Source organism: Pseudomonas sp. 203-8 (assembly GCF_020708595.1).
Lineage (GTDB): Bacteria > Pseudomonadota > Gammaproteobacteria > Pseudomonadales > Pseudomonadaceae > Pseudomonas > Pseudomonas aeruginosa.
Genome location: NZ_JAJFDF010000012.1, coordinates 167,815 through 209,908 on the forward strand (window position 1 = coordinate 167,815; position 42,094 = coordinate 209,908).

Genomic DNA, 42,094 nt, shown 5'->3' on the forward strand with positions numbered 1-42,094 from the left:
TCGCCCCACGCCCGGATTGGCACCTGGAAGTGCGGCTTCTTTCGTCGTCCGGGACAGGTAGGGCGCATAACGCCAACGGCGTTATCCGCCGTCTATCCCGCGCAGCGGTTATTCGCCCCACGCCTGGATCGGCGCGTGGAAGAGGGGCGTTATGCGCCGCCGTACGTTCAGTCCTGGCGGCTGGTGACTTCCAGCAGGTGGTAGCCGAACTGGGTCTTCACCGGCCCCTGGACCACGTTCAGCGGCGCGCTGAAGACCACCTGGTCGAACTCGCGGACCATCTGGCCGGGGCCGAACGAGCCCAGGTTGCCGCCGTCGCGGCCGGAGGGGCAGGAGGAATGCTCGCGGGCGACTTCGGCGAAGTCGGCACCGCCTTCGATGGCGGTCTTCAGTTCGTTGCACTTGGCTTCGCTGGAAACCAGGATGTGGCGGGCAGTGGCTCGGGCCATGGGGAAATACTCCTAGGGTGAAACGGCAGAGCCTAGCAGACATCGACGCCCGCACCGACAGCCCGCGACCGGAGGAGGCGCTCGACAAGCGTGGCGAGGGCTGCTTGACTCGCCGCCTTTGCGAATCCGGGAACGCCCTCCGATGAGCCAGACCTTCCACGGCAGTTGCCTGTGCGGCGCGCTGCACTACCGACTGTCCTCGCCCCCGCGCGCACTCTCTCACTGCCACTGCGGCCAGTGTCGCAAGGCCCATGGCGCGGCATTCGCCAGCTATGGCAGCGTCCCCGTCGCGGACCTGCACATCGACCGCGGCGCCGACCTGCTCGCCGCGTTCCGCTCCTCACCCGCCGTGCTCCGGCGCTTCTGCTCGCGCTGCGGCTCGCCGCTGTTCTGGTCGAGGAGCGAAGGCGAGTTCGCCGACTGGGTATCGGTCGCCCTCGGCAGCCTGGACACGCCCTTCCCAGCGGCGAAACAGAAGCATGTCCAGGTCGCGTCGATGGCCTGCTGGTACCGGATAGCCGACGACTGGCCGCGGTTCGACTGAAGTCCGCCCGCGATCCGCCGGCCGGTGCCTGTTTTTTCGCCGGCAAAGCCCGGGCCTGGGGTACCATGCCGCGCCCTTCGCCGCCGGTCCTTGCCGCCCATGTCCGCCACCGCGCTGTACACCGACCTGTCCCACTATTACGACCTGATGTGCGCCGACATCGACTACCAGGCGCAGAGCCACTGCGTGCGTCGCCTGCACCAGTTGTTCGGCAACCAGGGCCGGCGGCACCTGGACCTGGCCTGCGGTACCGGCCCTCACGTGCGGCACTTCCTCGATTTCGGCTATCGCAGCGCCGGCCTGGACATCAACCAGCCGATGCTCGACCTCGCCCGACAGCGCTGCCCCGAAGCGCACTTCAGCCGGCAGGACATGGCCGGCTTCCAGGTGGACGAGCCGCTGGACCTGATCACCTGTTTCCTCTATTCGATCCACTACAACGCAGGGCTGGAGCGCTTGCGCGCATGCCTGGCCAGCGTGTATGGCGCACTGGCGGATGGCGGCGTGTTCTGTTTCAACACGGTGGACAAGGGGCAGATCGACAATCGCGCGTTCGTCCGCCATTCCGTGGAGCATCGAGGCAGCCGCTTCACCTTCGGTTCCGGCTGGTACTACAGCGGCGAGGGCGAGCGCCAGGCGCTGCGCCTCGGTATCGAGAAAACCACGGACGGAACGACCCAGACCTGGGAGGACGAACACCCCATGGTCGCCCTCGGCTTCGCCGAGCTGCAGCACCTGTTGCAGACGCATTTCGAGGTGCAGGTCTTCGAACACGACTACGAACGGATCACGCCCTGGGCCGGCAGCTCCGGGAATGCCCTGTTCGTCTGCGTGAAGCGCTAGCCTCCGGATATCCTGGCGCAAACGTGACGATCAGGCTGGCACGGGCGGGGCAGCGTTTCACAGGGGGCTGCGGAGGATTCTTCGTCGCTTTCGGCACGCTGCGTCCGACCCGCTAGAGGCCTGCCTGGCCGACGATCCGTGCGCGCCTTCTCGGCTAGACCAAGGTCGCAAAGACCCCGCCGGCCATCTGTGACACCTTCGCGCGCTTTTTTACCCCCGCTGTCGAGAGTCACCGCATGTCCTCCCCGTTTTCCCCCCGTTCGCCCCGCACCCTTCGCGGCCTGGGCGCCCTCGCCCTGTGCGGCGGATTCGTCGCCCCGGCCCCTGCCGCCTTCCTCGAGGACGGCAGCGCGCGCCTGGAAGCGCGCACCGTCTACTTCAACCGCGACTTCCGCGACGGCAGCTCGGCCAACCCGCAGGGCGCCTCCAAGCGCGAGGAAGCCGCGCAGGGCTTCATCCTCGACCTGCGCTCGGGCTATACCGAGGGCGCGCTGGGCTTCGGCGTGGATACCCTGGCGATGCTCGGGATCAAGCTCGACTCCAGCCCCGCGGACAGCAACAGCGGCCTGCTGCCTTCCAGCGGCCACGATCCGCGTCGCTCGGTCGACCAGTACGCCAAGGCCGGCGTTGCCGGCAAGATGCGCTTCTCGCAGACACAGTTCAGGTACGGGGCGATGCTGCCAGACATGCCGTTGCTGAAATACAACGACGGACGCCTGCTGCCGACCCTGTTCCACGGCGCCCAGCTGACCAGCGAGGAGATCGCCGGGCTCAGGTTCTCCGCCACCCGCCTGGAGCGCTACACCGCGCGGGACTCCAGCGACGCCCAGGACATCCGCCTGCACTGCAAGAACAAACGCTACGCCTGCGACACCACCGGCAACCGCTTCGACGCCTACCAACTCGACTACCAGGTCAACGACGGCCTGCTGCTGCAATACGCCCAGGGCGGCCTGCGCAACGTCTATCGCCAGCGCTACCTCGGTGCCGTGGGCAAGCGGCAGGTCGGCGCCGGCAAGCTGAGCGCCGACCTGCGCTGGTTCGACAGCGAGGACGCCGGCGCGGCCCGCGCCGGCAAGATCGACAACCGCGCCCTCAGCCTGCTGCTCGCCTACGCCGAGGGCGGCCACACGCTCAGCGCCGGCTGGCAGCGGATGAACGGCGCCAGCTCGATGCCCTACCTCGACGGCAGCAATCCGTACCTGGCCAACTACCTGCAGGTGAACGACTTCGCCAACCCCGAGGAACGCTCCTGGCAACTGCGCTACGACTTCGACCTGCGCAGCGTCGGCGTGCCCGGCCTGAGCTTCATGACCCGCTACGTCAACGGCGACCATATCCGCCTGGCCAACGGCGACGAGGGCAAGGAATGGGAGCGCGACATCGAGCTGAAGTACGTGGTGCAGAGCGGCCGCTTCAAGGACCTCAGCCTGCGCCTGCGCAACGCCACCTACCGCACCGACTTCGAGCGCTCGGCGCGCGACGTGGACGAGGTGCGCCTGATCGCCAGCTACAACCTGTCGCTGTTCTGAGCCGTCGCGCCGGAACGCACACCGGCGCGACGCTCCGGCGGTTCAGACCGCCAGGGCGCGTTCGCGCAGCTCGACGTTGAGGATGCGGTCGTTCTCCGAGTAATCCACCGGGCAATCGATCACATGCACCCCGGGCGTGCCCAGGCAGCGCTCCAGCAGCGGCAGGAAGCCCTCGGCGCTGTCGACCCGGTGGCCATGGGCGCCGTAGGCCTCGGCGTAGCGCACGAAGTCCGGGTTGCCGTAGTCCAGCCCGAAGTCGGCGAAGCCCATGTTCGATTGCTTCCAGCGGATCATCCCGTAGCCGTTGTCGCGCAGGATGATCACCGTCAGGTTCATCTTCAGCCGCACCGCGGTTTCCAGTTCCTGGCTGTTCATCATGAAGCCGCCATCGCCGCACACCGCGACGATCGGCCGGTCCGGGTAGACCAGGTGCGCGGCCATCGCCGAGGGCAGGCCGGCGCCCATGGTGGCGAGGGCGTTGTCCAGCAGCACGGTGTTGGGCATGTGTGCCTTGTAGTTGCGGGCGAACCAGATCTTGTACATGCCGTTGTCCAGGGCGACGATGCCCTGCGACGGCAACGCCCGGCGCACGTCGGCCACCAGGCGCTGCGGATAGAGCGGGAAGCGCGGGTCGTCGGCGCCTTCGGCGACCTGCGCCTCGTTGGCCTCGCGGATCGCCAGCAGGCGGGTGAAGTCCCAGTGCGCGGTATCGTCCAGCGCCTCGCCGATCTGCCAGATGGCGTTGGCGATGTCGCCCACCACTTCGATCTGCGGGAAATACACCGGGTCCACCTCGGCGGAACGGAAGTTCACGTGGATCACCTCGGTACCGCCGCGAACCATGAAGAACGGCGGCTTCTCGATCACGTCGTGGCCGACGTTGACGATCAGGTCGGCCGCCTCCACCGCGCGATGCACGAAGTCGCCGGCGGACAGCGCGGCGTTGCCGAGGAAGCGCGGGTGACGCTCGTCGACCACGCCCTTGCCCATCTGGGTGGTGACGAAGGGAATGCCGGTCTTGTCGATCAGTTGCTTGAGGACCTTGGCGGTCATCTTGCGGTTGGCCCCGGCGCCGATCACCAGGATCGGGCTGCGCGCGGCGCGCAGCTTCTCCACCGCGGCGCAGATCGCCTTGTATTCCGCCAGCGGCCGGCGGCTCAGGCTCGGCGGGATGGGCAGGCTGTCGGTCTGCTCGGCGGCGATGTCCTCCGGCAGCTCCAGGTGCACCGCGCCGGGCTTCTCTTCCTCGGCCAGGCGGAACGCCTCGCGGACCCGCGAGGGAATGTTGTCGGCGGAGGCCAGTTGGTGGGTGTACTTGGTCAGCGGCTGCATCATGCCGACCACGTCGAGGATCTGGAAGCGGCCCTGCTTGGACTTCTTGATCGGCTTCTGCCCGGTGATCATCAGCATCGGCATGCCGCCCAGGTAGGCGTAGGCGCCGGCGGTGACCAGGTTGGTGGCGCCCGGGCCGAGGGTCGACAGGCTGACCCCGGTCTTGCCGGTGAGGCGCCCGTAGGTGGCGGCCATGAAGCCGGCCGATTGTTCGTGGCGGGTGAGCACCAGCCGGATCTGCGACTTGCGCAGGGACTCCAGCAGGTCGAGATTCTCCTCGCCGGGAATTCCGAAGACGTACTGCACGCCCTCGTTTTCCAGGCATTGCACAACCACATCGGCTGCCTTGGCCATCTGCGTTCTACCTCGGGTGGTGGCGGTTCTGACCGCTCGAACACTGCGCCCCTCGCGCCTCGCTGTCCAGCCCCGCCCGGCCGGCGGAAGGCTCTGGCGCCGGCTTCGCCGGCAAGCGAACGGCGCTCCCGCCATTAGCGCAGCTGAACCCGACCACCTGATCATCAGCACAGCTAATAATTCATTCGCTGATTTCATGGTGAGGGCGGAGCCCGGATGGTAGAAATCCACCTACCGCTTTACGCGCCGCGCCCCCTCCATCTCACCGAACCCTGAAGACGACCATGCCCGAGCACGCCCCGATCCTCCCCGTCATCGCCGCCGAGGTGGCCGCCCTCGCCCCCGGTTTCCGCGCCCTGAGCCTCACCGTCGAGGCGGCGCCGATCGTTCGTCCGGAAATCGCCGGCCGCGCCGTAGAGCGCGCCTGCCAGGCGCTGGCGCGTGGCGAACCGGACTGGGCCGAGGCGCACCTGGCAGCCTGGGCCGAGGCGTTCCGCCGCTTCGGCGCCAAGCCGCAGCGTACCCCCTGCTCCGCCGAAGCCCTGCGCAAACGCGCGCTGCGCGACGGCGGGCTGCCGAGCATCGACCCGGTGGTGGACCTGTACAACGCCATCAGCGTGCAATTCGCCATTCCGGTAGGCGGCGAGAATCTCGCCGCCTATGCCGGCCCGCCGCGCCTGGTGGTCGCCGACGGCAGCGAGACCTTCGACACCCTGAAGAACGGCGAGGCGGTCGACGAATCCCCCGACCCCGGCGAGGTGGTCTGGCGCGACGACCTTGGCGTCACCTGCCGCCGCTGGAACTGGCGCCAGGGCGTGCGCACCCGCCTGGATGCCAGCGCCCGGCGCATGTGGTTCATCCTCGAGAGCCTGCCGGAAATGCCGCTGGCGGCCCTGCACGAAGCGGGCGGCCTGCTGCTCGACGAATTGCGCCTGATGATGCCCGGCATGCGCGCCGACTCGCGCCTGCTGTGCGTGGCGACGGTACCCGCCGACAGCGTATAAGGACCCAGTCCCCGAGGAGAACAGAACATGTACCTGCCTTCGCATTTCGAAGAGTCCGACCCGCAGGCGCTGCACGCGCTGATCCGGGACTATCCGCTGGGCCTGCTGGTCAGCCACGGCGAAGCGGGCCTGGACGCCAACCACCTGCCGTTCGAGCTGAGCCCGGCAAAGGGCGCGCAAGGCACCCTGGAAGCCCATGTCGCGCGCAACAACCCGGTTTGGAGCGAGCTGCGCGACGGCGACGAGGTGCTGGTGGTGTTCCGCGCCGGCGATGCCTACATCTCGCCGCAGTGGTACCCGAGCAAGCAGGAGCACCACCGCCAGGTGCCGACCTGGAACTACCGGGTGGTCCACGCCCACGGCCGGGTGCGGATCCGCGACGACGAACGCTATGTGCGCGGACTGGTGGCGCGCCTGACCCGCACCCACGAGGCGACCCAGGAAACGCCCTGGAAAATGACCGACGGCCCCGCCGACTACATCGACGAGATGCTCCGGCTGATCGTCGGCATCGAAATCGAGATCACCCGCCTGGTCGGCAAGTTCAAGCTCAGCCAGAACAAGGAAGCCCGCGATATCCGCGGCGCCAGCGCAGCGCTGCTGGCCCGCGGCGAACAGGCGATCGGCGCGGCCATGGACGATTGCGCCGCCCGGCGCGACGGCTGAGGTTCAGGCCTCGCCCGGTTGCGGCCGGTGGTGGACGAACTCGACCACCGTGCCGTCCGGCAGCAGCGCATTGAAGCAGGCGCCGGTGGGCGCGCGCGCCGGCCCGAAGATGATCTGCGCGCCGGCAGCCAGCAAGCGCCGGTGATAGGGCTCGATGTCGTCCACCAGCAGGGTGCCGGTGGTGCTGCGGAACGGCGCCAGCGCCTCGTCGCTGCCCTCCAGCAGGAGGAAGGCGCCGACCGCGGCGAGTGTCAGGCGTTTCTCGGGAAAGTCGAAGCGCATGTCGTGGGCGACGCCCTGCAGGTCTTCGTAGAAAGCGATGGCCGCATCGATGCTGCCCGGTTCCAGGTAGACACGGATGAACACCCGCGGCTCGGCGAAACCGGACGAGTCGTTGACGCGACGCCAGAGAAAAGGCTGGGACATGGCGCAGGACCTCCGCAGGTCAGGGCGAAAGGTCCGTTCTAGCATGCCGGCCGCGTCCGGCGAAACGCCCTCATTTCGTCGAGCGGACGTTGCCGTAGCGCACTTCTTTCGACGGCGGGTAGCCGTAGAAGGCGGTGTAGCACTTGCTGAAGTGGCTGGGCGAGACGAAGCCGCAGGCGACCAGGACCTCCAGCATGGTCAGGTCGGAATGTTGCAGCAGGCGCCGGCACTCGGTGATCCGCAACTCCAGGTAGTAGCGCACCGGCGTGGTTCCGAGCTGCTGCTGGAACAACCGCTCGATCTGCCGCCGCGAGCGCCCCACGTAGTGGGCGAGCTGCTCCTGGCTGAGCGGTTCCTCGATATTCGCCGCCATCAGGTTGATCACTTCGCGCAGCGGCTCGCTCATCTTCTCGTGCAGGGCGGGGCGCACCCGCCGGTAGCGCGACTCCTCGAAGGCGAGGATATCCACCACCGCCTCCACCAGGTCGCGCCCGTGGCGCCGGGCGATCCACTCCAGCGCCAGGTTGAAGGCGCCGGTGGGGCTGGCCGCGGTCAGGCGGTCGCGGTCGACCATGTAGCTGTCGCTGGTCACCTGGCTGTTGCGGGCGATCTCGGCGAGGGCGGCGCGGTGCTCGGGATGGATGCAGCAGCGGTAGCCATCCAGCAGGCCGGCGTCGCCGAGGAACCAGGCACCGTTCCACAGCCCGGCCAGGGCGACGCCGCGCGACGCCACGTCCTGCAACGCTTCCCGCAGCGCGGCGGACGAGCGCAGGGGCGTGCGCAAACCGCCGCAGACCACCAGCAGGTCGAGTCCTTGCCGCGCCGCCGAGGCGAGCGCCAGGTCCGGGCAGATCAGCAACCCGAGGTCGCTGGTCACCGGCTCGCCGCTCAGGCTGAAGTTGCTCACCGCGAAGGACTCGCTGCGGATCAGGTTGGCGGTCACCAGGGTGTCCAGCGCCTGGGTGAAGGCCGGCAGGGAAAAGTGTTCGAGCAGCAGGAAGCCCACCCGTGCCCGTGCCGAGCCCCCCTCCCCGGCCCCGGTGAACCTGAGGTTCTGCCCTTGCAGGGCGGCGCTGAAACGCCTTCTTTCCATCGATTCGTGCCTCTTGTTCTTCTTGTTCCCGGCCAGCGGGCCGCGACGCCTGCCGTCGCGGCGAAAACCCCGGGCGCTCCATCATATGCGCAAGCCATGTGACTTGGCGCCTCCCTGGCGCGCCGGGGGAATATGCTCAAATACGCCCTCGGGGGGCTGCCCCTTTCACACGCCACGGCGTCAGCGGAAACAGCGCGGACGAACGGTACGGAAACGCCCCGAAAAACCTGTAGACATATTGTCTAACAGAATCCTATAGTCATTATACAAACTGTAGACACAGCCCATGACAAGTAGAAAGGCCTCCATGAAAGCCCAACCCGACGTCGACTCGAACAGCGCCGATGCCCCCTTCGACCGCAAGGCGGTGCTGGGCGATGCGCTGCGCCGGCGGATCCTGAGCATGGAACTGGCGCCCGGCGCGGTCGTCGACGAACTCGCCCTGTGCGACGAGTTCGGCCTCTCGCGCCCGCCGGTGCGCGAACTGCTGCGGCAGATCGCCGCCGAGGGCTACATCGAACTGGAAGCCAACCGTGCGCCGCGCGTCGCGGCCATGAGCCACGACTCGCTGCACGCCTTCTTTCTCGCCGCGCCGCTGATCTACATCGCCACCACGCAACTGGCGGCCACCCATGCCAGCGAAGCGGAGATCGAGACGCTCAAGGCGATCCAGGAAGATTTCCGCAAGGCCATCGAAGAGAAGCATGTGGAAAACCGCGTCATCCACAACGACGCCTTCCACCTGGAGATCGGCAGGATGGCCCACAACGACTACCTCATGCCCAGCCTGCGCCGCTTGCTGATCGACCATGCGCGGCTGGGCAAGATCTTCTACCGCCATCCGACCACCGACGACATGCAACGCGACCTGGAACTCGCCTGCGACCAGCACGACCAGATCGTCGATGCCATCCAGCGGCGCGATCCGGATGCGGCGGCGGACATCGTCCGTGCGCATTTCGAGCTGTCGCGCCGGCGCATGGCCGAGTACGCGGCACCGGCCGGAGTGGAGGTGGCGCTGGTCTACGAGGGTTAGCGAGCCCCCGCGCCACGGCCCCGCCCGAGAAGCGGAGGCGGTCACGCAGGGGATGGTTACCGGGTTCCAATAACAAGAGTCAGGTCCCTGCGATGACGAAAGTAACCCACCTTCCGGCCGACGACCGTTCCTGCGGCTGGTATCACCTCAGCCCGCCGCGGCGGCCGAAGCCGGCCCACTACGGCAGGAGCGCCGCCCGTTGGGTGGTGGTCGGCGCCGGCTTCACCGGCCTCGCCGCCGCGCGCCAGCTGGCGCTGCATTTTCCCGACGAGGAGATCGTCCTGGTCGAGGCCCAGGAAGTCGGCTTCGGTACCGCCGGGCGCAACGCCGGCTTCGCCATCGACCTGCCCCACGACATCGGCGCCGACGACTACATCGGCGACATAGCGACCGCCCGGATCGGCCTGAAGCTCAATCTCGCCGGCCAGTCGCTGCTCCGCGAACAGGTGCAGCGCCATGCCATCGACTGCCAGATGAAGGCCTGCGGCAAGTACCAGGCGGCCGTCGAGGCGCGCGGCGTGGCTGTGCTCGACGCCTACCGGCGCGGCCTCGATCGGCTCGGCCAGGCCTACGAGGTGATCGAGGCGGACGACCTCCCGGGACACATCGGCACCGCTTTCTATCGCAAGGCCCTGTTCACCCCCGGTACCCTGCTGGTGCAGCCCTCGGCCCTGGTCAAGGGCCTGGCCGACAGCCTGCCGGGCAACGTCAGCCTCTACGAACACACACCGATCACCGCCGTGGAATATGGCGACAGGACCCTGCTGAGCCATCCCCACGGCAGCATCCTGGCCGACCGCCTGGTCCTCGCCAACAACGCCTTCGGCATGAGCTTCGGCTTCCTCCAGGGGCGGATGCTGCCGATCTTCACCTACGCCAGCCTGACCCGGCCGCTCGATGCCGAGGAGCGGGCCCGCCTCGGCGGGCGCCCCTACTGGGGCCTGATCCCGGCCGACCCTTACGGCACCACGGTGAGGCGTACCCCGGACAACCGCCTGCTGATCCGCAACAGCTTCAGTTTCAACCCTGACGGACGCAGCGCCGGGAAGTACCTTGAGCGCTTCGCCGTACGCCATCGCGCCTCGTTCCGCCAGCGCTTCCCGATGCTCCCGGAAGTCGGCTTCGACTACACCTGGGGCGGCTCGCTGGCGCTGTCGAGGAACCACATGGGGCACTTCGGCGAGCTGGCGCCCAACGTCTATGGCGCCCTGTGCTGCAACGGCCTGGGGGTAACCCGCGGGACCGTCACCGGGAAGCTGCTGGCCGACTGGCTGGCGGGCGAACGCAACGAGCTGATCGACTTCCTGCTGCGCGCGCCCGGTCCCAGCGGCAATCCACCCGAACCACTCCTTTCCCTTGGCGTGAACCTCAACCTGAGGTGGGGGCAGTATCGAGCAGGTAGAGAAAGCTAGGCATCCCTAGGAACGCGCCCGCGGGCGCCGACTTCGATTCAGACGGCCATTGAAGACCGGAGCTGGAGAGCGTTCCAGCCTCGCGGATTCGCTCGGCCCGAATTCACCGGCAGCGGTTAGAACCAGGAGACAATAATGACAAATCCTACGACCTCGATCGAAGACGTACCCCTCAACGCCTTCCACCGGCTGTTGACCCTGCGCTCCGGCGGCGGCTCCTTCGTCGACGGCTACGTGCTGAGCATCATCGGCGTGGCGATGCTGCAGATGACCGCGGCATTGCAACTAAACAGTTTCTGGCAGGGCATGATCGCCGCCTCGGCGCTGGTCGGCATCTTCTTCGGCGGTTTCCTCGGCGGCTGGCTGACCGACCGCCTGGGCCGCCGCAGGCTGTTCTTCGTCGGCCCCAGCCTGTTCGTCCTCGCTTCCCTGGCGCAGTACGGGGTCGACTCGGCGGCGGCGCTGTTCGTCCTGCGCTTCCTGATCGGCGTGGCGGTGGGCATCGAGTACCCGGTCGCCACCGCCTTGCTGGTGGAGTTCCTGCCGAAGAAGTATCGCGGACCGCGCCTGGCCACCCTGACCATCCTCTGGTTCGCCGGCGCCGCCTTCGCCTACCTGGTCGGCGACCTGATCCTGCGCAGCGGCGGCGAGGACGCCTGGCGCCTGGTACTGGCCAGCACCGCGGCGATCGGCGCCGTGCTGTTCCTGCTACGCATCGGCACCCCCGAGTCGCCGCGCTGGCTGCTGAGCAAGGGCCGCGACGCGGACGCAGAACGGGTCATCCGCCAGGTCTACGGCGAAGCCTTCTCGCTGGAAAACCTGCCCGAACAGGCGCTGGAACGGAAGGTCACCATCTGGCACCTGCTCTACGCCGGCTACGGCAAGCGCATGCTCTTCGTCACCCTGTTCTGGACCTGCTCGGTGATCCCCGTGTTCGCCGTCTACGCCTTCGCGCCCAAGGTGCTGCTGGCGCTGAACCTGAAGGGCGACTGGGCCTCCTACGGTTCGGTGGCGATCACCCTGCTGTTCGTCATCGGCTGCATCATCGCCACCCGCCTGATCAACCGCATCGGCCGGCGCTGCATGCTGCTGCACAGCTTCCTCTGGTCCGGCCTGGCGCTGCTCGGGCTGGGCGTCTTCCACGCCGGCTCGGAGGCGACCATCCTCGGCCTGTTCGGTGCCTACGCGCTGTTCATCGGCGGCGCCCAGGTGCTGCAACTGGTCTACCCGAACGAACTGTTCCCCACCGAGATCCGCGCCTTCGCGGTCGGCGTCGGCACCTCGTTATCGCGCGTCGGCGCCGCGGTGGGCACCTACCTGGTGCCGCTTTCCCTGGAAACCCTGGGTACCGCCCAGACCATGTACGCCGCCGCGCTGGTGACCCTGCTCGGGCTGCTCGTGACCTGGGCCCTGGCGCCAGAAACCCGTTCGCTGAACCTGCAGCAGGCGGCTTCGCTCACCTGAACCACCCGCCGCGGCAGCGTCCGCCGGGTGCGCCGCGGCCCAGCATCCCACAGGAGGAACCCCCGTGAAATTCGAAGGTATCTATACCCCCGCCATCACCCCGCTGAGCGCCGACGGCAGCATCGACACCCAGGCCTTCACCGAGGTCCTGGAGTTTCTCGTCGAGTCGAAGGTGCACGGCATCGTGATCGGCGGCTCCACCGGCGAGTACTACGCGCACACCGCCGAGGAACGCCTGGCCCTCGCCGCCCACGCCAGCGAAGTCATCGCCGGGCGCCTGCCGCTGGTGGTGGGAACCGGCGCGATCCGCACCGAGGACTCGCTGGCCTACGCCGAAGCCGCCCGCGCCATCGGCGCCGACGCCATCCTGGTCGGCTCGCCGCCCTACGCGCTGCCGACCTCGCGGGAGATCGCCGAGCACGTGCTGGCGGTGGATCGCGCCGCCGGCCTGCCGATCATGCTCTACAACTATCCGGCGCGGATGGGCGTGGAGATGGACGAGGCGTTCTTCGCCGCCGTCGCCGGCTGCCGCAACATCGTCGCGATCAAGGAAAGCTCCGGCTCCACCGCGCAATTGCACCGCCTGGCCTGCCGCCACCCGCGGATCGCCTTGTCCTGCGGCTGGGACGACCAGGCCCTGGAGTTCTTCGCCTGGGGCGCGCGCAGTTGGGTCTGCGCCGGCTCCAACTTCATCCCTGGCGAACACCTCGCCCTGTACCAGGCCTGCGTGGTCGAGAACGACTTCGCCAAGGGCCGGCGCATCATGGCGGCGATGATGCCGCTGATGGACTTTCTCGAAAGCGGTCACTTCGTCCAGTCGATCAAGCACGGCTGCGAACTGGCCGGCCTGCGCGCCGGCGGCGTACGTGCGCCGCTGAAGGCGCTGGACGAGGCCGGCAAGGCGGCACTGGCGGAGATCGTCGCCAGGCTCAAGGGCGAGGTCGCGCGGATCGTCGAGGGTGGCCGCCATGACTGAGCTGCTGAGCCGGGAGGAATACGCGGCCATCGCCGCGACGCTGGACCTTCCCCAGCGCGCCTTCATCGACGGAGGGTTCCGCGATGCCTGCGGCGGCCGCACCTTCGCCTCGACCAACCCGGCCACCGGCGAGCTGCTGGCGCAGGTCGCCGCCTGCGACGCGGAGGACGTCGGGCACGCCGTGGCCAGCGCGCGGCGGGCGTTCGAGGACGGCCGCTGGCGCTCGCGCACGCCCGCCGAGCGCAAGGCGGCGCTGCTGCGCCTGGCCGAGCTGCTGGAAGAGCACCTGCTGGAACTGGCGGTGATGGAGAGCCTCGACAGCGGCAAGCCGATCCGCGAATGCCAGCACACCGACCTGCCGGAAACCATCAATACCCTGCGCTGGCATGCCGAACTGATCGACAAGATCTACGACAGCACCGCCCCGGTCGGTTCGGCGGCGCTGGCCATGGTGGTACGCGAGCCGATCGGCGTGGTCGGCCTGGTGCTGCCGTGGAACTTCCCGCTGCTGATGCTCGCCTGGAAGATCGGCCCGGCGCTGGCGGCAGGCTGCTCCGTAGTGGTCAAGCCGGCCCCCGAGACCAGCCTGACCGCCCTGCGCGTCGCCGAACTGGCCAGCCAGGCGGGGATCCCCGCCGGGGTGTTCAACGTGGTCCCCGGCGGCGGCCGCGAGGCCGGCGAACCGCTGGGCCGCCACCCGGACGTGGCGATGGTCAGCTTCACCGGCTCCACCGCGACCGGCCGCCTGTTCCTCAAGTACGCCGCCGAGTCCAACCTCAAGCGGGTGGTACTGGAGTGCGGCGGCAAGAACCCGGCGGTGGTGATGAACGATGTCGAGGACCTCGACCTGGTGGCGCAACACGTGGTCAACGGCGCGTTCTGGAACATGGGCGAGAACTGCTCGGCGTCCTCGCGGCTGATCGTCCACGCCGAGGTCCGCGAGGCGCTGCTCGAACGCATCGGCGCGCAGCTCCGCGAGTGGCGCATGGGCGACCCGCTGGATCCGCGTAATCGCCTCGGCGCGCTGGTCAGCCCGGCGCACTTCGAGAAGGTCCGCGCGTACCTCGACCAGGCCAGGACGGAGCGGTTGGCGGTGCGCTTCGGCGGCGCCACCGAGGCTGGCATCTTCGTCGAGCCGACCGTGGTCGATGGCGTCTCGCCGCACAGCCGGCTGTTCCGCGAGGAAATCTTCGGCCCGCTGCTCTCGGTCACCTCTTTCGACGACATCGACGAAGCCATCGCCCTGGCCAACGACACCGTCTACGGCCTCGCCGCCTCGGCCTACACCGGCAGCCTGCGCCACGCACTGCGCCTGTCGCGGGAGATCCGCGCGGGGATCGTCACCGTCAACTGCTTCGGCGAGGGCGACGCCTCGACGCCCTTCGGCGGCTACAAGGAGTCAGGCTTCGGCGGTCGCGACAAGTCGGTCTGGGCACACGACCAGTACACAGAGTTGAAGACCATCTGGATCGACGCTTCCTGAAGCTGTCCGGCCCGCAAGGGCCGGCACTCCCGCCTGGCGGCGAGACCGGACAACCGGGCCGGACAGGCGACCAAGTGCAGACAACACCCATTCTGCATAACGTTCCGTCGCTATGCTGCTGCCTCCACCCTTCCCTTTTCCGCCAGGAACGACACGGAGACTCATCCATGACGGACAACCATATCGATGTACTGATCAACGGCTGCGGCATCGGCGGGGCGATGCTCGCCTACCTGCTCGGCCGCCAGGGCCACCGCGTGGTGGTAGTGGAGCAGGCACGGCGCGAACGCGCGATCAACGGCGCCGACCTGCTCAAGCCGGCCGGCATCCGGGTGGTCGAGGCGGCCGGGTTGTTGGCCGAGGTGACCCGTCGCGGTGGGCGGGTCCGCCATGAGCTGGAGGTCTATCACGACGGCGAGCTGCTTCGCTATTTCAACTATTCCAGCGTCGACGCGCGCGGCTATTTCATCCTCATGCCCTGCGAGTCGCTGCGCCGCCTGGTACTGGAAAAAATCGACGGCGAAGCGACCGTCGAGATGCTGTTCGAGACCCGCATCGAAGCGGTGCAGCGCGACGAGCGCCACGCGATCGACCAGGTGCGCCTGAACGACGGCCGCGTGCTGCGTCCGCGGGTGGTGGTGGGAGCCGACGGTATCGCCTCCTACGTGCGCCGCCGGCTGCTCGATATCGAGGTGGAACGCCGCCCCTACCCGTCGCCGATGCTGGTCGGCACCTTCGCCCTGGCGCCCTGCGTGGCCGAGCGCAACCGCCTGTACGTGGACTCGCAGGGCGGGCTGGCCTACTTCTATCCGATCGGTTTCGACCGCGCGCGACTGGTGGTGAGCTTCCCCAGGGAGGAGGCGCGCGAGCTGATGGCCGACACCCGCGGCGAGTCGCTGCGCCGGCGCTTGCAACGCTTCGTCGGCGACGAGAGCGCCGAGGCGATCGCCGCCGTCACCGGCACTTCGCGCTTCAAGGGCATCCCCATCGGCTACCTGAACCTGGACCGCTACTGGGCGGACAACGTGGCGATGCTCGGCGACGCCATCCACAACGTGCATCCGATCACCGGCCAGGGCATGAACCTGGCCATCGAGGACGCCAGCGCCCTGGCCGACGCCCTCGACCTGGCCTTGCGCGACGCCTGCGCGCTGGAGGATGCCCTGGCCGGCTACCAGGCCGAGCGCTTCCCGGTGAACCAGGCGATCGTCTCCTATGGCCATGCGCTGGCCACCAGCCTGGAGGATCGCCAGCGCTTCGCCGGGGTCTTCGACACCGCCCTGCAGGGCAGCAGCCGTACGCCGGAAGCCCTGGGCGGCGAGCGCTCCTACCAGCCGGTGCGGTCGCCGGCGCCGCTCGGCTGAACCCGCCAGCGCGGCCGGAGCGTATCGTCCGGCCGCGCGCCTAGAGCAGGTCGCGGCGCAACTGCGGGAATACCTTGGCCACCTTGTTCAGCAGGTAGTCGCCGTACTCGCCGTGGAAAGCGTGGACGTTGGCCTGGTCCCAGCGACGGGCGCTGTCATCCTGTTCCGGCACCTCGGGCAGCCCTTCGATGGGCTGCACGCGGGCATGGAAGTTCGGATCGAAGAACAGCGGGAACGACAGGCGGTCGCGCCCCGAAGTGTTGCGTGCCACCCGGTGCGGCGTGCTGCGGTAGAGGCCGCCGGTCATGCGTTCGAGCATGTCTCCGAGGTTGCAGACGAACGAGCCCGGTATCGGCGGAGCCTCCAGCCAGCCCTGTGGGGTGCGCACCTGCAGGCCGCCGATGGCGTCCTGGTGGAGCAGCGTGAGCAGGCCGTAGTCGGTGTGTTCGCCGACGCCCCACTGCACGTCGAGGCCCTCCGGCACTGGCTGGCTCGGGTAATTGAACAGGCGGAAGAGGATCAGCGGATCGCCGGTATAGCGCGCGGCGAAGTAGTCGGCTTCCAGTCCCAGACCGAGGGCGATGCCCTCCATCAGCCTGTGGCCGACGCGGGTGGTTGCGTCCAGGTACTCCAGCAGCGTCTCGCGCAGGCCGGGCACCTCGGGGAACAGGTTGGCGCCATGCAGCGGCGTCCCGGCGCGCACTTCGGGATGCTCAGCGTCCAGTTCGCTGCCCAGGTACAAGCCTTCCTTCCAGTCCGGGCGGTTGGAGGTCAGTTCGCCGCCAAGAGGGAAATAGCCGCGCCAGGCGCGCCCGCCAAGCTCCATGCGCCAGCGCAGCTTGCTCGTCTCGTCGAGGGCGAAGAACTGCCGCGCCAGGCGCTCCAGGCGCTCGACCAGTTGCGCCTCGACGCCGTGCCCGACCACGTAGAAGAAGCCCTGCTCGCGGCAGGCGCGGTCGATTCGCACGGCGACCGACCGTCGCGCCGCCGGGTCGCTGCCGGCAAGGGCGGCGATATCGATGATCGGCAGACTCGGAGTGCTCATGGCGTTCCTCACAGGGGTTGGGCGAAGGGGGTGCGGATGTCGGCGAGGAACTTCCGCGCACGCGGGTGCTGCGGGCGGTTGAAGAAATCGTCGGGGCTGGCGCGCTCCAGCACCCGGCCGGCGTCCATGAACAGCACGCGGTCGGCGACGTCGTGGGCGAAGCCCATCTCATGCGTTACCACCACCATGGTCATGCCGTCGCGGGCCAGGTCGCGCATCACCAGCAGCACCTCGCCGACCATCTCCGGGTCGAGGGCGCTGGTCGGTTCGTCGAACAGCATCAGCGGCGGCTCCATCGCCAGCGCGCGGGCGATCGCCACGCGCTGCTGCTGGCCGCCGGAAAGCCGCGCGGGGAACGCCGCCGCTTTGTCCGCCAGGCCGACCCGCTCCAGCAGCGCCATGGCCTGGCTGCGCGCCTCCGCGGGTTTCAGGCCGCGCAAACGGAGCGGCGCCAGGGTGCAGTTGTCCAGCACGTTCAGGTGCGGGAACAGATTGAACTGCTGGAACACGAAGCCGATGTGCGAGCGGAAGCGATTGAGGTCCAGGCCGGGAGCGTGGATGTCCTGGCCATCGATCAGGATGCGCCCGCCCTGGATCGGTTCCAGGCGGTTCAGGGTACGGATCAGGGTGGATTTTCCGGAGCCCGAGGGTCCGCAGACCACCACCACCTCACCGCGGCCGACCTGTTCGTCGACATCCGCCAGGGCGTGGTAGGCGCCGTACCATTTGTTGACCTTTTCCAGCCGGATCATCGGGCCTCCTTGGGATTGCCACGCTGCGCCTGGCGGCGTTCGAGCCAGAAGGCGAAACGCGACAGTCCGAAGCACAGGATGAAATAGGTGAGGCCGAGGATCAGGTAGACCTGGGTCGGCAGGGTGAACACCTGGGTATTGATCTGCGAGGCGATGAAGCTGACTTCGGCCAGGCCGATGATGTAGCCCAGGGAGGTCTCCTTGATCGTCGAGACGAATTGGTTGACCAACGACGGCAGCATGTTGCGCAGCGCCTGCGGGAGGATCACCAGGCGCATGCTCGCCAGGTAGCCCAGGCCGAGCGAACGCGCCGCCTCGAACTGGCCACGGTCGAGGCCCTGGATGCCGGCGCGGACGATCTCGGCCAGGTACACCGCGTCGAACAGCACAAGCGCCAGCAGCATGGTGGTGAACTGGTCGGTGCGCTGGCCGGTGAGGGTCGGCAGGAAGAAATAGGCCCAGAAGATCACCATCAGCAACGGCACCCCGCGCACCACGAAGACCAGCGCGGTGACCGGCCAGCGCAGCCAGCGCCAGGGGCTGACCCGCGCCAGGCCGAGCAGGATGCCCAGCGGCAGCGCCAGCAGCAGCGCCAGCGAGGCCAGGACCAGGGTCAGGGCCAGCCCGCCCAGCGGCCCGTTGGGGTACTGGCCGACGAGGAAGTACAGCCAGTAGCTATCGATCAGTTCCAGGGTGGTCATCGCCGTTCGACTCCCGGATAGCGCTGCTGGTACCAGGCGGCGGCGCCGGTGATCAGCAGCGATACGCTGAGATAGGCCGCGGTGGCGAAGGCAAAGGACTCGAAGCTGCGGAAGGTCGAACTCTCCACCTGGCCGGCCTGGTACATCAGCTCGGCGACGCCGATCACCGTGGCGATGCTGGTGTTCTTCCACAGGTTGAGGGTTTGCGAGATCAGCGGCGGTACGGTGATCCGCAAGGCCTGCGGGAGGATCACCAGGCGCATGCTCGCCAGGTAGCCGAAGCCCAGCGCGCGGGCGGCCTCCAGTTGCACCGTGGGCACCGCGCGGATGCCGCTGCGCATGTCCTCGCTCATGAACGCGGCGGTGTACAGGGTCAGCGCGACGATAGCGCTGGCGGCCTCGATGTTGCCGGCGTAGAGCCAGGCCTTGAGGTCCTCGGGTAGCCATTCCGGCGCGGCGAAGTACCAGAACAGCATGTGCGCCAGCAGCGGTACGTTGCGGATGCTCTCGACATAGGCGAAACCGAGCCATTGCAGGGCGCGGAACGGCGCCAGGCGCAGCAGCGCCACCAGCATCGCCAGCGGCACGGCGAAGACCAGGGTGACGGCGGCCAGCTTCAGCGACAGCAGCAGGCCGGCGACCAGCATCTCATGGTACTGGCCGCGCAGCAGCAGGGAGAAATCGAACTCGAACATGGGAAAGGCGCACGCTGTCCGCGAGGACTCACAGGGGACGGGCGGCGACGCGCATGGTCGCCGTCACGCAGAGACGTCAGGCGCTCACTCGGGGATCCGGTCGGAATCGATCTTGAAGTGGCGCTCGCTGAGGTTGGACTTGGTGCCCGGCCCGTACCACTTGAGGTACAGCTGCTCCGCCACGCCGCTGCGCTCCAGGCCGGCGAGGGTCGAGTCGACCAGTTGCTTGAGTTGCGGATTGCCCTTGCGGAAGGCGATGGCCAGGGCCTCGGTACTCAGGTTCTCCGGCAGAATGGCGTAGCCGCCGGCCGCCGCGCCGAGCTTGCCGAAATCGTTGACCAGTGCCGACTCGTCGTCGACGAAGGCCTGACCCTTGCCCTGCTGCAACGCCAGCAGCGCCTGCTGGCTGGTCTCGAAGGTGACCACCTGGGCGTTGGGCAGCGCCTTGCGGATGTTCGGCTCCTGGGTGCCGCCCTTGACCGTCAGCACCTTCTTGCCGTCGAGGTCATGCAGCGAGGCGAAGCCGGCGTTCTTCTTCACCAGGGCCTTCTGCCCGGTGACGATGATCGAATAGGAGAAATCCACCAGCGCCTCGCGCTCCTTGTTGTGGGTCAGCGAGGCGGCGAGCAGGTCCACGTGGCCCTGCTGCAACTCCGGGATACGCGCCGCCACGGAAATCTGCTTGAACACCGGCTTGACCCCGATGGCCTTGGCGATCTCGGTACCAAGATCGACCTCGTAGCCGATGATCTGACGGGTCTTCGGGTCGATGAAGCTGTTCGGCTCGTCGGTGCCAAGGGTGCCGATGACGATCTCGCCCTTTTTGCGGATGTCGGCCAGGTCGTCGGCATGGGCAGCGCTGCCGATCAGGGTGAACACAGCCGCCAAGGCTGCGCCAAGCAGGCGAATCTTCATGATGGGTATCTCGCGGAGGAATGGGGTTCGACGTCGGGCGCCGGGTGGGCCGCAGTCTATTAATAACCAAACATCCGGTGAAATATGGTTTTCATATAACCATATGAGATATCAAACTATGCCACTTCCCGCCCCGCGCCAGGGCCCGCGCGCGCTCAGGTGCCCTCGCGCAAGCGCAGCGGGTCCACCAGCCCGGCGGCGATGGCCATGCCCACCAGCTCCGGCAGGGTCTGGGCCTGCATGCGCTTCATCACCCGCGCGCGGTAGAGGTCGACGGTCTTCACGCTGACTTCCAGTTGCTCGGCCACCTCGCGGCTGGTATAGCCGCGCACCAGCGGCAAGAGCACGTCGCGCTCGCGCGGGGTGAGGCTGTCCAGGCGTTCGTGCAACCCGGCGTCGAGATCGTGGTGCCGGCGCCGACGGGCGTGGCGATCGAGGGCCTGCTGCACGCTGTCGAGCAGCAATTGTTCGTTGTAGGGTTTCTCGATGAAATCCACCGCACCGGCCTTGAAGGCGCGCACCACGATGGGCACGTCGGCATGGCCGCTGACGAAGATCACCGGCAGGTCGATGCCGCGCGCCAGCAGTTCGTCCTGCACGTTCAGCCCGCCCATGCCGGGCATCCGCACGTCGAGCAGGACGCAGGCATGGCGGCCGCCCTCGCAGGCATCGAGGAAGTCCCGGCCCTGGGTGAAGGGCCGTGCCTTGAGGCCGACCGATTCCAGCAGCCAGACCGTCGATTCGAGCATGCCCTGGTCGTCGTCGACCACGTAGACCAGCGCTTCGTCAGGCATAGCCATCGTTACCCTCCCGTGGCGCCGGCGGCGAGCGGCAGCCGGCAGTTCATGAGCAACCCGCCATCCGCCGGCAGCTCGGCTTCGAGGGTGCCGCCGAAGCCCTCGACGATGCTGCGGCTCATCGACAGGCCCAGGCCCAGCCCTTCCGGCTTGCTGGTGTGGAACGGCGTGAAAATGTGTTCCAGCTGATCCGCCGGCACTCCCGGTCCCTGGTCGCGAACCCACAGGCAGAGCAGCCCGCCGGGCTCGACGCGGCTACCGATGACGACCCGCGACGGCGAGCCGGGATGCGCCTCGCGGTTGGCTTCGATGGCGTTGCGCAGCAGATTGAGGAACACCTGTTCGAGCAGCACGCGGTCGGCATACAGCGGCGGCGGATTGTCGGTCATCGCCTCTTCCACCGCCACTTGCCAGTGCCCGGCTTCCCACGCGCAGAGGCCGATGGCCTCGCGTGCCACCTGGTTGAGGTCGAGCGCCTGCAGGCGCCGCTGGCCCTTGCGCAGGAAGGCGCGCAGGCGCTTGATCACCTCCGCCGCGTGGCCGGCGTGCTCGCCGATCCGCGCCAGCCCCTCGGCCACCCGCCCGGCGGCCTCGGGCTGGCTGCCGAGGACGGCCAGGTAACGCTGGCTGGCGCTGGCGTAGTTCATCACCGCCGCCAGCGGCTGGTTGATCTCGTGGGCGATGCCCGAGGCCAGTTCGCCGAGAGTGACCAGCCGCGCAGTGTGCGCCAGTTCGTCCTGGTGACGGCGCTGCTGGGCCTCGCGCAGTTCGCGTTCGGTCATGTCGCGGGCCACCAGCGAGTAATAGCGCTCCTCGCCGCGGCCGCGATGGGCCAGCAACACCAGCGAGACTGGCAGCGACGGACGCCCGTCCTGCGGTTGCAGGCGCCCCTCGCGGCTCCAAACGCCGCCATCGCGCGCCTGTCGCCAACCCTCTTCGGCCAGCCGCGCCGGAGTGTCGCCGGCCAGCAGGCGTTCCAGCGCCGGCGCCTCCTGCCCGTCGGCGATGCCGAGGGCGGCACGTGCCGAAGGATTGAGGTAGGTGACGCGGCCGCCATGCTCGACGAACAGCACCAGGTCGGTGTTCGCCTCGACCACTTCGGCCAGGCGCCGGCGGTTCTCCTCCGCCTCGACCCGCCGGGTGACATCGCGGGACACGCTGACCACCTCCACCACCGCCCCGGTGTAGGTCTCGCGGATCGCCCGGCTGGCGGTCTCGAACCAGCGGTAGCGGCCGTCGCGGTGGCGGATACGGTAGGTGATGGTCAGGTAGCCGTCCTGCTCCAGCGCTTCGCGCGCGCGCAGCGCCACCTGGCCGCGGTCCTGGGGGTGGAACAACGCCTGCGCCGGACGCCCGCGCAGTTCCTCCGGCCAGTAGCCGAGCAGGGTCCAGGAGGCCGGCGAGGCGTCGAGGAAAATGCCGTCGAGGGTATGCCGGGAAATCAGGTCGGTGGTGTTCTCGGTGATCAGCCGGTACAGCCGGCTGGCCCGCGCCGCCTCGCGCTCGCCGCGCAGGCTGGCGGTGGCGTCGCGGCAGCGCGCCAGCACCCGGGCCTCGGCGCTGTCGGGAATGAACTGCCAGAGCAGGATGCGCCCGTCGCACTCCGCCTCCACCTCGCCGAGGGCCCGCGCCTGCCCCAGGCTGGCGCGCACCAGTTGCCCATGGTTGGCCGGGAGGTAAGCGCGCCAGGCCTCGCGCGGCCGCTCGCCAAGCAAGGCAAGGAAGGCCTGGTTGAATTCCACCGCCTGCGCCTCGCCGTCGAGCAGCAGCGCCGGCTGCGGGTCGGCCGCGAGGAACGGCGCAGCGCGGGTGACGCCACGGGCGGCGGCGAGCAACGGTGCGAGGAGCAGGCCGAGCCAGTCCAGCGCAGCGCTCTGCGGCGTATCGCTGGCCACCAGCAGCAGGCCTTCGTCGCCGGCCTGCAGGTCGAGGGCGAAGGCCATGCCATGCTCCACGCCGGCACGCCGCAAGCGCGCGCCGAGCCAGGAGGCGGAACGCCGCAATTCGTCCAGAGCCAGCCGGCCGTCGCGCACCAGCCGCTCGCGCAACGCCAGGTCGCTGGCCCGGTTCGGCTCGCCGGCGCCCGGCGGCAGCGCCGGCGACGGCGGCACCGGGGTATAGGTCTGCGCCTGCGGCTGCCAGGCCAGGTACCAGGCCTGGCGCGTGCCCGGATGTTCGAGCAGCAAGCGGCGCAGCGCACCGACCCGCTCGACCAGCGGCGCGCCCTCGCGCAGCAGGCGCAGGAGGCTGTTGAGGGCAGGCGAAGCGGGAAGCGGACTCATGGGCGGAAGATGGTCCTGGGAATTTATATGGTATTTATACTATAAGCTTATGGTTTAACTTCCATATATTTTTCATCGTTGCTATAAATCGCCCCAACCCAAGGAGCGCTTCGCCTGGTCCTTGGAAGCTGTTCACGATCTGCCGAGCCAGAGAAACCAGCCGTTTTCGACGCAGTCTCTCCGCGCGCGGCAGATCGTGACCCTTACCCAGAACAGAGCTAACAATCAGCCACGGGGTACTCTTCATGTCGATCTTCGAACAGGGTCTCGCGCCCGCCGCCGTCAACCACATCGCCCTGACGCCGCTGAGCTTCATCGAGCGCACCGCCAGCGTCTATCCGCACTACCCCGCGGTGATCCACGGCAACATCCGCCGCGACTGGGCGCAGACCTACCAACGCTGCCGACGCCTGGCCTCGGCCCTGGCCGGGCGCGGCATCGGCCAGGGCGACACGGTGGCGGTGATGCTGCCGAACATCCCCGAGATGCTCGAGGCGCACTATGGCGTGCCGATGATCGGCGCGGTGCTGAACACCCTCAACGTACGCCTCGACGCCGAAGCCATCGCCTTCATGCTGCAACACGGCGAAGCCAAGGTGCTGATCACCGACTACGAATTCCACGAGGTGATCCATGCCGCCATCGGTATGCTCGACCACCCGCCGCTGGTGGTCGACGTCAACGACCCCGAGTATGGCGAAGGCCGCCCGGTTGGCGAACTGGACTACGAGGCGCTGCTCGCCGAGGGCGACCCGCAGTTCGCCTGGGAATGGCCCCGGGACGAGTGGCAGGCGATCTCGCTGAACTACACCTCGGGCACCACCGGCAACCCCAAGGGCGTGGTCTACCATCACCGCGGCGCCTACCTGAACGCGCTGGGCAACCAGATGACCTGGTCCATGGGCCAGCACCCGGTGTACCTCTGGACCCTGCCGATGTTCCACTGCAACGGCTGGTGCTATCCGTGGACGGTGACCGCGCTGGCCGGCGTCCACGTCTGCCTGCGGCGGGTCGATCCGCAAAAGGTCCTCACCCTGATCCGCGAGCACCAGGTCAGCCACCTGTGCGGCGCGCCCATCGTGCTCAACGCCCTGATCAACATGCCCGACTCGGCCAAGGCCGCCATCGACCACCCGGTGCATGCCATGGTCGCCGGCGCCGCGCCACCGGCCAAGGTGATCGGCGCGGTGGAAGAGATGGGCATCCGCGTCACCCATGTCTACGGCCTCACCGAGGTCTACGGCCCGGTCACGGTCTGCGCCTGGCACGGCGAGTGGGACGACCTGCCGCTGGAGCGACGCGCCGCGATCAAGTCGCGCCAGGGCGTGCGCTACCCGACCCTCGAAGGGGTGATGGTGGCCGACCCGAAGACCCTCGAGCCGGTGCCGCGCGACGGCCAGTCCATCGGCGAGATATTCATGCGCGGCAATACCGTGATGAAGGGCTACCTGAAGAATCCCAGCGCCACCGAGGAAGCCTTCGCCGGCGGCTGGTTCCATACCGGCGACCTGGCGGTCTGCCATCCGGACGGCTACATCGAGATCCGCGACCGGCTCAAGGACATCATCATCTCCGGCGGCGAAAACATCTCCACCATCGAACTGGAGGGCGTGCTCTACCGCCACCCGGCGGTGCTGGAGGCGGCGGTGGTGGCGCGGCCCGACGAAAAGTGGGGGGAAACGCCCTGTGCGTTCATTACCCTGAAGAGCGATCATCAGGGGCTTGCCGAGAGCGAGATCGTCGCGTTCTGTCGCGAACACCTGGCCGCGTTCAAGATTCCGCGTACCGTGGTGTTCTCGGAACTGCCGAAGACCTCCACCGGCAAGATCCAGAAATACGTGCTGCGCGAGTGGGCCGCCGCCCTCTGAGCGCCGCCAGCCGAATTGCCCGTGCAGCGGCCGTACCACGGCGGCCGTAGGCAGGATGCGCACGGGCAACCCTGTACCTGCGGCCGTCCCGCCGGCCGTTCACCGACGAGGTGTGCAATGCCTGAATACAACGCCCCGCTGCGCGACATGCGCTTCCTGCTCAACGACGTGTTCGACGCCCCCGCCCTGTGGCAGCGCCTGCCGCGACTGGCCGAGCGGATCGACGCCGACACCGCCGACGCCATCCTCGAGGAAGCGGCCAAGGTCACCGGCGGCCTGCTCGCGCCGCTCAACCGCAGTGGCGACGAAGAAGGCGCGCAGTGGCAGGACGGCGCCGTGCGCACCCCGGCCGGCTTCCGCGAGGCCTACGCGACCTACGCCGAGGGCGGCTGGGTCGGCCTCACCGGCAATCCGGCCCATGGCGGCATGGGCATGCCGAAGATGCTGGCAGTGCAGTTCGAGGAGATGATGTACGCGGCCAACGCCAGCTTCAGCCTCTACTCGACCCTTTCCGCCGGCGCCTGCCTGGCCCTCGATGCACACGGCAGCGAGGAGCTGAAGAACAGGTACCTGCCGAACATGTACGCCGGCACCTGGGCCGGCTCCATGTGCCTGACCGAACCGCACGCCGGCACCGACCTGGGCATCATCCGCACCAAGGCCGAGCCGCAGGCCGACGGTTCATACAGGATCAGCGGGACGAAGATCTTCATCACCGGCGGCGAGCAGGACCTCACCGAGAACATCATCCACCTGGTGCTGGCCAAGCTGCCCGACGCGCCGGCCGGTTCGCGCGGCATCTCGCTGTTCCTGGTGCCGAAGTTCCTGGTCGGCGACGACGGCGCGCTCGGCGCACGCAACGCGGTGCACTGCGGCTCCATCGAGCACAAGATGGGGATCAAGGCCTCGGCCACCTGCGTGATGAACTTCGACGGCGCCAGTGGCTGGCTGGTCGGCGAAGTCAACAAGGGCCTGGCGGCGATGTTCACCATGATGAACTACGAGCGCCTGTCCATCGGCATCCAGGGCATCGGCTGCGCCGAGATGTCCTACCAGAGCGCCGTCGCCTACGCCCGCGAGCGCCTGCAAAGCCGCGCGCCGACCGGCCCGGTGGCCAGGGACAAGGCCGCCGACCCGATCATCGTGCACCCCGACGTGCGCCGCATGCTGCTCACCATGAAGGCGCTGACCGAGGGCGGCCGCGCCTTTTCCACCTATGTCGGGCAGCAGCTCGACCTGGCCAAGTACGCCGAGGACCAGGAAGAACGCAGCCAGGCCGAAGCCCTGGTGGCCCTGTTGACCCCGGTGGCCAAGGCCTTCTTCACCGATACCGGCCTGGAGAGCTGCGTGCTCGGCCAGCAGGTGTTCGGCGGCCACGGCTACATCCGCGAATGGGGCCAGGAGCAACTGGTGCGCGACGTACGCATCGCGCAGATCTACGAAGGCACCAACGGCATCCAGGCGCTCGACCTGATGGGCCGCAAGGTGGTCGCCAACGGCGGGCTGTTCCTCTCCATCTTCAGCCGCGAGGTGCGAGCCTTCGCCGCCGGCGCCAACGCCGAACTGGCGGAGTTCGTCACCCCGCTGCTGACCGCCCTGGACCTGCTGGACAACCTCACCCAGGGCATCGTCGCCCGCGCCGGCAACGACCCGCGCGAGATCGGCGCAGCCTCGGTGGAATACCTGCATCTGTTCGGCTATACCGCCTACGCCTACCTCTGGGCGCGCATGGCCGCCGCCGCGCTGCGCCAGCGCGAGGCCGACCCGGCGTTCCACGACGGCAAGCTGGCCACCGCGCGCTTCTACTTCGCCCGCATCCTGCCCCGCGTGCACTCCCTCGCCGCCGCCGTCGAAGCCGGCAGCGAAAGCCTGTACGGCCTGGAGGCGGAACAGTTCTGAAGCTTCCGTCGCGCGGCCCGTGGGCCGCGTGTTTTTTCCGGGACAGCATGCAACGCGCTGTCCGCCGACAGCCCGCGATAACGGCGGATAACCGCGAAGCGGTTATTCGCCCTACGACGCCCGGGAAGCCGGCCAGGCATTCTTGAAAAACGACGCAACCGCCGGTTATTCGCTAGACCAGGAACAAGGACATATCCATGCGAACCCTCACCACCCTCCTCGGCAACAGCCAGAAACTCGACGGCGGCGCCATGTTCGGCAATGCCCCGCGCGCGCTCTGGTCACGCTGGATGCAGCCCGATACGGAGAACCGCATCGACCTCGGCTGCCGTGCCCTGCTGGTGCGCGACGGCGAGCGCAACGTACTGGTGGAGACCGGCATCGGCGCGTTCTTCCCGCCCGCCCTGCGCCAGCGCTACGGCGTCCAGGAAGAGCGCCACGTACTGCTCGACAGCCTCGCCGCGGCCGGCCTGGACGACGCCGACATCGACGTGGTGCTGCTCACCCACCTGCACTTCGACCACGCCGGCGGCCTGCTCGCCGCCTGGGAAGAAGGCCAGCCGGCGCGCCTGCTGTTCCCCAACGCGCATTTCGTCAGCGGCCGCCGCCACTGGCAGCGCGCGCGCCAGCCGCACCCGCGCGACCGAGCCTCGTTCGTGCCGGAACTGCTCGACCTGCTGCAGGCCAGCGGACGCCTGGAGCTGCTCGACGACGGCGAGCGCTCGGCGCATCTGGGCGAGGGCTGGCGTTTCCATTTCAGCGAAGGCCATACCCCGGGCCAGATGCTCCCGGAGATCGCCATGCCCGACGGCCCGGTGGTATTCAGCGGCGACCTGATCCCCGGCGCACCCTGGGTACACCTACCGCTGACCATGGGCTACGACCGCTTCCCGGAAGGCCTGATCGAGGAAAAGGAACGCCTGCTGGACAGCCTCATCGCCCGCAACGGCCGACTGGTCTTCACCCATGATCCGTGCGTCGCCATGGGCCGGGTGCGACGCGACGAACAGGAGCGCTACAGCCTCTACGACACCCTCGAGCGGGTCGAGAACCTCGAGGCCTGAGCGAAAGGCGCGGCCCGCCCCGGTGGCGGGCCGCGGGAATCAGGAACGCGCCTTGCGCGCGCCCTTGCAGCGCTCGATTCCGAGCCGGCAGATCCGCTCGCAGAGTTCGGCGAAACCGATCCCGGCCGCCGCCGCGGCCTGCGGCAGCAGGCTGGTGGCGGTCATGCCCGGCAGGGTATTGACCTCCAGGCACCAGAGCCGGCCCTGTTCGTCGAGGCGGAAGTCGGTGCGGCTGTAGCCGCTCAGCTTCAGCGCCCGGTGTACCTTCAGCGCCAGACGCTGGGCCTCGGCGGCGATCGCCGGCGGCAGGTCGGCGGGAAACACCTCGCGCACCGCGCCGGCCTGGTACTTGTGCTCGTAGTCGAAGACCTCCTGGCCGCCGAGGAGAATCTCGCCCACCGGCAGCGCCTGGTCGTCGAGCACCCCGACGGTGACCTCGCGGCCGGCGACGAAGCGCTCCAGCATCACCTCGTCGCCATAGCGCCCGGCCAGCTCGATGGCCGGCTGCAATTCGGCCTGGGAATGCACGATGGACAGCCCCACGGTGGAGCCCTGGCTGTTCGGCTTGACCACCAGGGGGAAGCCCAGTTGCTCGCGCACCGCCTCTTCCGAGGCCGGCGCCATCAGCCAACTGGCGGTCTCCACCCCGGCGGCGAGGAACAGGCGCTTGGCCACGTCCTTGTCCATCGCCATGGCGCTGGCCAGGTGGCCGCTGCCGGTATAGGCGAAACCACCGGCATCCAGCAACGCCTGCAGGGTGCCGTCCTCGCCGGTGCCGCCGTGCAGGGCGAGGAAGAACACGTCGACCCCAGCCAGTTCGCCGGCGCTCAGCAGGCTCTGCTTGCCGCTGCGGATGATCGCCAGCGAGTCGGAGTCCGGCGGGACCTCCTTGACCTTGCTCGCCAGCAGGCGGCGCTCTTCCTCCGCGCCGAGCAGGCCGCTGGCGGTATCCACCGCCAGCACCTGGTGGCCGGCGCTGCGCAACGCCTGGATCACCTGCGCGCCGCTGGCGATGGAGACGTCCCGTTCCTCACTGCTGCCGCCGAAGAGAACGGCGACCTTCAACTTGTCCTGTCCCATGTTCCACCTGTCGTTCCAGTGCTGGAGGCAGAAAAGCACAACACAGGGGTAACTGAACAGAGACAGTCATCGTCGCGCGCAGCGAACGGCCTCCCTCAGCCGCGCAGTTCCTCGACCAGCGTGCGCAGCAGTTCGGCGGCCGGCAGCTCCCGCGCCAGCGCCGCGCCCTGGCCGGCCCACTGGGCGGCGAAATCATGGTTGCCGCGAGCCAGAGCGGCGGTCTGCAACGCTTTGGTCGCGTCGTAGACGAACGGATAGTCCGGCAAGGGCGGCACTCCAGGCGCGGCGGCATCGAAGAACATCCGGTTGGGCAGGCCGCGGGCGCTGCGCCCGGACATGGTCACGGTCAGCGCGGTGCGCGCCGCGCGCGGCCCCTTCAGCGCCTCGCGGTAGGCGGCGTTGGCCGAGGACTCCGGACAGAGGACGAAGGCGGTGCCCATCTGCACGGCGCTCGCGCCCAGCTCCAGGGCGGCGCGGATGCCCCGTCCGTCCATGATCCCGCCGGCAGCCACCACCGGTAGCGAACCGCGCGCCGCCAGCAGGCGGACCAGCGCCAGGGTGCCGATGGCGGCGTCGCCGCGCTCCGGCTCGAACACCCCGCGATGGCCACCAGCCTCGATGCCCTGGGCGACCACCGCATCGGCGCCGGCGGCCTCCACCAGAGCCGCTTCCTCCGGCGTGGTGGCACTGACCAGTACGCGGATGCCCGCCGCCTGCAACGCGCGAACCTGGTCGCGGGGCGGCGCGCCGAAATGGAAGCTGACCGCCGCCGGCCGCTCTTCCAGCAGCATCGGCAGCAGGGTCGGGTCTTCGAGGAAGCTCAGGTAGATGTTGTTCAGGCGCGCCGGCGGCTCGGCGCCGAACTCGGCGAACAGCGGCTTCAGGTAGTCCAGCCAGGCGCGCTCGCGGGCCGGGTCGGCCTGCCCCGGGCGGTGGCAGAACAGATTGACGTTGAACGGCTTGTCGGTCAGCCCGCGCACCTCGCGGATCAGCGCCCGGCCCTTCTCGGCGGCGCTACCGGTGATGGCGATCGAACCGAGCCCGCCGGCGTTGGATACGGCGGCGGCCAGCGCCGGCGTGGAGACGCCGAGCATGGGTGCCTGGATGATCGGCTGCTGGATACCGAGCAGGCGCGTGAAGCGGTCAGTCATGGCGATTCCCTCTCCCGGTCGGACGACACCGCGTCGGCCGACGCTTGACCAATATATCTTCATAAAAGAATATTTTTAACAATTCATTCTCATAAAGAGATAGATCGATGGACCTTTCCTCCCTCGAAATCTTCCGCGCGGTCGCCCACGAAGCCAGCGTCACCCGCGCCGCTCAGCAGTTGCAGCGAGCGCAGTCGAACGTCACCACGCGGATCCGCCAGCTCGAGGAGGACCTGGGCGTCGAACTGTTCCTGCGCGACGGCAAGCGCATGAGCCTGACCGAACGCGGCAGCGAATTCCTCGCCTACGCCGAGCAGTTGCTGGCTCTCGCCGACGAGGCGCGTCAGTCGATGCATCCCGCCGAGCCCGGCGGGCGCCTGCGCCTGGGCAGCATGGAAAGCACCGCGGCCAGCCGCCTGCCGGCGCTGCTGGCGAGCTATCACAAGGCCTGTCCGCGGGTCGCCCTGGAAGTCTCCACCGGCACCAGTCGCGCGTTGTTCGATGGGGTGCGGGCGCGGCGCCTGGACTGCGCGCTGGTGGCCGCCGGCCCGGGCTGGGCCGGCGAACTCGATGGCAGCGGCCTGCGCGGCGAGCCGCTGTTCCGCGAGGAACTGCTGATGATCCTGCCGGCCGAACACCCGCCGGTCCACGACGTCGCCGAGGTGCGCCTGCGCACCCTGGCCGGCTTCGCCCGTGGCTGCACCTACCGGCAACTGGCCGAGGACAGCCTGGGCACGCCGCTGACGGTGCAGGAAGTCGGCTCCTACCATGCGATCCTCGCCTGCGTCGCCGCCGGCGCCTGTGTCGGCGTGCTGCCGCGCTCGGTGCTGCAACTGCTCGGCACGCCGCCGCTGCGCAGCCTGCCCCTTGCCGAAGTAGACACCTGGCTGGTCTGGCGCGAAGGCTACGCGACCGCTGCCTTCGAACGCTGGCGCGGCGTGCTGGGCCAGGCCGGCGACTGAGCGGCCAGGGGCGAACCCAACGGCCTGGCTCCGGTCCAACCCCGAGCCATCAGAACAATAGCGAGCCAAGGAGTTGCCCATGAGAAGACTGCCCACCCTCTGCCTGCTGGCCCTCGCGCCGCTCACCGGCGTGGCGCCCCAGGCCCAGGCCGCCAGCCTCTACAACCTGCTGGTGGGGACCTATACCGAAGGCTCCAGCGAAGGCATCCAGGTCTACCGCTTCGACGGCGCCGACGGCTCGGTGAAAGGCCCGCTGCGCGTGGCCCATACCAGCAACCCCTCGTACCTGACCTTCGCCCCGGACCAACGCACTCTGTTCGTGGTCAACGAGAACGGACGGGGCGGCAAGGGCGATACCGTCGGTCGCGCCACGTCCTACCGTTTCGATCCGATCAGCGGCCGCCTGCAACAGATCAGCCAGGTCCAGACCCTCGGCGATCATCCGACCTACAGCAGCCTCAGCCATGACGGTCGCTACCTGTTCGTCGCCAACTACTCGGTACAGCCGGAAGGCTCGGTGGCGGTACTGCCGGTGCGCGCGGACGGCTCGCTGGCGCCGGTGGTGCAGGTGGAGTCGCACCAGGCCAGCAAGGTGCATCCGCGCCAGGTTTCCGGTCATGTGCACTCGGTGGTGTCCTCGCCCGACGGCCAGTACCTGTTCGCCCCCGACCTCGGCGCCGACAAGGTATTCGTCTACCGCTACGCCCCGGAACAGGCCGAACGTCCGCTGCAGGCGGCCGATCCGGCATTCGTCCCGACCCCGCCCGGCAGCGGCCCGCGCCATCTGATCTTCAGCGCCGACGGGCGTTTCGCCTACCTGACCCTGGAACTGAGCGGCCAGGTGATGGTGTTCGCCCATGAGGGCAATGGCCGCCTGCGTCAGTTGCAGACCCACGACCTGGCGCCTGCCGGCTTCCAGGGCAAAGTCGGCGCCGGCGCCCTGCACCTGTCCGCCGACGGCCGCTTCCTCGGCGTGCTCAATCGCGGCGACGACAACCAACTGGTGACCTTCGCCGTCGACCCGGCCAGCGGCCAGTTGCGTTTCGTCGAACGGCGCTCGGTGGAAGGCACCGAGCCGCGCGAATTCGCCTTCTCGCCCGGCGGGCGCTTCGTCCTCGTGGCCAACCAGAACAGCGACCAGTTGCGGGTGTTCGCCCGCGATCCGCAGAGCGGCCAGGTGGGCAAGACGCTGCAAAGCGTCGAGGTGGGGTCGCCGAGCGATCTGCGCTTCGTGGCGGTGCCGTGACCTTGCGCTCGGCCATCCGCCGATACGCCGCTGGGCCGGCGGATCGGCGCTAAGCGGTCATCCGCACTACGGAGCCAGACCCGAAGCCCGCCCTGGCTCCAAGGCCCACAGGCATGGAGCTTCCGCCCACATACGGCAAGTCCTGCAGGGCGAATAACGCCAGGGGCGTTATCCGCCGCTGTCCCGGAGAACCGGCGGATAACCGCAAGCGGTTATTCGCCCTACGGAACCAGGATCCGCCACGTAGAGGTTTGCCATGCTTGCCCTCCAGACGATGGGGTAGCTAACTAGCCCCGGCAGGAGGTCGAATCGTCGCGCAGCGGGTCGAGCGACAGTGATGCCGCGAAGGCGTCTCGCTCCAGGGGGAACCGTCGCGACGGGTTGCCCGCAAGCTACACCCAGCCCCTCCCCCAATAGTCCCCGCGACCAATCGTCAGCCCCTCATCCCACCGTCCCGCGACACCAACGAATCCACCTTAAACCCACGCCCAGCAAGGCCTATAGCGCTAATCACAGACGCCCTTGACCTCAACTTAACTTGAGGTTTTATAGTCCCCGCTGCGGTCATACCGCCCCGTTTCCCCAGGACCACGAACCGCCTCCACGGCCGCTTCGCGGCGCCGGATGGCGACCAGCACAAGGAACGACCCATGCAGCGCTTCATCGATAACTCGCTCGAAAGCAACTGGCTCTGGCTGACCGCCCGGATCTGCCTGGCCCTGATGTTCGTCGCCTCGGGACTGGCGAAGCTGTTCGACTATCAGGCCAGCCTGGAGGAAATGCGCGCCGCCGGCCTGGAGCCGGCCTGGCTGTTCAACATCGCCACCGCCGTGACCCTGCTGGCCGGCTCCGCACTGGTCCTGCTGGACCGCAAGCTATGGCTCGGCGCCGGGGCGCTGGCGGTGTTCCTGCTGCTGACCATCCTCATCGTCCACACCTTCTGGAGCAAGACCGGCGTCGAAGCCAAGCTGGCGATGTTCTTCGCCCTCGAGCACATCGCGGTGATCGGCGGCCTGATCGCCACGGCCATCGCCAGCGCGCAACGCCAGCGGCTGCGCCAGGACGTCTCCGTGGCCGCCACCTACCAGAAGGCCTGAGGCGATCATGCAGAAACCCGTCCTGATCGCCAGTGCCGCGCTCATCTGCGCGGCGGTTATCGGCATCGCCGTCTACGCCACCGGCTCGGCGAAGAAAGACGCCGGCGGTTTCGCCGGCTACCCGCCGGTGAAGGTCGCCCTCGCCTCGGTGGAGCGGCGGGTGGTGCCGCGCGTCTTCGATGGCGTCGGCGAGCTGGAGGCCGGTCGCCAGGTCCAGGTGGCCGCCGAAGCGGCAGGACGGATCACCCGCATCGCCTTCGAATCGGGCCAGCAGGTGCAGCAAGGGCAGTTGCTGGTGCAACTCAACGACGCGGTGGAACAGGCCGAGCTGATCCGTCTCAAGGCGCAGTTGCGCAATGCCGAGATCCTCCATGCCCGTGCGCGCAAGCTAGTAGAGCGCAACGTCGCCTCGCAGGAACAGCTGGACAACGCCGTCGCCGCCCGCGACATGGCGCTCGGCGCGGTGCGCCAGACCCAGGCGCTGATCGACCAGAAGGCGATCCGCGCGCCCTTCTCCGGCCAGCTCGGCATCCGCCGCGTGCACCTCGGCCAGTACCTCGGCGTCGCCGAGCCGGTGGCCAGCCTGGTGGATGCGCGGACCCTGAAAAGCAATTTCTCCCTGGACGAAAGCACCAGTCCCGAGCTGAAGCTCGGCCAGCCCCTCGAGGTCCTGGTCGACGCCTATCCGGGGCGCAGCTTCCCGGCGCGCATCAGCGCCATCGACCCGCTGATCGGCAAGTCGCGCACGGTGCAGGTCCAGGCCTTGCTGGACAACCCCGAAGGCCTGCTCGCCGCCGGCATGTTCGCCAGCATCCGGGTCTCGCGCAAAGCCGACGCGCCGTCGCTGAGCGTGCCGGAAACCGCGGTCACCTATACCGCCTACGGCGACACCGTGTTCGTCGCCCACCAGGACGGCGACCGGCCGCTCAGCGCCAAGCGCGTCTCGGTGCGGATCGGCGAGCGCTGGGACGGTCGCGTGGAAATCCTCCAGGGCCTCGCCGAGGGCGACCGGGTAGTGACTTCCGGACAGATCAACCTGAGCGACGGGATGGCCGTGGAACCGGTCAAGGAAGACACCCTGAGCAGCGCCGCGCCCCCCGTGCCGGTCGCAGGCCGCTGAAGGAACCCCGCGATGACCTTTACCGACCTGTTCGTCCGCCGGCCGGTGCTGGCGCTGGTGGTCAGCACGCTGATCCTGCTGCTCGGCCTGTTCTCCCTGGGCAAGCTGCCGATCCGCCAGTACCCGCTGCTGGAAAGCTCGACCATCACCGTCACCACCGAGTACCCCGGCGCCTCCGCCGATCTCATGCAAGGCTTCGTCACCCAGCCGATCGCCCAGGCGGTGTCGTCGGTGGAGGGCATCGACTACCTTTCCTCGACCTCGGTGCAGGGGCGTAGCGTGGTGACCATCCGCATGCTGCTCAACCGCGATTCGACCCAGGCGATGACCGAGACCATGGCCAAGGTCAACTCGGTGCGCTACAAGCTGCCCGAGCGTGCCTACGACTCGGTGATCGAACGCTCTTCCGGCGAGACCACCGCGGTAGCCTACGTCGGCTTTTCCAGCAAGACCCTGCCGATCCCGGCGTTGACCGACTACCTGTCGCGGGTGGTCGAGCCGATGTTCTCTTCCATCGACGGCGTGGCCAAGGTCCAGACCTTTGGCGGCCAGCGCCTGGCCATGCGCCTCTGGCTCGACGCCGACCGCCTCGCCGGGCGCGGCCTGACCGCCTCCGACGTGGCCGAGGCGATCCGCCGCAACAACTACCAGGCGGCGCCGGGGATGGTGAAGGGGCAGTACGTGCTGTCCAATGTGCGGGTCAACACCGACCTGACCAACGTCGACGACTTCCGCGAGATGGTCATCCGCAACGATGGCAACGGCCTGGTGCGCCTGCGCGACGTCGGTACCGTCGAACTGGGCGCCGCGGCCACCGAGACCAGCGCACTGATGGACGGCGACCCGGCGGTGCACCTGGGGTTGTTCCCGACGCCCACCGGCAACCCGCTGGTGATCGTCGACGGCATCCGCAAGCTGCTGCCGGAGATCCAGAAGACCCTGCCGCCGGATGTCCGCGTCGACCTCGCCTACGAGACTTCGCGCTTCATCCAGGCCTCCATCGACGAGGTGGTGCGGACCCTGGTGGAAGCGCTGCTGATCGTGGTGCTGGTGATCTACCTCTGCCTCGGCTCGCTGCGCAGCGTGCTGATCCCGGTGGCGACCATTCCCCTGTCGATGCTCGGCGCCGCCGCGCTGATGCTGGCCTTCGGCTTCAGCGTCAACCTGCTGACCCTGCTGGCGATGGTGCTGGCCATCGGGCTGGTGGTGGACGACGCCATCGTGGTGGTGGAGAACGTCCACCGCCACATCGAGGAAGGCAAGTCGCCGGTGGCGGCGGCGCTGATCGGCGCCCGCGAAGTGGCCGGCCCGGTGATCGCCATGACCATCACCCTGGCCGCCGTGTACACCCCCATCGGCCTAATGGGCGGCCTCACCGGCGCGCTGTTCCGCGAGTTCGCCCTGACCCTGGCGGGCGCGGTGATCGTGTCCGGGGTGGTGGCGCTGACCCTGTCGCCGGTGATGAGTTCGCTGCTGCTCCAGGCGCACCAGAACGAGGGGCGCATGGGCCGCGCCGCCGAGTGGTTCTTCGGCGGCCTGACGCGGCGCTACGGGCAGGTCCTGGAGTTCTCCCTGGGCCACCGCTGGCTGACCGGCGGCCTGGCATTGCTGGTGTGCATCAGCCTGCCGCTGCTGTATTCGATGCCCAAGCGCGAACTGGCGCCGACCGAGGACCAGGCCGCGGTGCTCACCGCGATCAAGGCGCCGCAGCACGCCAACCTCGACTATGTCGAACTGTTCGCGCGCAAGCTCGACCAGGTCTACACCAGCATCCCGGAAACCGTGAGCACCTGGATCATCAACGGCACCGACGGACCGGCGGCGAGCTTCGGCGGGATCAACCTGGCGGCCTGGGAAAAACGCGAGCGCGACGCCTCGGCGATCCAGTCCGAGCTGCAAGGCAAGGTCGGCGATGTCGAGGGCAGCAGCATCTTCGCCTTCCAGTTGGCCGCCCTGCCCGGCTCCACCGGCGGCCTGCCGGTGCAGATGGTGCTGCGCAGCCCGCAGGACTACCCGGTGCTCTACCGGACCATGGAAGAGATCAAGCAGAAGGCCCGACAGAGCGGGCTGTTCGTGGTGGTCGACAGCGACCTCGACTACAACAACCCGGTGGTCCAGGTCCGCATCGACCGCGCCAAGGCCAACAGCCTGGGCATCCGCATGCAGGACATCGGCGAGTCGCTGGCGGTGCTGGTGGGCGAGAACTACGTCAACCGCTTCGGCATGGAGGGCCGCTCCTACGACGTGATCCCACAGAGCCTGCGCGACCAGCGTTTCACTCCGCAAGCGCTGGCACGACAGTTCGTGCGCACCCAGGACGGCAACCTGGTGCCGCTGTCGACGGTGGTCCGGGTGGAGCTTCAGGTCGAACCGAACAAGCTGATCCAGTTCGACCAGCAGAACGCCGCGACCCTCCAGGCGATCCCCGCGCCCGGCGTCTCCATGGGCCAGGCGGTGGCCTTCCTCGACGACGTGGCGCGCGGCCTGCCGGCCGGCTTCAGCCACGACTGGCAATCCGACTCGCGGCAATACACCCAGGAAGGCAACACCCTGGTGTTCGCCTTCCTCGCCGCCCTGGTGGTGATCTACCTGGTGCTCGCCGCGCAGTACGAGAGCCTGGCCGACCCGCTGATCATCCTGATCACCGTGCCGCTGTCGATCTGCGGCGCGCTGCTGCCGCTGGCGCTGGGCTACGCGACGATGAACATCTATACGCAGATCGGCCTGGTCACCCTGATCGGCCTGATCAGCAAGCACGGCATCCTCATGGTCGAGTTCGCCAACGAACTGCAACTCCACGAGCGCCTCGACCGCCGCGCGGCGATCCTGCGCGCCGCGCAGATCCGCCTGCGGCCGGTGCTGATGACCACCGCGGCAATGGTCTTCGGCCTGGTGCCGCTGCTCTTCGCCAGCGGCGCCGGCGCCGCCAGCCGCTTCGGCCTGGGCGTGGTGATCGTCTCCGGGATGCTGGTCGGCACCCTCTTCACCCTGTTCGTGCTGCCCACCGTCTATACCCTGCTGGCGCGCAACCACGCGGAAGTCGACAAGAGCCCGCGCAGCCGGCAACTGGCCGAGGCCGATCTGCTGGTGAACAAGGCATGAAGCGCTCCTACCCGAACCTTTCGCGCCTGGCGCTGGCCCTGGCGGTCGGCACCGGCCTGGCCGCCTGCAGCGTCGGCCCCGACTACCAGCGTCCGCAGTCGCCGCCGCCACGCGTCGCCAGCGAGCACCTCGGCGAGTTCTCCGGCGAGCGGCGGGAAGCGCCCTGGTGGAGTTTCTTCGACGATCCGCAACTGGTGCGCCTGGTCGACCAGGCGCTGGCGCGCAACCACGACATCCGCGAGGCCCGCGCCAACCTGCGCAGCGCCCGCGCGCTGTTCGACGACCGCTGGCTCGACCAGTTGCCGCAGGTCACCAGCCAGGCCGGCTACAACCGCAGCATCGAACAACAGCTGGACTACGACGGCGAGCCGCGCCGGCGCCTGGCGGAGAGCTACCGCGCCGGCTTCGACGCGCAGTGGGAAATCGACCTGTTCGGCCGCCTCGGCCGACTTTCCGACGCCGCCCTGGCCCGCGCCGAAGCGGCCGACGCCGACCTCCGGCTGGTACGCCTGAGCATCGCCGCCGACACCGCCCGCGCCTACTTCGAGATCCAGGGCTACCAGCGCCGGCTGGACGTGGCGCGCGCCCAGGTGCGCAGTTGGCGCGACACCCTGGAGCTGACCCGCAGCAGCCTGCAACTGGGCAGCGGCCTGCCGGAGGACGTGGAGAACGCCCAGGCCAACCTGCTGCGCAGCGAAGCGGCGATTCCGCCACTGACGACCGCGCTGGAGAGCGCCCGCTATCGCCTCGACGTGCTGCGCGGCGAGGCACCCGGCAGCGGCGCGCCGATCCTCGACGGCGGCGCCGCCGCGCCATTGGCGAAGAACCTGCCGCTGGGCGACGTCGACCGCCTGATCCTCCAGCGCCCCGACGTAGTCAGCGCCGAGCGGCAACTGGCAGCGAGCACCGAAGACGTCGGCGCGGCCACCGCCGAACTCTATCCGCGCCTCGACCTGGGCGGCTTCATCGGTTTCTTCGCCCTGCGCAGCGGCGACCTCGGCAGCGCCTCGCGCGCCTTCGAACTGGCGCCCAGCGTCAGTTGGCCGGCGTTCCGCCTGGGCAACGTGCGGGCCCGCCTGCGCGCCGTCGAGGCGCAGTCCGACGCCGCGCTGGCGCGCTACCAGCGCTCTCTGCTGCTGGCCCAGGAGGACGTCGGCAACGCGCTCAACCAACTGGCCGAACACCAGCGTCGGCTGGTCGCCCTGTTCCAGTCCGCGACCCATGGCGCGAACGCCCTGGAGATCGCCAACGAACGCTACCGCGCCGGCGCCGGCAGCTACCTAGCGGTGCTGGAGAACCAGCGCGCGCTGTACCAAATCCGCGAGGAACTGGCGCAGGCGGAGACCGCCTCGTTCGTCAACGTCATCGCGCTCTACAAGGCGCTCGGCTGGGGCAGCGGCGACCTGGCGCCGGGCGCCGGCCAACTGGCCGCCGGCGAAACCGCCGGGGCCAACCGTTGAAAGTTCCGATTCAGGCCCTGGCAGCGACGATCATGCGGGTTTCCATCGGCAGGTCGACGATCCGCTCCACCGCGAAGCCGCCGCGCCCGAGCAGGTCGACCACCTCCTCGGTGGTGCGGTGACGGCCAGCGCAGGCCATGAACAGGTGCACGTCCCAGAGCACCGACATCGGCGACGGCTCGCTGGCCGAGATGGTCCGCTCGATCACCACCACCCGGCCGTCGCCGGCCATCGCCTCGCGGCAATTGCCGAGCAACCGCAGGCTGGCGGCTTCGTCCAGATCGCCGATGATCCGCGACAGCAGGTAGATATCGCCGTTGGACGGCACCTCTTGCAGCATGTCGCCGCCCACCAGGCTGACGCGCTCCCCTGCCAACAGGCTGGAGAGGTTGTCGCGGGCCACGCCGAGGGAACCCTCGCGGTCGAGCATCACGCCCCGGGCGCTGGGCTCGGCCTGCAGGATGGCCTTGGTCAATTCGCCGGAACCGCCACCGACGTCGACGAAGCTACGCCCGCGGAAATCCAGGAGCCTGGGGATCTCGTGGAAGGCCAGGTTGCTCGCCTTCATCGCCAGCAGGAAGCGCCGGCCGGCATCCGGGCAGCGCTTCAGGTAGCTGTAGAAGTCTTCGCCGAACGCCAGCTCGAAGCCTGGGGTACCGCTGAGCAGCGCCTCGCAGGCGGGCGTCCAGGCGGCGTGGAACTCCTCGCCGTAGAACAGCACCATGTCGCGGAAGGAGCCCTCGACATCCCTCAGCAGGTGGCTGGTGGGGGTATTGGCGTAGCCGTCGCGGGTATCGCCCTGGAAGATCTCGAAGGCCACCAGCAGGCGCATCAGTCGATGGATGCGCTCGGCATCGGAACCGACCGCGGCGGCCAGCGTCTCGTCGCTGTCGATCCCGCTCTCGATCAGATCGGCCAGCCCGAGGCGCGTAGCGACGTAGACGCAACGGGACTTCCATTCCCCGGTAACAACTTGTATCAAATTACGCGCAGCAGCAAGATTCGAATTATTCATCTTTTATTCTCTCTCGTTACACATTTCCGTAACCCGAGAAGTACCCAAGCGCTCTATTTCGCACTTCTTGCCCGCTCGGCGAGAAATACCGCAGAACACCCCGGTTCATTCGGAACTTTGAGAAAAAATGCGCTCATCCCCCGGATCAGCGCTCCCTGGATCTCGTTGCGGAAACAACCCTGGAACTTTCCAACTGCCTGTTCCAGAGCCTTTTCCTGCGTACCGAAAGAATAAAATTACAACTTGGCTACAACCTCCGGCATTGCAGGAAGCATCAGCTTAGCAATCCCGCATACCCTGTCTGGCACCTACCAGATCTTGTAGTTGAGCCGGTACGAGCGTTCTGTGTTTTATGCAATCCACATCAGCGACCAGGGATGCTGGCTATTTGAAACACTTCACGGAATGACGCTGAAAGTCTTCGCGACCTCGTCTGTCGCACCTTAACGAAAGCATTGCGAATCCATTACCGACAGGTTTCCAAAAGAAACCCGGGATGAAACTCCTATTGCCTTTCGAAAATTGGAAACGACAGGCGAACATATGTAACGCGAAATTTCACCCTACGTATAAACAATGCGCCCAGCGAATATCGCTCCCTTACCGAGCGACGAACTCCTGCGCGCCAGCGAATAACCGATGCCGCGAGGGAAAAGTTTCTCCGGCATACCTGGAGAGCCCTCTCGGAGGCGGCGCATGAACGGTCAGCGGTACAGGGAAACACCCCTCGACATCGAGCGTCTGCGGCGCCTGAATCGCGCCACGGTGGAGCGCTACATGGCAATGAAGGGGGCAGAACGGTTACAGCGGCACAGCCTGTTCGTCGAGGACGGCTGCGCCGGCAACTGGACCACGGAAAGCGGCGAACCCCTGGTTTTCCGGGGCCATGAGAGCCTCAGGCGGCTCGCCGAGTGGCTCGAGCGCTGCTTCCCCGACTGGGAGTGGCACAACGTGCGGATCTTCGAGACCGAGGATCCGAACCACTTCTGGGTCGAGTGCGACGGGCGCGGCAAGGCGCTGGTCCCGGGGTATCCGCAGGGCTATTGCGAGAACCACTACATCCATTCCTTCGAACTCGAGAACGGCCGGATAAAACGTAATCGCGAGTTCATGAACCCGATACAGAAACTGCGTGCATTGGGAATAGCCGTTCCGCAAATAAAACGTGACGGTATTCCCACTTGAATGACATCTACCGCCAAGGAGCATTGACGATGCCTGATACGACAAATCCAATCGGTTTCACCGATGCCAACGAACTTCGCGAAAAGAATCGCGCCACCGTCGAGAAGTACATGAATACCAAAGGCCAGGATCGCCTGCGCCGCCATGAACTTTTCGTCGAGGACGGCTGTGGCGGTTTATGGACCACCGATACCGGCTCGCCCATCGTCATTCGTGGCAAAGACAAACTTGCGGAACATGCCGTCTGGTCATTGAAGCGCTTTCCCGATTGGGAGTGGTACAACATAAATATATTCGGAACCGACGACCCCAATCATTTCTGGGTCGAATGCGACGGTCACGGCAAGATTCTTTTCCCCGGATATCCCGAAGGCTACTACGAGAACCACTTCCTGCATTCCTTCGAACTTGAAGACGGCAAGATCAAGCGCAACCGCGAATTCATGAACGTCTTCCAACAATTGCGCGCCTTGAGCATTCCGGTCCCGGAAATAAAACGCGAAGGCATTCCCACTTGATCGAAACGATATCTCCTGCCGAAGGGGGACCCACCATGGACGATCTATTGCAACGCGTACGGCGCTGCGAAGCGCTGCAGCAACCCGAATGGGGCGATCCGTCGCGCCTGCGCGACGTGCAGGCGTACCTGCGCGGCAGTCCGGCGCTGATCCGCGCCGGCG

Annotated in this window: 36 protein-coding genes and 1 pseudogene; 23 read left to right on the forward strand and 14 right to left on the reverse strand. The window is 68.0% G+C overall.

What is annotated here, in order from left to right; translation table 11 throughout:
- Positions 1–167: 167 nt before the first annotated feature.
- On the reverse strand, positions 168–449 hold the full coding sequence (locus LJF27_RS26360) for a peptidylprolyl isomerase (RefSeq protein ID WP_003101349.1): 282 nt from the start codon (positions 447–449) through the stop codon (positions 168–170).
- 142 nt (positions 450–591) lie between these two features.
- On the opposite strand from LJF27_RS26360, the gene LJF27_RS26365 reads away from it, so the two are divergent.
- The 3 genes from LJF27_RS26365 (at position 592) to LJF27_RS26375 (ending at position 3,368) form a co-directional block, all read left to right on the forward strand.
- Positions 592–993 (forward strand): GFA family protein, encoded by a 402-nt coding sequence (locus LJF27_RS26365; protein WP_003118174.1) that lies wholly within the window; start codon positions 592–594, stop codon positions 991–993.
- A 99-nt stretch (positions 994–1,092) separates the two neighbouring features.
- Positions 1,093–1,836 (forward strand): class I SAM-dependent methyltransferase EftM, encoded by a 744-nt coding sequence (gene eftM, locus LJF27_RS26370; RefSeq protein ID WP_023117184.1) that lies wholly within the window; start codon positions 1,093–1,095, stop codon positions 1,834–1,836.
- A 236-nt stretch (positions 1,837–2,072) separates the two neighbouring features.
- A complete protein-coding gene (locus LJF27_RS26375) occupies positions 2,073–3,368 on the forward strand; it encodes an OprD family porin (RefSeq protein ID WP_023117185.1) in 1,296 nt (431 codons plus the stop codon).
- A gap of 42 nt (positions 3,369–3,410) precedes the next feature.
- Here the strand turns inward: LJF27_RS26375 and LJF27_RS26380 are convergent, their stop codons facing one another.
- Positions 3,411–5,054, reverse strand: coding sequence for an acetolactate synthase large subunit (locus tag LJF27_RS26380; RefSeq protein WP_003093568.1), 1,644 nt, complete (start codon positions 5,052–5,054; stop codon positions 3,411–3,413).
- 284 nt (positions 5,055–5,338) lie between these two features.
- On the opposite strand from LJF27_RS26380, the gene LJF27_RS26385 reads away from it, so the two are divergent.
- Complete coding sequence (locus LJF27_RS26385) at positions 5,339–6,058, forward strand: B3/4 domain-containing protein (RefSeq protein ID WP_023096439.1); 720 nt, start codon at positions 5,339–5,341, stop codon at positions 6,056–6,058.
- 27 nt (positions 6,059–6,085) lie between these two features.
- Positions 6,086–6,724: an FMN-binding negative transcriptional regulator gene (locus tag LJF27_RS26390; RefSeq protein ID WP_003112977.1), complete on the forward strand. Its 639-nt coding sequence runs from the start codon at positions 6,086–6,088 to the stop codon at positions 6,722–6,724.
- Positions 6,725–6,727: 3 nt separating this feature from the next.
- On the opposite strand, the gene LJF27_RS26395 is transcribed toward LJF27_RS26390, so the two are convergent.
- Positions 6,728–7,195 carry a VOC family protein gene (locus LJF27_RS26395; RefSeq protein ID WP_025921192.1) on the reverse strand — a complete coding sequence of 156 codons (468 nt, stop codon included), beginning with the start codon at positions 7,193–7,195 and terminating at the stop codon, positions 6,728–6,730.
- A gap of 25 nt (positions 7,196–7,220) precedes the next feature.
- Positions 7,221–8,243 carry a GlxA family transcriptional regulator gene (locus LJF27_RS26400; protein ID WP_003129343.1) on the reverse strand — a complete coding sequence of 341 codons (1,023 nt, stop codon included), beginning with the start codon at positions 8,241–8,243 and terminating at the stop codon, positions 7,221–7,223.
- A 307-nt stretch (positions 8,244–8,550) separates the two neighbouring features.
- Between LJF27_RS26400 and LJF27_RS26405 the strand changes: the two genes are divergently transcribed.
- From LJF27_RS26405 to pqsL, 6 genes are all read left to right on the forward strand, one after another.
- Positions 8,551–9,279 carry a GntR family transcriptional regulator gene (locus tag LJF27_RS26405; RefSeq protein WP_003101372.1) on the forward strand — a complete coding sequence of 243 codons (729 nt, stop codon included), beginning with the start codon at positions 8,551–8,553 and terminating at the stop codon, positions 9,277–9,279.
- A 92-nt stretch (positions 9,280–9,371) separates the two neighbouring features.
- A complete protein-coding gene (locus tag LJF27_RS26410; protein WP_023117186.1) occupies positions 9,372–10,691 on the forward strand; it encodes an NAD(P)/FAD-dependent oxidoreductase in 1,320 nt (439 codons plus the stop codon).
- 135 nt (positions 10,692–10,826) lie between these two features.
- Positions 10,827–12,155 (forward strand): MFS transporter, encoded by a 1,329-nt coding sequence (locus LJF27_RS26415; protein WP_003159279.1) that lies wholly within the window; start codon positions 10,827–10,829, stop codon positions 12,153–12,155.
- A 64-nt stretch (positions 12,156–12,219) separates the two neighbouring features.
- A complete protein-coding gene (locus LJF27_RS26420; RefSeq protein ID WP_003118988.1) occupies positions 12,220–13,131 on the forward strand; it encodes a dihydrodipicolinate synthase family protein in 912 nt (303 codons plus the stop codon).
- Positions 13,124–14,614, forward strand: coding sequence for an aldehyde dehydrogenase (locus LJF27_RS26425; RefSeq protein ID WP_003101377.1), 1,491 nt, complete (start codon positions 13,124–13,126; stop codon positions 14,612–14,614). Before LJF27_RS26420 ends, LJF27_RS26425 begins: the two co-directional genes overlap by 8 nt.
- A gap of 167 nt (positions 14,615–14,781) precedes the next feature.
- Positions 14,782–15,978, forward strand: coding sequence for an FAD-dependent monooxygenase PqsL (gene pqsL / locus LJF27_RS26430; RefSeq protein ID WP_023117187.1), 1,197 nt, complete (start codon positions 14,782–14,784; stop codon positions 15,976–15,978).
- A gap of 40 nt (positions 15,979–16,018) precedes the next feature.
- Here pqsL and LJF27_RS26435 read toward each other — a convergent pair whose 3' ends face one another.
- The 7 genes from LJF27_RS26435 to bfiS all read right to left on the reverse strand — a co-directional run bounded on the left by LJF27_RS26435 (position 16,019) and on the right by bfiS (position 23,165).
- Entirely contained in the window at positions 16,019–17,023 is a 1,005-nt protein-coding gene (locus tag LJF27_RS26435) for an isopenicillin N synthase family dioxygenase (protein WP_003101381.1), read from the reverse strand.
- Positions 17,024–17,031: 8 nt separating this feature from the next.
- Positions 17,032–17,775: an amino acid ABC transporter ATP-binding protein gene (locus tag LJF27_RS26440; protein ID WP_003101384.1), complete on the reverse strand. Its 744-nt coding sequence runs from the start codon at positions 17,773–17,775 to the stop codon at positions 17,032–17,034.
- Complete coding sequence (locus LJF27_RS26445) at positions 17,772–18,476, reverse strand: amino acid ABC transporter permease (protein ID WP_010793457.1); 705 nt, start codon at positions 18,474–18,476, stop codon at positions 17,772–17,774. The genes LJF27_RS26440 and LJF27_RS26445 overlap by 4 nt, the downstream gene beginning before the upstream one ends.
- Positions 18,473–19,171 carry an amino acid ABC transporter permease gene (locus LJF27_RS26450; RefSeq protein ID WP_003101388.1) on the reverse strand — a complete coding sequence of 233 codons (699 nt, stop codon included), beginning with the start codon at positions 19,169–19,171 and terminating at the stop codon, positions 18,473–18,475. Before LJF27_RS26450 ends, LJF27_RS26445 begins: the two co-directional genes overlap by 4 nt.
- A gap of 84 nt (positions 19,172–19,255) precedes the next feature.
- Positions 19,256–20,086 (reverse strand): ABC transporter substrate-binding protein, encoded by an 831-nt coding sequence (locus LJF27_RS26455; RefSeq protein WP_014602473.1) that lies wholly within the window; start codon positions 20,084–20,086, stop codon positions 19,256–19,258.
- A gap of 155 nt (positions 20,087–20,241) precedes the next feature.
- Positions 20,242–20,886: a two-component system response regulator BfiR gene (gene bfiR, locus LJF27_RS26460; RefSeq protein WP_003114717.1), complete on the reverse strand. Its 645-nt coding sequence runs from the start codon at positions 20,884–20,886 to the stop codon at positions 20,242–20,244.
- Positions 20,887–20,888: 2 nt separating this feature from the next.
- Entirely contained in the window at positions 20,889–23,165 is a 2,277-nt protein-coding gene (gene bfiS, locus LJF27_RS26465) for a two-component system sensor histidine kinase BfiS (protein WP_003123960.1), read from the reverse strand.
- Between the two features lie 245 nt (positions 23,166–23,410).
- Between bfiS and LJF27_RS26470 the strand changes: the two genes are divergently transcribed.
- From LJF27_RS26470 to LJF27_RS26480, 3 genes are all read left to right on the forward strand, one after another.
- A complete protein-coding gene (locus LJF27_RS26470) occupies positions 23,411–25,033 on the forward strand; it encodes an acyl-CoA synthetase (RefSeq protein WP_003093598.1) in 1,623 nt (540 codons plus the stop codon).
- A gap of 117 nt (positions 25,034–25,150) precedes the next feature.
- Positions 25,151–26,932 carry an acyl-CoA dehydrogenase C-terminal domain-containing protein gene (locus LJF27_RS26475; RefSeq protein ID WP_003118167.1) on the forward strand — a complete coding sequence of 594 codons (1,782 nt, stop codon included), beginning with the start codon at positions 25,151–25,153 and terminating at the stop codon, positions 26,930–26,932.
- Between the two features lie 197 nt (positions 26,933–27,129).
- A complete protein-coding gene (locus LJF27_RS26480; protein WP_023117188.1) occupies positions 27,130–27,996 on the forward strand; it encodes an MBL fold metallo-hydrolase in 867 nt (288 codons plus the stop codon).
- Between the two features lie 39 nt (positions 27,997–28,035).
- Here the strand turns inward: LJF27_RS26480 and LJF27_RS26485 are convergent, their stop codons facing one another.
- Together LJF27_RS26485 and nmoA are read right to left on the reverse strand one after the other, a co-directional pair.
- Positions 28,036–29,076: a D-alanine--D-alanine ligase gene (locus tag LJF27_RS26485; RefSeq protein WP_003093601.1), complete on the reverse strand. Its 1,041-nt coding sequence runs from the start codon at positions 29,074–29,076 to the stop codon at positions 28,036–28,038.
- Between the two features lie 95 nt (positions 29,077–29,171).
- On the reverse strand, positions 29,172–30,227 hold the full coding sequence (gene nmoA, locus LJF27_RS26490) for a nitronate monooxygenase (RefSeq protein WP_003111998.1): 1,056 nt from the start codon (positions 30,225–30,227) through the stop codon (positions 29,172–29,174).
- Between the two features lie 107 nt (positions 30,228–30,334).
- On the opposite strand from nmoA, the gene nmoR reads away from it, so the two are divergent.
- From nmoR to opmD, 6 genes are all read left to right on the forward strand, one after another.
- Positions 30,335–31,189 carry a LysR family transcriptional regulator NmoR gene (gene nmoR / locus LJF27_RS26495; protein WP_003104733.1) on the forward strand — a complete coding sequence of 285 codons (855 nt, stop codon included), beginning with the start codon at positions 30,335–30,337 and terminating at the stop codon, positions 31,187–31,189.
- Positions 31,190–31,268: 79 nt separating this feature from the next.
- Positions 31,269–32,435 carry a gluconolactonase PpgL gene (ppgL, locus tag LJF27_RS26500; RefSeq protein WP_003093604.1) on the forward strand — a complete coding sequence of 389 codons (1,167 nt, stop codon included), beginning with the start codon at positions 31,269–31,271 and terminating at the stop codon, positions 32,433–32,435.
- Between the two features lie 650 nt (positions 32,436–33,085).
- Complete coding sequence (mexG, locus tag LJF27_RS26505) at positions 33,086–33,532, forward strand: multidrug efflux RND transporter inhibitory subunit MexG (RefSeq protein WP_003093607.1); 447 nt, start codon at positions 33,086–33,088, stop codon at positions 33,530–33,532.
- 7 nt (positions 33,533–33,539) lie between these two features.
- Complete coding sequence (gene mexH, locus LJF27_RS26510; RefSeq protein ID WP_003104731.1) at positions 33,540–34,652, forward strand: multidrug efflux RND transporter periplasmic adaptor MexH; 1,113 nt, start codon at positions 33,540–33,542, stop codon at positions 34,650–34,652.
- Positions 34,653–34,664: 12 nt separating this feature from the next.
- Complete coding sequence (mexI, locus tag LJF27_RS26515) at positions 34,665–37,754, forward strand: multidrug efflux RND transporter permease MexI (protein WP_003093610.1); 3,090 nt, start codon at positions 34,665–34,667, stop codon at positions 37,752–37,754.
- A complete protein-coding gene (gene opmD, locus LJF27_RS26520; protein WP_010793463.1) occupies positions 37,751–39,214 on the forward strand; it encodes a multidrug efflux transporter outer membrane subunit OpmD in 1,464 nt (487 codons plus the stop codon). Before mexI ends, opmD begins: the two co-directional genes overlap by 4 nt.
- Positions 39,215–39,224: 10 nt before the next feature.
- Here opmD and phzM read toward each other — a convergent pair whose 3' ends face one another.
- Entirely contained in the window at positions 39,225–40,229 is a 1,005-nt protein-coding gene (phzM, locus tag LJF27_RS26525; protein WP_003093617.1) for a phenazine-1-carboxylate N-methyltransferase PhzM, read from the reverse strand.
- 696 nt (positions 40,230–40,925) lie between these two features.
- Here phzM and phzA point away from each other — a divergent pair.
- The 3 genes and pseudogenes from phzA to LJF27_RS26540 form a co-directional block, all read left to right on the forward strand.
- Entirely contained in the window at positions 40,926–41,414 is a 489-nt protein-coding gene (gene phzA, locus LJF27_RS26530; RefSeq protein ID WP_003114729.1) for a phenazine biosynthesis protein PhzA, read from the forward strand.
- Positions 41,415–41,443: 29 nt separating this feature from the next.
- Positions 41,444–41,932 carry a phenazine biosynthesis protein PhzB gene (gene phzB / locus LJF27_RS26535; RefSeq protein ID WP_023117189.1) on the forward strand — a complete coding sequence of 163 codons (489 nt, stop codon included), beginning with the start codon at positions 41,444–41,446 and terminating at the stop codon, positions 41,930–41,932.
- 35 nt (positions 41,933–41,967) lie between these two features.
- A pseudogene (locus tag LJF27_RS26540) lies at positions 41,968–42,094 on the forward strand (phospho-2-dehydro-3-deoxyheptonate aldolase); the annotation flags it as partial.

Bases quoted from the DNA above. Each gene is read 5' to 3' on its own strand.
- LJF27_RS26360 (WP_003101349.1), bottom strand. From the start codon at position 449: ATGGCCCGAGCCACTGCCCGCCACATCCTGGTTTCCAGCGAAGCCAAG.
- LJF27_RS26365 (WP_003118174.1), top strand. From the start codon at position 592: ATGAGCCAGACCTTCCACGGCAGTTGCCTGTGCGGCGCGCTGCACTAC.
- eftM (WP_023117184.1), top strand. From the start codon at position 1,093: ATGTCCGCCACCGCGCTGTACACCGACCTGTCCCACTATTACGACCTG.
- LJF27_RS26375 (WP_023117185.1), top strand. From the start codon at position 2,073: ATGTCCTCCCCGTTTTCCCCCCGTTCGCCCCGCACCCTTCGCGGCCTG.
- LJF27_RS26380 (WP_003093568.1), bottom strand. From the start codon at position 5,054: ATGGCCAAGGCAGCCGATGTGGTTGTGCAATGCCTGGAAAACGAGGGC.
- LJF27_RS26385 (WP_023096439.1), top strand. From the start codon at position 5,339: ATGCCCGAGCACGCCCCGATCCTCCCCGTCATCGCCGCCGAGGTGGCC.
- LJF27_RS26390 (WP_003112977.1), top strand. From the start codon at position 6,086: ATGTACCTGCCTTCGCATTTCGAAGAGTCCGACCCGCAGGCGCTGCAC.
- LJF27_RS26395 (WP_025921192.1), bottom strand. From the start codon at position 7,195: ATGCTAGAACGGACCTTTCGCCCTGACCTGCGGAGGTCCTGCGCCATG.
- LJF27_RS26400 (WP_003129343.1), bottom strand. From the start codon at position 8,243: ATGGAAAGAAGGCGTTTCAGCGCCGCCCTGCAAGGGCAGAACCTCAGG.
- LJF27_RS26405 (WP_003101372.1), top strand. From the start codon at position 8,551: ATGAAAGCCCAACCCGACGTCGACTCGAACAGCGCCGATGCCCCCTTC.
- LJF27_RS26410 (WP_023117186.1), top strand. From the start codon at position 9,372: ATGACGAAAGTAACCCACCTTCCGGCCGACGACCGTTCCTGCGGCTGG.
- LJF27_RS26415 (WP_003159279.1), top strand. From the start codon at position 10,827: ATGACAAATCCTACGACCTCGATCGAAGACGTACCCCTCAACGCCTTC.
- LJF27_RS26425 (WP_003101377.1), top strand. From the start codon at position 13,124: ATGACTGAGCTGCTGAGCCGGGAGGAATACGCGGCCATCGCCGCGACG.
- pqsL (WP_023117187.1), top strand. From the start codon at position 14,782: ATGACGGACAACCATATCGATGTACTGATCAACGGCTGCGGCATCGGC.
- LJF27_RS26435 (WP_003101381.1), bottom strand. From the start codon at position 17,023: ATGAGCACTCCGAGTCTGCCGATCATCGATATCGCCGCCCTTGCCGGC.
- LJF27_RS26440 (WP_003101384.1), bottom strand. From the start codon at position 17,775: ATGATCCGGCTGGAAAAGGTCAACAAATGGTACGGCGCCTACCACGCC.
- LJF27_RS26445 (WP_010793457.1), bottom strand. From the start codon at position 18,476: ATGACCACCCTGGAACTGATCGATAGCTACTGGCTGTACTTCCTCGTC.
- LJF27_RS26450 (WP_003101388.1), bottom strand. From the start codon at position 19,171: ATGTTCGAGTTCGATTTCTCCCTGCTGCTGCGCGGCCAGTACCATGAG.
- LJF27_RS26455 (WP_014602473.1), bottom strand. From the start codon at position 20,086: ATGAAGATTCGCCTGCTTGGCGCAGCCTTGGCGGCTGTGTTCACCCTG.
- bfiR (WP_003114717.1), bottom strand. From the start codon at position 20,886: ATGGCTATGCCTGACGAAGCGCTGGTCTACGTGGTCGACGACGACCAG.
- bfiS (WP_003123960.1), bottom strand. From the start codon at position 23,165: ATGAGTCCGCTTCCCGCTTCGCCTGCCCTCAACAGCCTCCTGCGCCTG.
- LJF27_RS26470 (WP_003093598.1), top strand. From the start codon at position 23,411: ATGTCGATCTTCGAACAGGGTCTCGCGCCCGCCGCCGTCAACCACATC.
- LJF27_RS26475 (WP_003118167.1), top strand. From the start codon at position 25,151: ATGCCTGAATACAACGCCCCGCTGCGCGACATGCGCTTCCTGCTCAAC.
- LJF27_RS26480 (WP_023117188.1), top strand. From the start codon at position 27,130: ATGCGAACCCTCACCACCCTCCTCGGCAACAGCCAGAAACTCGACGGC.
- LJF27_RS26485 (WP_003093601.1), bottom strand. From the start codon at position 29,076: ATGGGACAGGACAAGTTGAAGGTCGCCGTTCTCTTCGGCGGCAGCAGT.
- nmoA (WP_003111998.1), bottom strand. From the start codon at position 30,227: ATGACTGACCGCTTCACGCGCCTGCTCGGTATCCAGCAGCCGATCATC.
- nmoR (WP_003104733.1), top strand. From the start codon at position 30,335: ATGGACCTTTCCTCCCTCGAAATCTTCCGCGCGGTCGCCCACGAAGCC.
- ppgL (WP_003093604.1), top strand. From the start codon at position 31,269: ATGAGAAGACTGCCCACCCTCTGCCTGCTGGCCCTCGCGCCGCTCACC.
- mexG (WP_003093607.1), top strand. From the start codon at position 33,086: ATGCAGCGCTTCATCGATAACTCGCTCGAAAGCAACTGGCTCTGGCTG.
- mexH (WP_003104731.1), top strand. From the start codon at position 33,540: ATGCAGAAACCCGTCCTGATCGCCAGTGCCGCGCTCATCTGCGCGGCG.
- mexI (WP_003093610.1), top strand. From the start codon at position 34,665: ATGACCTTTACCGACCTGTTCGTCCGCCGGCCGGTGCTGGCGCTGGTG.
- opmD (WP_010793463.1), top strand. From the start codon at position 37,751: ATGAAGCGCTCCTACCCGAACCTTTCGCGCCTGGCGCTGGCCCTGGCG.
- phzM (WP_003093617.1), bottom strand. From the start codon at position 40,229: ATGAATAATTCGAATCTTGCTGCTGCGCGTAATTTGATACAAGTTGTT.
- phzA (WP_003114729.1), top strand. From the start codon at position 40,926: ATGAACGGTCAGCGGTACAGGGAAACACCCCTCGACATCGAGCGTCTG.
- phzB (WP_023117189.1), top strand. From the start codon at position 41,444: ATGCCTGATACGACAAATCCAATCGGTTTCACCGATGCCAACGAACTT.